45 protein-coding genes and 1 pseudogene are annotated in these 45520 nt (G+C 64.8%); 30 read left to right on the forward strand and 16 right to left on the reverse strand.

What is annotated here, in order from left to right; translation table 11 throughout:
* From SE91_RS16790 to SE91_RS16810, 5 genes are all read left to right on the forward strand, one after another.
* Positions 1–858, forward strand: an 858-nt coding sequence (locus SE91_RS16790; RefSeq protein WP_197489475.1) for a protein adenylyltransferase SelO family protein, incomplete at its 5' end; no start/stop codon positions are given.
* Between the two features lie 203 nt (positions 859–1061).
* Positions 1062–1913, forward strand: coding sequence for a phosphodiesterase (locus SE91_RS16795; RefSeq protein ID WP_061851162.1), 852 nt, complete (start codon positions 1062–1064; stop codon positions 1911–1913).
* Entirely contained in the window at positions 1910–2854 is a 945-nt protein-coding gene (locus SE91_RS16800) for a carbohydrate ABC transporter permease (protein ID WP_061848379.1), read from the forward strand. The genes SE91_RS16795 and SE91_RS16800 overlap by 4 nt, the downstream gene beginning before the upstream one ends.
* Positions 2851–3720 (forward strand): carbohydrate ABC transporter permease, encoded by an 870-nt coding sequence (locus tag SE91_RS16805; protein ID WP_061848381.1) that lies wholly within the window; start codon positions 2851–2853, stop codon positions 3718–3720. Before SE91_RS16800 ends, SE91_RS16805 begins: the two co-directional genes overlap by 4 nt.
* An 11-nt stretch (positions 3721–3731) precedes the next feature.
* On the forward strand, positions 3732–5051 hold the full coding sequence (locus tag SE91_RS16810) for an ABC transporter substrate-binding protein (RefSeq protein ID WP_061848383.1): 1320 nt from the start codon (positions 3732–3734) through the stop codon (positions 5049–5051).
* Positions 5052–5128: 77 nt separating this feature from the next.
* Here the strand turns inward: SE91_RS16810 and SE91_RS16815 are convergent, their stop codons facing one another.
* Positions 5129–6118 carry a zinc-dependent alcohol dehydrogenase family protein gene (locus SE91_RS16815; protein ID WP_061848384.1) on the reverse strand — a complete coding sequence of 330 codons (990 nt, stop codon included), beginning with the start codon at positions 6116–6118 and terminating at the stop codon, positions 5129–5131.
* Between the two features lie 104 nt (positions 6119–6222).
* Here SE91_RS16815 and SE91_RS16820 point away from each other — a divergent pair, with 104 nt between their 5' ends.
* Positions 6223–7122 carry a LysR family transcriptional regulator gene (locus SE91_RS16820; protein WP_061848385.1) on the forward strand — a complete coding sequence of 300 codons (900 nt, stop codon included), beginning with the start codon at positions 6223–6225 and terminating at the stop codon, positions 7120–7122.
* Between the two features lie 355 nt (positions 7123–7477).
* Positions 7478–8626, forward strand: coding sequence for a ribonuclease D (rnd, locus tag SE91_RS16825; protein WP_008551610.1), 1149 nt, complete (start codon positions 7478–7480; stop codon positions 8624–8626).
* A 162-nt stretch (positions 8627–8788) separates the two neighbouring features.
* Here the strand turns inward: rnd and SE91_RS16830 are convergent, their stop codons facing one another.
* Positions 8789–10171 carry an aspartate aminotransferase family protein gene (locus SE91_RS16830; RefSeq protein WP_061848386.1) on the reverse strand — a complete coding sequence of 461 codons (1383 nt, stop codon included), beginning with the start codon at positions 10169–10171 and terminating at the stop codon, positions 8789–8791.
* Here SE91_RS16830 and SE91_RS37115 point away from each other — a divergent pair.
* Positions 10164–10517, forward strand: coding sequence for a hypothetical protein (locus tag SE91_RS37115; protein WP_197489476.1), 354 nt, complete (start codon positions 10164–10166; stop codon positions 10515–10517). The genes SE91_RS16830 and SE91_RS37115 overlap by 8 nt on opposite strands.
* Before the next feature lie 34 nt (positions 10518–10551).
* Here the strand turns inward: SE91_RS37115 and SE91_RS16835 are convergent, their stop codons facing one another.
* Genes SE91_RS16835 through SE91_RS16845 form a run of 3 tightly spaced genes read right to left on the reverse strand, consistent with a single transcriptional unit; the run spans position 10552 to position 12359 of the window.
* Positions 10552–11115, reverse strand: a complete 564-nt coding sequence (locus SE91_RS16835; RefSeq protein ID WP_060735870.1) for an isochorismatase family protein — start codon at positions 11113–11115, stop codon at positions 10552–10554.
* A 25-nt stretch (positions 11116–11140) separates the two neighbouring features.
* On the reverse strand, positions 11141–11761 hold the full coding sequence (locus SE91_RS16840; protein WP_061848387.1) for a GNAT family N-acetyltransferase: 621 nt from the start codon (positions 11759–11761) through the stop codon (positions 11141–11143).
* A complete protein-coding gene (locus SE91_RS16845; protein ID WP_061848388.1) occupies positions 11748–12359 on the reverse strand; it encodes a hypothetical protein in 612 nt (203 codons plus the stop codon). The genes SE91_RS16840 and SE91_RS16845 overlap by 14 nt, the downstream gene beginning before the upstream one ends.
* Positions 12360–12436: 77 nt before the next feature.
* On the opposite strand from SE91_RS16845, the gene SE91_RS16850 reads away from it, so the two are divergent.
* Entirely contained in the window at positions 12437–13477 is a 1041-nt protein-coding gene (locus tag SE91_RS16850; protein WP_060735869.1) for a LysR family transcriptional regulator, read from the forward strand.
* Position 13478: 1 nt separating this feature from the next.
* Here SE91_RS16850 and SE91_RS16855 read toward each other — a convergent pair whose 3' ends face one another.
* Positions 13479–14600, reverse strand: coding sequence for an autotransporter outer membrane beta-barrel domain-containing protein (locus SE91_RS16855; protein ID WP_061851163.1), 1122 nt, complete (start codon positions 14598–14600; stop codon positions 13479–13481).
* Positions 14601–14959: 359 nt separating this feature from the next.
* On the opposite strand from SE91_RS16855, the gene SE91_RS16860 reads away from it, so the two are divergent.
* The 3 genes from SE91_RS16860 (at position 14960) to SE91_RS16865 (ending at position 16030) form a co-directional block, all read left to right on the forward strand.
* The gene (locus SE91_RS16860) at positions 14960–15166 is read left to right on the forward strand and encodes a cold-shock protein (protein WP_008551638.1); all 207 of its coding nucleotides are present in this window, start codon (positions 14960–14962) and stop codon (positions 15164–15166) included.
* Between the two features lie 136 nt (positions 15167–15302).
* A complete protein-coding gene (locus SE91_RS36340) occupies positions 15303–15605 on the forward strand; it encodes a hypothetical protein (RefSeq protein ID WP_156489646.1) in 303 nt (100 codons plus the stop codon).
* Positions 15602–16030 carry a type II toxin-antitoxin system VapC family toxin gene (locus SE91_RS16865; protein WP_061848389.1) on the forward strand — a complete coding sequence of 143 codons (429 nt, stop codon included), beginning with the start codon at positions 15602–15604 and terminating at the stop codon, positions 16028–16030. Before SE91_RS36340 ends, SE91_RS16865 begins: the two co-directional genes overlap by 4 nt.
* Before the next feature lie 64 nt (positions 16031–16094).
* Here SE91_RS16865 and purN read toward each other — a convergent pair whose 3' ends face one another.
* Complete coding sequence (gene purN, locus SE91_RS16870) at positions 16095–16748, reverse strand: phosphoribosylglycinamide formyltransferase (protein ID WP_061851164.1); 654 nt, start codon at positions 16746–16748, stop codon at positions 16095–16097.
* A gap of 14 nt (positions 16749–16762) precedes the next feature.
* On the reverse strand, positions 16763–17836 hold the full coding sequence (gene purM / locus SE91_RS16875) for a phosphoribosylformylglycinamidine cyclo-ligase (RefSeq protein ID WP_061848390.1): 1074 nt from the start codon (positions 17834–17836) through the stop codon (positions 16763–16765).
* Between the two features lie 154 nt (positions 17837–17990).
* On the opposite strand from purM, the gene SE91_RS16880 reads away from it, so the two are divergent.
* From SE91_RS16880 to ppx, 4 genes are all read left to right on the forward strand, one after another.
* A complete protein-coding gene (locus SE91_RS16880; protein ID WP_008551651.1) occupies positions 17991–18533 on the forward strand; it encodes a CDP-alcohol phosphatidyltransferase family protein in 543 nt (180 codons plus the stop codon).
* A 92-nt stretch (positions 18534–18625) separates the two neighbouring features.
* Entirely contained in the window at positions 18626–19303 is a 678-nt protein-coding gene (locus tag SE91_RS16885) for a P-loop NTPase family protein (protein WP_061851165.1), read from the forward strand.
* A gap of 146 nt (positions 19304–19449) precedes the next feature.
* Entirely contained in the window at positions 19450–21642 is a 2193-nt protein-coding gene (locus SE91_RS16890; RefSeq protein ID WP_061851166.1) for an RNA degradosome polyphosphate kinase, read from the forward strand.
* A gap of 15 nt (positions 21643–21657) precedes the next feature.
* The gene (ppx, locus tag SE91_RS16895) at positions 21658–23160 is read left to right on the forward strand and encodes an exopolyphosphatase (protein ID WP_061848391.1); all 1503 of its coding nucleotides are present in this window, start codon (positions 21658–21660) and stop codon (positions 23158–23160) included.
* Between the two features lie 4 nt (positions 23161–23164).
* Here the strand turns inward: ppx and SE91_RS16900 are convergent, their stop codons facing one another.
* From SE91_RS16900 to ndk, 4 genes are all read right to left on the reverse strand, one after another.
* Positions 23165–24289, reverse strand: coding sequence for a PepSY-associated TM helix domain-containing protein (locus tag SE91_RS16900; RefSeq protein WP_082813741.1), 1125 nt, complete (start codon positions 24287–24289; stop codon positions 23165–23167).
* Positions 24290–24406: 117 nt separating this feature from the next.
* Entirely contained in the window at positions 24407–26338 is a 1932-nt protein-coding gene (locus SE91_RS16905) for a TonB-dependent receptor (protein ID WP_502687175.1), read from the reverse strand.
* 764 nt (positions 26339–27102) lie between these two features.
* On the reverse strand, positions 27103–27963 hold the full coding sequence (locus SE91_RS16910) for a TerC family protein (RefSeq protein ID WP_061848392.1): 861 nt from the start codon (positions 27961–27963) through the stop codon (positions 27103–27105).
* A 44-nt stretch (positions 27964–28007) separates the two neighbouring features.
* On the reverse strand, positions 28008–28430 hold the full coding sequence (ndk, locus tag SE91_RS16915) for a nucleoside-diphosphate kinase (RefSeq protein ID WP_008551705.1): 423 nt from the start codon (positions 28428–28430) through the stop codon (positions 28008–28010).
* A gap of 241 nt (positions 28431–28671) precedes the next feature.
* Between ndk and SE91_RS16920 the strand changes: the two genes are divergently transcribed.
* The 3 genes from SE91_RS16920 (at position 28672) to SE91_RS16925 (ending at position 31257) form a co-directional block, all read left to right on the forward strand.
* Positions 28672–28932 carry a hypothetical protein gene (locus tag SE91_RS16920; RefSeq protein WP_008551707.1) on the forward strand — a complete coding sequence of 87 codons (261 nt, stop codon included), beginning with the start codon at positions 28672–28674 and terminating at the stop codon, positions 28930–28932.
* Positions 28933–29157: 225 nt separating this feature from the next.
* Positions 29158–29331, forward strand: coding sequence for a hypothetical protein (locus tag SE91_RS37120; RefSeq protein WP_008551709.1), 174 nt, complete (start codon positions 29158–29160; stop codon positions 29329–29331).
* Between the two features lie 66 nt (positions 29332–29397).
* Positions 29398–31257 carry an ABC-F family ATP-binding cassette domain-containing protein gene (locus SE91_RS16925; protein WP_061848393.1) on the forward strand — a complete coding sequence of 620 codons (1860 nt, stop codon included), beginning with the start codon at positions 29398–29400 and terminating at the stop codon, positions 31255–31257.
* Positions 31258–31409: 152 nt separating this feature from the next.
* Here SE91_RS16925 and SE91_RS16930 read toward each other — a convergent pair whose 3' ends face one another.
* Positions 31410–32378, reverse strand: a complete 969-nt coding sequence (locus tag SE91_RS16930; protein ID WP_061851169.1) for a tripartite tricarboxylate transporter substrate-binding protein — start codon at positions 32376–32378, stop codon at positions 31410–31412.
* 317 nt (positions 32379–32695) lie between these two features.
* Between SE91_RS16930 and SE91_RS16935 the strand changes: the two are divergent.
* From SE91_RS16935 to SE91_RS38265, 3 genes and pseudogenes are all read left to right on the forward strand, one after another.
* Positions 32696–32944: pseudogene (locus SE91_RS16935) on the forward strand (antibiotic biosynthesis monooxygenase family protein); the annotation flags it as partial.
* A 23-nt stretch (positions 32945–32967) separates the two neighbouring features.
* Entirely contained in the window at positions 32968–33183 is a 216-nt protein-coding gene (locus SE91_RS38260; RefSeq protein WP_502687142.1) for a hypothetical protein, read from the forward strand.
* A gap of 20 nt (positions 33184–33203) precedes the next feature.
* A complete protein-coding gene (locus SE91_RS38265) occupies positions 33204–33440 on the forward strand; it encodes a hypothetical protein (RefSeq protein WP_502687143.1) in 237 nt (78 codons plus the stop codon).
* Positions 33441–33533: 93 nt separating this feature from the next.
* Here the strand turns inward: SE91_RS38265 and SE91_RS16945 are convergent, their stop codons facing one another.
* The 3 genes from SE91_RS16945 to SE91_RS16955 form a co-directional block, all read right to left on the reverse strand.
* Positions 33534–34031, reverse strand: a complete 498-nt coding sequence (locus SE91_RS16945) for a hypothetical protein (RefSeq protein WP_082813743.1) — start codon at positions 34029–34031, stop codon at positions 33534–33536.
* Between the two features lie 156 nt (positions 34032–34187).
* Positions 34188–34640 (reverse strand): DNA polymerase III subunit chi, encoded by a 453-nt coding sequence (locus SE91_RS16950; protein WP_008551734.1) that lies wholly within the window; start codon positions 34638–34640, stop codon positions 34188–34190.
* Positions 34641–34670: 30 nt separating this feature from the next.
* Positions 34671–36170, reverse strand: coding sequence for a leucyl aminopeptidase (locus SE91_RS16955; protein WP_061848394.1), 1500 nt, complete (start codon positions 36168–36170; stop codon positions 34671–34673).
* A gap of 341 nt (positions 36171–36511) precedes the next feature.
* On the opposite strand from SE91_RS16955, the gene lptF reads away from it, so the two are divergent.
* The 8 genes from lptF to SE91_RS16995 form a co-directional block, all read left to right on the forward strand.
* Positions 36512–37681 carry an LPS export ABC transporter permease LptF gene (gene lptF / locus SE91_RS16960; protein ID WP_060735862.1) on the forward strand — a complete coding sequence of 390 codons (1170 nt, stop codon included), beginning with the start codon at positions 36512–36514 and terminating at the stop codon, positions 37679–37681.
* Positions 37678–38775: an LPS export ABC transporter permease LptG gene (gene lptG / locus SE91_RS16965; protein ID WP_061848395.1), complete on the forward strand. Its 1098-nt coding sequence runs from the start codon at positions 37678–37680 to the stop codon at positions 38773–38775. Before lptF ends, lptG begins: the two co-directional genes overlap by 4 nt.
* Positions 38775–41261, forward strand: a complete 2487-nt coding sequence (locus SE91_RS16970) for an LPS-assembly protein LptD (protein WP_061848396.1) — start codon at positions 38775–38777, stop codon at positions 41259–41261. The genes lptG and SE91_RS16970 overlap by 1 nt, the downstream gene beginning before the upstream one ends.
* 69 nt (positions 41262–41330) lie before the next feature.
* Positions 41331–42266, forward strand: a complete 936-nt coding sequence (locus SE91_RS16975; RefSeq protein ID WP_060735859.1) for a SurA N-terminal domain-containing protein — start codon at positions 41331–41333, stop codon at positions 42264–42266.
* Positions 42266–43291, forward strand: a complete 1026-nt coding sequence (pdxA, locus tag SE91_RS16980) for a 4-hydroxythreonine-4-phosphate dehydrogenase PdxA (protein ID WP_061848397.1) — start codon at positions 42266–42268, stop codon at positions 43289–43291. The genes SE91_RS16975 and pdxA overlap by 1 nt, the downstream gene beginning before the upstream one ends.
* Positions 43291–44148: a 16S rRNA (adenine(1518)-N(6)/adenine(1519)-N(6))-dimethyltransferase RsmA gene (rsmA, locus tag SE91_RS16985; RefSeq protein ID WP_008551745.1), complete on the forward strand. Its 858-nt coding sequence runs from the start codon at positions 43291–43293 to the stop codon at positions 44146–44148. The genes pdxA and rsmA overlap by 1 nt, the downstream gene beginning before the upstream one ends.
* A gap of 22 nt (positions 44149–44170) precedes the next feature.
* A complete protein-coding gene (locus SE91_RS16990; protein ID WP_061848398.1) occupies positions 44171–45229 on the forward strand; it encodes an alcohol dehydrogenase in 1059 nt (352 codons plus the stop codon).
* 74 nt (positions 45230–45303) lie between these two features.
* Positions 45304–45520, forward strand: a 217-nt coding sequence (locus SE91_RS16995) for a hypothetical protein (protein ID WP_061848399.1), incomplete at its 3' end; no start/stop codon positions are given.

Below are 45520 nucleotides of genomic sequence, written 5' to 3' on the forward strand. Positions count from 1 at the left end.
CGTCATTACCCTGACCTGCTTCAGGCGAAGCGGCCCTATCACGACCTGCTCGCCGCTATCGTCGCGCGCCAGGCCGAGCTCATCGCGCGCTGGCTGCTGGTCGGCTTCATCCACGGCGTGATGAACACCGACAACACCTCCATCTCCGGCGAGACCATCGATTACGGCCCCTGCGCCTTCATGGATGCCTACAATCCCGCGCAGGTGTTCTCCTCGATCGACGAGATGGGCCGCTACGCCTATGCCAACCAGCCGCGCATCGGCTTGTGGAATTTGACGCGCCTCGCCGAATGCCTGCTGCCGCTGTTCTCCGACGACCAGGAGAAGGCAATCGCGGAAGCCCAGGACATTCTCGGCGCCTTCTCGGACCAGTTCAGCGCCGCCTATCAGTCCGGCCTGCGCAGGAAGGTCGGCCTGTTCACCGAGCGCGACGGCGACGAGGCGCTGATCCAGGACCTGCTCGACGCCATGGCCAAGAACCAGGCCGACTTCACCCTCACCTTCCGCAAGCTCGGTGAGGCCGCCGGCGATCCGGCGGCGGGCGACGCGCGCGCCCAGTTCATGGATCCCGCAGCATTTGACGAATGGGCCAAGCGCTGGCGCGAACGCATCGCACTGGAGCCGCAGAGCGCGGCCGAGCGGCAAGCCGCCATGCACGCGGTCAACCCGATGTTCATCCCGCGCAACCACCGCGTGGAGGCCGTGATCCAGGCCGCGGTCAACGAGGACGATTTCGCGCCGTTCGAGGAGCTGGTGCAGGTGCTGGCGAAACCGTTCGAGGACCAGCCGGAGTATGCGGCCTACGCCGATCCGCCGCTGCCGGACCAGCGGGTGTTGCAGACGTTCTGCGGGACGTGAACCTGGCTTAATCGGCATCGCGCTCTGATTGATTCATGAGACTGATGCGCGGTGCGCTATGCAACTCCTGTTCGGCGGCTCCTGTGAACACGACCCGTCCGCGGAACCGCTGTCATCAAACTGAAACACACGCGCTCTAACCGCCTGTCAGGGTCGTCTTGCCGGAGACGTCCATCCTCCAGACAGTTTCGATGCAGCGCGCCATGCCCTTCAAGTTCATCCACCTCACCGATACGCATCTCGCAAATCCCGGCTTGATGCTCTACGGGCTCGATCCGCGCGCCCGGCTGGACGCAGCAATTGCCGATATCAACGCGCGCCAAGCAGATGCGGCCTTCGCGGTCGTGACCGGCGACCTCACCCATTGGGGCGAGCCGGAGTCCTATGCCAACTTCGCCGAAGCGATGGCCGCGCTGAAGATTCCCTACATCGCCATGGTCGGCAATCACGACAAGCGCGTGGCCTGCCTCGACGGCCTGAAGGCTGCGCCGCGCGATGCCAACGGCTTCGTGCAGGGCACGCGCACCACCGAGCACGGGCTGTTCGTCTTCCTGGACACGCTGGACGAGACCAGCCACGCCGGCGAGATGTGCGCAAAGCGTCTCGGCTGGCTCGCGAGCACGCTCGCGGCAGCCCCCGCCGACATGCCTTTCGTCGTCTTCATGCATCATCCGCCCTTCCCGGTCGGCGTGCGGGCGATGGACGAGATCGCGCTGAAGCAGAGCGCGGAGTTTGCCGAGGTGATCGCGCCCTATCGCAGCCGCATCCGTCATCTCTTCTTCGGCCACGTGCATCGGCCGATCTTCGGCAGCTACGGCAAAATCCCTCTCTCGACGCTGAAGGGCACCAACCACCAGGTCTGGTTCGATCTCGACCCCACAGCTCCGCATCTGGCCAGCCACGAGCCGCCCTCCTACGGCGTGGCACTGATCGACGATGAGAGCCTGATCGTACACAGCCACGACTTCCTCGACACCAGTCTGCGCTTCCCGTTCGAGCCGCCCGCGGGAATGGACGGCCGCGACTATGCGCTCAAATTCGCGGCGGTGAGATGAGCCTTGCTGAACCCGCGGCTCTCCCGGTCGCGACCTCGGCGGCACCGCGTCTGCACGTTCTCAAGCGCTTCTCCAGCGGTTTCAAGGCTTCGCTGCCGGCCTATCTGCTGTTGCTGCCATCGCTGATCTTCCTCGCGCTGTTCACCTACGGCGCGATGGGCCGCGTGCTCATCGATGCGCTCTACCAGCGCACCACGCCGAAGGCTCCGGTCCGCTTCGTCGGGCTCGACAACATCAGTGCGGTGCTCGCCGATCCCGCCTTCACCGGAGCGGTCGTCAACAATCTCATCTATGCCGTCGGCACCGCGATCCCGAGTATCGGCCTGGCGCTGCTGTTCGCGCTCGCGCGCACCAACGTGGTGACCAGCGCGCTGCGCGCCGCACTGTTCCTGCCGGTGCTGATCCCGATGGTCGCGGCCTCCGCGCTGTTCCTGTTCATCTTCCTGCCCAATGTCGGCCTGCTCGACCATTACATCGGCCGGCTGCTTCCGGTGCTGCCGAACTGGCTCGGCGATCCCGACATCGCGCTGTCGGCGATCATGGTGATCACGGTCTGGAAGAACGCCGGCTATTACATGCTGTTCTTCCTCGCCGGCCTCCAGGCCGTGCCTGAGGACGTAATGGAAGCCGCGCATCTCGACGGCGCCGGTCCGTTCCAGCGCCTGCGCTACATCATCCTGCCGGAGCTCAAGCCCACCTTCCTGTTCGTCATCGTGATCGCCACGCTCAACGCGGTGACGCAGGTCGACCACGTCTTCGTCATGACCAAGGGCGGCCCCGCGAATTCGACCAATCTCGTGCTGTTCTACATCTACCAGCAGGCGGTCGAGCACTACGACATCGGCAAGGCCTCGGCGGCGACGCTGTTGACGCTCGCCGCGCTAATGGGCCTCACCGCGCTGTCTTTCCGCACGCTGGCGAACCGCGAGGGCGGGCCATGACGCTGATCGACAGGCTGTGGAAGGACGCGCCGCTCGCCACGCGCAACGAGATCACGCCGAAGTTCGGCTTCGTGCTGACCGTGCTGCTCGCGCTGGTCTGGCTGATCCCGTTCCTGTGGATGGGCGTGGCGACGCTGCGACCGCCCTCCGACGGCATCAACCTCATGGCGGAGCTGATGCCGAGCCTGACGCCGACGCTCGACAACATCAGAGACGCCTGGGAGATCGGCGATTTCCCGCGCTACACGCTCAACACCACGATCATCTGCGCCGGCATCCTCTTGGTACAGTTCGTCACCATCACGCTGGCGGGCTTTGCCTTTGCGCGCCTCGCATTCGCCGGCAAGACGTTGATCTTCTACCTGTTCCTGATGCAGCTGATGCTGGTGCCGGTGCTGCTGATCGTGCCCAACCTGACCCTGGTGGCACAGCTCGGCCTCTATGACACGCTCACCGGCGTGATGATGCCGTTCTTCGCGTCCGCCTTCGGCACCTTCCTGATGCGGCAGGCCTTCGAGGCCATTCCGACTGAGCTCGAAGATGCCGCGCTGATCGACGGCGCCGGCCTGTTCCAGCGCATCCGCCACATCTACGTGCCGCTGTCGATGCCGAGCTTCTCGGCGTTCGCCATCATCTCCGTCACCAGCCACTGGAATGACTTCCTGTGGCCGCTGATGGTGATCAATTCGCCGGACAAGCGGCCGCTCACGGTTGGCCTGTCGGTCTTCACCGCGACCGCCGAAGGCACGCAGGCCTGGGGCACCATCGCCGCCGGCACGCTCATGGTCATCGCGCCGCTGCTCATCACTTTCCTGATCTTCCAAAAGCGCTTCATCAGCTCTTTCGTCACCTCAGGCATCAAATAGGAGATTTTCCGATGCTGTTCTCCCGCAGGCTCATGCTGGGTCTTGCCATGGTAAGCGCCCTCGCCGTCCCGGCGATGGCCGAAGGTCCGACCGAGATCGACCTGTTCTTCCCCGTTCCCGTCGACGGCAAGCTCGCCCGCGACATGGGCACCATGATCAAGGAGTTCAACGAGACCCATCCCGCCATCAAGGCGACTGCCGTCTACACCGGCTCCTACGACGACACGCTGATCAAGACGCGTGCCGCGATCAAGGCCGGCAAGCCGCCGGCCGCCGTGATCATGTCGGCGAATTTCCTGCTCGACATGCAGATCGAGCACGAGCTCACCAATCTCGATGCCCTGATCAAGGCCGACGGCACCACCAAGGAGCAATTCCTCGGCCAGTTCTTCCCCGCGCTACAGGGCAATGCGGTGATCAACCGCTCGGTCTACGGCGTGCCCTTCCACAATTCGACGCCGCTGCTCTACATCAACGCCGACAAGGCCAAGGAAGCCGGTCTCGATCCGAACAAGCCGCCGCAGACTTGGGCCGAGCTCACCGACTGGGCCAAGAAGCTGACCAAGCGCGACGGCGACAAGGTGACCCAATGGGGCATCGCGATCCCCTGCGCCTATGACTATTGCGGCTGGATGATGGAAACGCTCACCATGAGCAATGGGGGGCGCTACTACAACGAAGAGTTCGGCGGCGAGGTCTATTACGACACGCCCTCGATGCTCGGGGCGCTTACCTGGTGGAATGACCTCGTCTACAAGCACAAGGTGCATGCGCCCGGCGCGACGCCCGGACCTGCCGTCAGCACCTCCTTCATCTCCGGCAATGCCGCGATGATGATGCTGTCCACGGGCTCGCTCACCTATGTGCGCGACAACGCCAAGTTCGCCTACAAGGTCGCCTTCATCCCCCGCAACGTCCGCAACGCAGTGCCGATCGGCGGCGCCTCGCTGATCGTCCCGGCCGGGCTCGAAGCCGAGAAGCAGAAGGCCGCTTGGACGCTGATCAAATGGATGACCTCGCCCGAGAAGAGCGGCTGGTGGAGCCGTGCCACCGGCTATTTCGCGCCCAACATGGCCGCCTACAAGACGCCGGAGATGGTGGACTTCCTGAACAAGAACCCGGACGCCAAGACCGCCGCCGAGCAGCTCGACGTCGCAAAGCCGTGGTTTGCGACCTACAAGACCGTCCCCGTCCGCAAGAACCTCGAGGACGAGGTGATGCTGGTCCTCAGCGGCAAGAAGCAGCCGAAGGAAGCGCTCATCGCCGCCCAGAAGGCTGCGGACGAGACGCTCAAGCCGTACAACGCGGAGACATCGCTGAAGCTGCCGTAAGGCCGGCGGCTTATCGCGCAATCGAACTTCGGCGCTCCGTCATGCGGGGCGCCGAATGCGTTTCGGGGATGCGCGCGCTAGATCGTCACGACGATCTTGCCGAACTGCGTGTTCGACTCCAGGAAGCGATGCGCTTCGACGATCTCTTCGAACCGGAACGTCCTGGCGATGATCGGCTTCAACGAACCGTCCGACAACCCGCCGAGAATGAACGCCTTCGCATCCGCAAGACGCGCGGGATCGCGGATGACCTCGTGCACGAGGTAGCCCCGCAGCGTCAGGCTCTTTCCGAGCACGTTGACCAGCGGGAACGGCGTCGGCATGGGGCTCAGGCCCCCGTATTCAATCAGGACGCCGCCCGGCGCCATCGCCGCGGTCAGCGGTTCTAATGCAGGGCCTCCGACTGCGTCGAACACCACGCGGACACCGTTTGAACCGGCGATCTTCGCCAGCCGCGCTCCGATATCCTCCTCGTCCGAGGCGATCACGTGGGCGGCACCGGCATCGCGCAAGGCGCGCCGCTTGGCCGATGTCCGCGTCAACGCGACCGGGACCGCGCCGATCCGGTTTGCGATCTGGATGGCGGCAAGCCCGACACTGCTCGACGCGGCCGTGATGGCGACGACATCCCCTCGCCCGAGTCCAGCGATGTCGACCAGCGCGCCATAGGCCGTCAGATACTGCATCCAGACCGCAGCCGCGGCCTCGAATCCCAGCTCGGGCGGATGCTTCACGACGAGCTCAGCCGGAAACGTCGCGAACTCGGCATAGGCCGGCCATCGCACCATCGACAGCGGCGGCACGATACTGACGGCGTCGCCCGGGACAAAGTCGGCGACGCCTTCGCCAACAGCCGCAACGATGCCTGCCGCCTCGAGGCCCAGGCCGGACGGAAATGCCGCGGTCTCGATATAGGTGCCTCTGCGCAGCAGCGCTTCCGCACGGTTGAGACCAAGCGCCTTGACCCGGATCTGAACCTCGCCTTTTCCCGGCGACGATACGTCGACGGTCTCGATGCAGAGCACTTCGGGACCACCATGCCGGTGAAAGCGAACGGCGCGCGCCATGGATTACACTCCAAAGCAGTTGAACTGAATGGAGCTATACTGGCCCCGCTGGAGCGGATAAATCGCCCGAATAGGCCAACAGTCGAAACCAGGAGTTTTCAATCATGGACCGCTTGACCAGCATGGCCGTGTTCGTCAGGGCCGTCGATCTCGGCTCGTTCACGGCAGCGGCCGACGCGCTGGAGATGTCGGGGCCGATGGTCGGCAAACATGTGCGCTTCCTCGAAGAGCGCCTCGGCGTCCGCCTTCTTAACCGCACCACGCGGCGTCAGGGCCTCACCGAGGCTGGCCAGGCCTACTACGAGCGCTGCCGCGCGGTGCTCAACGAGGCCGAAGCCGCCGACGCCAGCGTGGCCGACGGGCTGTCCGAGCCGCGCGGCAGGCTGCGCGTGACCATGCCTGCGCTGCTGGGACGGCACTGCATCGCGCCCTTGCTGGTGAAGCTCGCTCGCAAATATCCGCATCTCGATCTCGACCTCTCCTTCGGCGACCCGATCGCCGACATCGTCGAGGCCGGCTATGATCTTGCGATCCGGACCGGCGATCTCGATGACCAGTCCGGCCTGATCACAAGGCGCATCGCGAGCCAGCGCATGGTGGTGTGCGGCGCGCGCTCGTATCTGCGCGCCAACTGCAAGCCAAAGTCGATCGACGATCTCGCCGCGCATCAGGCAATCATCTATCGCCGCTCGGGCCGTGTCCGGCCGTGGCTGTTTCCGCAAGAAAGCCAGCCTCCACGCGAGATCATGCCGTCAGGCCGGCTGAGGCTCGACGATCTCGAGGCGATCGCGGACGCCGCCGCGCAAGGTATGGGCCTCGCCTGGCTGCCCTATTGGCTGGTCCGCGAGCGCCTTAAGACCGGCGCACTGGTCGGTCTGTTCGCGGAGCAGCCCGAATTCCTGTACGACTGCCACGCATTGTGGCCCCGCTCACCCCGCTTGCCGCCAAAAGTCCGCGCCGCCGTGGACGCTCTCACCGCAGCCCTGCCGAAGCTGATGACGTGACGCAGGCCCCGCGAGAGCCATTAACCTCTCGTCCACCATTCGGGCCGGCCCGCGGCCGGTAACCACGAGAATTAACAGACCCTCAACACAGCCCCGACAAATTTATCAATGTTTCTGGAGATTTCGCCGTGGATCTGTTGGTTATCGAGTTCCTGGGACTGGCTCTGGTCGCCATGTGCGTGCTGGTGGTGGCGCTGCCCTGCGCCCGGAAATCCTCGCAGCGGATCCGCTACGAATAGGAATTTCGTCGGAAAGATCCGATTCCAGCCCAAATGCAAGGGTCGAATTCGCATCGAGCCCCTTGACATCACTGCGCTTTCGGCAGAACGGCTGATGGTCTCGTCATGGGCCGTTCATGGATTTGATTACCACCACTGCTGACCTCGCGGCTGCCTGCAGCCGGCTGGCCAAGCACCCCGTTATCACCGTCGACACCGAGTTCCTCCGCGAAACCACCTATTACCCGCTGCTGTGCGTGGTGCAGATGGCCAGCCCCGAGGAAGCCGTGGTCATCGACACCCTGGCCGAGGGCATCGACCTCAAGCCGTTCTTTGAGCTGATGGGCAACGAGGGGGTGCTGAAGGTCTTCCACGCCGCCCGCCAGGACATCGAGATCATCTGGCACCAGGCCAATATCATCCCGCATCCGGTGTTCGACACCCAGGTCGCCGCGATGGTGCTCGGTTATGGCGATAGCATCGCCTACGACCAGCTGGTGGAGAAGGTCACCGGACACCGGCCGGACAAGACCCATCGCTTCACCGACTGGTCGCGCCGGCCGCTGACCAAGGAGCAGATGCATTACGCGGTGTCCGACGTCACCCATTTGCGCGACGTATTTGCAGCGCTCGACGCCGACCTCAAAAAACGGCGCCGCAGCGAATGGGTCTCCATCGAGATGGAGGTCCTGACCTCCCCCAGGACCTACGATTTCCACCCCGAGCGCGCCTGGGAGCGGCTGAAGACGCGGGTGCGCAAGCCCAAGGACCTCGCGGTGCTGATGGAGGTCGCGGCCTGGCGCGAGCAGGAGGCGCAGAGCCGTGACGTGCCGCGCGGCCGGGTGCTACGGGACGAGGCGATCACTGATATCGCGACCCATGCGCCGAACACGCTGGAGAAGCTCGCGAACTTGCGCTCCGTGCCGAAGGGATTTGAGAAATCCAAATGGGGCGCGGACATCGTCGCCGCGGTCGCGCGCGGGCTGGCGCGGGATTTCTCCACGCTGCCGAAGCTGGAGAAGCCGCGCAACAACAACAATGGCGCGGCGATCGTCGAGCTGTTGAAGGTGCTGCTGCGCATGACCGCGGAGCGCCATGCCGTCGCGAGCAAGGTGATCGCCACCGTCGACGACCTCGAAGAGATCGCAGCCGACGACGAGGCCGACGTTCCGGCGCTGCGCGGCTGGCGCCGCGAGCTGTTCGGCGATGCCGCGCTGAAACTGAAGCGCGGCGAGCTGGCGCTCGCGATCGAGAAAGGCCGCGTGATCGGGGTGCAGCGGGCCTAGCGGACCGCTCCGCTCCCTCCATCGTCGTTGCGAGGAGCTCTTGCGACGAAGCAATCCAGACCATTTCCGAGGAGGGATTCTGGATTGCTTCGCGGAGCCTGTCATCGGGCCGCGCGCGGACCCGTTGGCTCGCAATGACGAAATCCGACGCAGCAGCGCGGCCTACGCCGGCGTCAGCTTCGCCACCTCGCCCTTCATGTCGTTCAGCACGCCCAAGATCGCGGCGACCAACTCGTCGATCTGGGCCTTGGTTGAGATCAGCGGCGGGCAAATGGCGATAGCATCGAGCATGTTGCGGGAGATCACGCCGCGTTCCTGGAGCATGCGGCTGGCAATGCCGCCGACCGCGCCGGGCGTTGCGGCTGCCGTCTTGCGGCCCTTGTCGAGCACGAGCTCGATCGCTGCGATCATGCCGACGCCGCGGACCTCGCCGACCAGCGGATGGCTGGTGAGCTCGCGGAGCTTGGCCTGCATGGTGCCGCCAAGCTCAGCGGCATGCGCGACAAGGCCCCGTTCCTCGATGATCTTCAGGTTCTCCAGCGCAATGGCCGAGCCGACGGGATGGCCGCCCGCGGTGAAGCCGTGGCCGAGCACGCCGATCTTGTTGCTCTCGTCCGCGATCGGCTCGAACATGCGATCGTTCAGGATGATCGCCGACAGCGGGAAATAGCTCGAGGTGATCTGCTTGGAGACCACGATCGCGTCGGGCTTGATGCCATAGGTCTCGCAACCGAACATCTTGCCGGTGCGGCCGAACCCGCAGATCACCTCGTCGGCGACCAGCAGGATTTCGTACTTCTTCAGGACCGCCTGGATCTTGTCCCAATAGGTCGCCGGCGGCACGATGACGCCGCCCGCCCCCATCACGGGCTCGCCGAAGAAGGCCGCGATCGTATCCGGTCCCTCCTTCTGGATCAGCGCGTCGAGCTCCTCAGCCCTGCGCGTCGCAAACGCCTCCTCGCTCTCGCCGGGCGCGCCGTCCTTGTAGAAATGCGGCGAGCCGGTGTGCAGAATGTTCGGCAGCGGCAGGTCGAACGAGCGGTGATTGTTCGGCAGGCCGGTGAGGCTGGCCGAGGCAATGGTCACGCCGTGATAGGCACGCATCCGGCTGATGACCTTCTTGCGCTGCGGCTGGCCGAGCGCATTCGAACGATAGGCGATCAGCTTCAGGACCGTGTCGTTCGCTTCGGAGCCGGAATTGGTGAAGAATACCTTGCTCATCGGCACAGGCGCGAGCGCGACCAGCTTCTCGGCGAGGTCGATCGAGGGCCCATGCGATTTGGCCGAGAACGTGTGATAGAACGGCAGTGCCTGCATCTGCTTGTGCGCGGCCTCGACGAGACGCTTCTCGTTGAAGCCGAGCCCGACGCTCCATAGGCCTGCCATCGCCTCGAAATAGCGTTTGCCCGACGCATCGAACACGTACGGCCCCTCGCCGCGCTCGATCACGAGCGGGCCGGCCTGCTGATGGGTGCGTGCGTTGGTGTAGGGATGGAGCTGGTAAGCCACATCCCGGGCCTCTTGCGAATTGGGCAGCATGGACATTGCAGGAATCCTTACGGTCGTGACGTCACCGGCATGGCCGGCGTCATCACTTGATGGTCAAGTGACTTGGAAGACCAAGCTACTTGGCTATTGCGGTGAAACGAAGCTTGCAACGCCAATTCGCCGGCAGCAAGCGCTCAGCAGCGTTGCACAAAGCCGCATGTCGGGATTCCAACGGCTCTCAGGCCGCATCATCGTGATGCCCATCGTCGTCGGCGACGGCCTCCCTCACCTCGACCAGCGCCATCGAGAGCAGATAGACCGTTGTGGGCAAGCCGACCCGGCGCGCCGCTTCGACGGCACGCGACAGATCGCTTGCCAGCTCCTTGAGCTGTTCTCCCCGTGACAATGTCGCAACCCCATCCGCCGATCGCGGCCGCCTACACCGCAACGGCGCCGCTGGTTCTGATCAGTTCGGCGCTGGATTGGATCGTAGCAAAATTCCCGACGACATTCACTACTGCACGCTTGTAGGCGGCGGCATCGCCACTGCCCGGCTGACGGCAAGCCACGGCGTCGGTGACCACCTCGTAGCGATGGCTGCGGTGAAACCCGTCCACGGCGGTGGCCAGGATCGTCTCGTCGAGGGAAAAACCGGCCAGAACGCAGCGCACATTGCGGATATTGGACATGTAGTCCACAAACCGCGACGAGCTGTAGGCCGACGGCAGCGGATGCTCGAACGTCATTTCGCCAGGACGCGGCTTTGCCTCTGCGATCCAATCGGTCAGCCTGGATGCCGGATTGAACCAGGCCGCCTGCGCGATGCGCTTCAGATGCATTACCGGCCAGAGATTGCTGCGCCACAGCGTCAGCAATTCCAGGCAGCGCGCGGTGGCCGCTTCGCCGTCGAGAATGACGTGGCGACGCCCGGGGGTGAGATATTCGATCTGGAGATCCGCGCAGACCAGGATCGGCGGATCGTCGTGGATGGAAACCGGCATTGTCCTGCGCTTGGCTGCACCTGTTTCAGCGGTCGGCGAGCGCGAGGTCCCGCAGCGGCGAGGTCACCGCCCGTCGCGCGGAGGCGTCGAGCACGCCCGGCCGATCCCAATCGCCTTCGGGCCGGATGATCACATAGGGATCGCTGTCCAGCGTGATGGCGTCCGGTCCCGGCTCGATCTCCAGCAGCATCTCCGTATAGGAGAAGTCGGAAAAAGTGATCTTGCGGTTGTGGCCGAGCGGCTTGGCGCCGAAATGGGCCCAGAAATCGACCAGCCGGTCCTGCGCCTGGCCGTAGATCTTGCGAAAGCCCTTGCGCTTGACGTAGTCGACGCTCGCCTGCACCAGCTTGAACGAGACGCGCGAGCGGCGGTGCTGGTGACGCACTGCAAGGCGCTCCACCTTGGCAAAATCGCCGAAGAAACGGACCCGCAGGCAGCCCGCGGGCTCGCTGCCGACGAAGCCAATGAAATGCGCGGCGACCATGTCGTTGCCGTCGAACTCCTCCTCGAACGGACAATCCTGCTCGGCGAGATAGACCGCAGAACGGATGGCGGTGACGAGCATGAGATCGCTGGGGTCGCGCGCAAGGCGGATCGAGATGGCGCGGGAGTCGGGCTTGGCGAGAGGAATTCTAGTACCGTGCATCTGCAAAGCTCCTTGCTTGGATGATCGCACCCGGCATGTGCATCGGCTGGCGGTGCCAGGGGCGCTCGTAGCACCATAGGTCGGGCTGGAAGCTCGGGACCGGGGCAAAGCCCGTCGCCTTCATGATGTCGCGTCCGGCCACGGTTGACGGCTGCGCATAGCAATCGGCGCCGCGAAACCTTAGCTGTCGCAAATGAGCCGCCGCCTTGCCGAGGCCGGCGATGCCGCGCCCCGTCGCCGCGATCGCCCAGATGTAGATGGCCGCAACGTCGTCCTTCGCCGAGGCGAGATAGTGCGTTTCGGGCGCTGTAAGACAGATCTCATCGAGCAGCAGCGCATCGTGCCCGCGCTCGTTGAGGAACAAGAAGGCCATGCCACCGAGCAGATGGCCGTTCCGGCTGAAGGTCAGGATGCTCTCGGGATCGAACGTGAAATACCTTGCAAGCTCCGCCGAGCCGATCTGCACCCCCGGCACCAGGCGATGCGCCATCTCCGAAAGCGCGGCGATTTCGGAAAAATGCGCGCAACGGACATCGACGTCCGCGCTCAGCGGCAGCGCGTCGAAATCATGCCTTGCGGCAAACGAGCCCCTTTCCATACCGGTATCGTCCCTCTATCGTTTGCGGCTTTCGTACCCCGCTACGAGGACGACCTTAGCGGTTGGGGATCAGGAGTATGCAGCAGTTATTGCACCGGGGTGCTGCGATGATGCAGCACCGTGAAGAAGCCCTGGGTGCGTCCTGGGACGATTTGAAGCTGTTTTTAGCGTGCGCAAAATATAAAAGTTTTCGCAATGCGGCCGAAGAGCTCGGGCTCACCTCCACCACCCTGATGCGCAGGATCGACCGGCTCGAAGAGAACATCGGCTGCAAGCTGTTCCTGCGCGACCAGAGCGGACTCACGCTCAGCGACGAAGGCACCGCCATGATCGCTGACGTCGCGCATATGGAGCGTCATGCCTTCAACGTCTTCCGCCGCGCCTCGCGCTCGTCGAGCGACGCCGCCGGCACCGTGCGCGTCGCGGTGACGGAGGGGCCCGGCAATTTCTGGATCCTGCCGCGCCTGATCGATTTCCAGAAGACCTATCGCAAGATCACCGTCGACCTGCGCTGCGCGATGGAACAGGCCGACGTCGCGCGGCTGGAATCCGACATCGCTATACAGCTCGAGCCGCCGACCAATCCGGATCTGATCGTCGCGAAGCTAGGCCGTCTCCACATCTATCCGTTCGTCTCCAAGGAATACGAGAACCTCTACGGCGTGCCGGCGACGCTGGCCGAACTGAAGAACCATCGCATCATCAAGCAGAGCGCGCCGCAGGTCGACGACGGCGCCTATGCCCGCGTGCTCGGGCTGCAATCGCTGGAGGGCATCGTCGGGATCAAGACCAACTCTTCGGTCGGCGTGCTCTATGCCGTGGAGCGCGGCGCCGGCATCGGCTTCCTGCCGACGGTGTCGATCGCGCTCGGCGCACCGCTCGTTGCCGTCGATCTCGGCGTCAGCCACCATGCCGATCTCTGGCTCACCTATCACAAGGAGTTCCGCAGCTCCGAACGGCACAAGATCGTCGTCGACTGGCTGAAGAAGATCTTCGATCCCAGAACCTATCCCTGCTTCCGCGACGAGTTCATCCATCCGAACGCGCTGGTGCCGATGATGACGGCCGCCCGCGAAGGTTTTGGGCTGACGGGGTATGTGGCGGCGACGCCGGCGTGAGCTACCATTTGTATTCGAAGCCGACCGTGCCCTGGTGCGAGGTGAGCTCCCTGCGGAACTTGCCGTCGTAATTGACATAGAGCCGCGCCACGTTGGTCAGACTGAGCGAGGCTGAGGCGCCGGCATCCGCGCCGTAACGGCTCTCGCCGATGCCGGGAACGACGATGCTCTGGGCTCCCAGGCTGACCTGGATCGATCCGAGATCCTGGTGGAAATTGTCGACGAACTTGCCGTAGGCAGACAGATCCAGGATCCTCTGGTCGATGATGAAGTAGCGGCCGATCTCGGCCCCGATCATGACCCGCGCGCGGGACAGCGCAGTCGCGCCGACGTTGAGCGGATCGAGGCCGCCGGCCTCCTGGAACGCGGCGCTGGTGGCGCGCACATATTCGAGCGCCCCCTTGGGCACGATGCGCATCTGGTCCTTGGTCCAGTAGTAGCTGATCTCGGTCAGCGCGCCGTCCACCGCCGCGCGATAGCCCGCCGTCGCAAGGCCGAGGCCGGTGTCGCGGCTGGAGCGGACCTTGCCGAAGCCATGCACCACCGCAAATGCCCAGGTCCAGGGGCCTTTGTCGACCGAGCCGCTAAAACCGACTTGGGTCAGGTCGAGCGTCGCCGACTGCAGCGCCAGCGGCACGTCGATGTCGGTGTGGCTCTGATCGACCGAAAAGCCGAGATTGACACCGGGCGCAACGCGCGCGCCAAAACCGGCGACGCCACCAAAGGTCTTGCGCTTGTCGCCGACGAAGTCTCCTTGCGCGTCCGTTCGCACCGAGATGCCGTAGCCCTCGAACCAGGTGCGGTAGCGCGGATCTTCGGTGGCCGCCGACGCGCCGCCGCCGCCGGGATTGCTGCGGAACGCCCGGTTGACGCCGCCGGATGCCTGGTTGCCGAGGCGCTCCAGGAAATTCGAGCCGAGATTGAGCGCACTGTTGCCGGCCGACTGATCGTCATTGGCCGAATTGGCCGACGGGGTGGGAGGCGGCGGCGGGACGAGTTGGGCATAAGCGGGCGTCGTCACCAGGATCAACACGACGATGCTCGCGACCTTGGCCGTCGTCCGGCGAGTCCGGGCTCCTCCAATCACCTGCCGTGTCCCGGAGAGCTGCGACGTGCAGCACATGACGATCAATCCCAAAGCAAATGGCGGCGCGAAAATGCAACACGGTCTGCGCCGATTTGCGCCGAACTGCCGCGGAGGGTCAACCGCTCGGCGCGCCAAGATCGAGCCTATTGGCTCGATTGTGGTTCCGCTGCCACAGGTCGCAAATTGCAGACGGAGAGGCCTGGTCCGATCTTGAAATTCGCGCTCTGCTTGCTAACGCGCGATTTTCATGTTGCAATATTGGTCACAATCGGAATTGACCGCGCGGCTGTGCGTTTCGCGACGATGAGACTCGACAGACTTCCGGAAGCCCGTTTGTGGCGTGGCACGCGAAAAAGCGGCCGCGTCGTTTTTCTATCTAGTGGAGGAGACTAGCGATGCCGCAAAAGGGCACCGTCAAATGGTTCAACCCGACCAAGGGTTATGGGTTCATCAAGCCGAACGGCGGCGACAAGGACGTGTTCGTCCATATCTCGGCCGTCGAACGCGCCGGGCTCTCGACCCTCAACGAAAACCAAGTGGTTGAATACGACCTCGTGGAGAACCGCGGCAAATCATCCGCGGAGAACCTCAAGGTCTCCTGATTTTTCTCAGGGCTGAACCGCGAGAGATCATGACGTTGCCCCCGGCTCTGCCGGGGGATTTTGTTTGGGCCATTCGTTCGATTGCCTCTACCAAGCTTTCCGGTTATATTACCGGAAATCACATTGGACATGAGCCGTGGCAACGAAATCCCAGCGAAGAGCGACCCGGACGCATCGGCGTCGCGCCGCGGCGCGGGGGCTGGTCAGGGTCGAAGTCCAAGCCGCAAAGAAGGATGCGGGCCTCATCCGTGCATTGGCCGAAACCCTGCGCGACAAACCGGAGCGGGCCGCGTCACTTCGATCAACGTTGGCCAGCGCCCTCCAAAGTCCCGACGTCAAGACCGCCTTCGACATCTTCGGCTCCGAGCTTTCCGATGAAGTCTTCGAGGGCGTATTTGATCAGCCGCGGCGCGATGGCTGGCGCAAGGTCGATTTGTGAGATTTCTCCTCGACACCAACGTCATTTCCGAAATACGCAAGCGCGATCGCGCCGAGCCAAATGTCATCCGTTGGGTCAATCAGACTCCGCCGGAGCATATCGGAACCAGCGTGTTGGTTCTTGCCGAGATTCGCCGAGGCATCGAATTGAAAAGGCGAAACGATCCGGCCCAGGCGAAGTCTCTCGACCGATGGTTCTCACAAATGAGGACTCGACTTGCCGATCGGGTTCTTCCCATCGACGAGACTGTCGCCGAGACCTGGGCCCTGCTTGGAATTCCGCATCCGCTGCCACTCATTGATAGCCTGCTCGCCGCCACAGCCAAAGTCCACGGCCTCACACTGGTGACGCGCAACACTGCCGACATCGGGACGACCGGCGTAGCTCTGCTCAATCCATTTGCGGCATCTGACAGAGATCGATGATCCAACGATCAGCGCGCTCGCAGCGGCGAGCCGGCAAGCTACATCGAATAGCTGAGCGTCTGCCTTAGCCGACCACCGGTGCGATCAGAAAATTCTCCGACGCAGAGCTCCCCGCCGTCCTGCACACATCGCCTTCAATCCGGACCTTGCCCATAGCCAGCAGCCGCAGTGCCTCGGGATAGATGCGATGCTCGACTTCGAGGATGCGCTCCGAGAGTGTGTCGCCCGTGTCGTGATCGCTGACGGGGACCGCGCCCTGCATCACGATCGGGCCGGCATCGGTCTCGGGGATCACGAAATGCACCGTCGCGCCTGACAGCTTGACGCCGGCGCGCAGGGCCTGGCCATGCGGGTCGAGGCCGGGGAAGGACGGCAGCAGCGAGGGATGGATGTTGAGCATCCTGCCGTACCACGCCTTGGTGAACTCGGCCGTGAACAGGCGCATGAAGCCGCCTAGGCAAATCAGCTCGATGCCGTGCCGGTCGAGGGCTGCCTGCAGCACTTTCTCGAAGCCGGCGCGGTCCTTGCCGAACGGCTTGCTCTCGATCACCTCAGTAGTCACGCCGCTCGCCCTCGCCCGTTCCAGCCCGAGCGCATCGGCCTTGTTTGAGATGACGAGCGAAATCTCCGCCGGGAAATCGGCCGAGCTTGCTGCCTTGATCAGCGCGGCCATGTTGGAGCCGCGCCCGGAGATCAGGATGGCGACGCGGCGCTTCATCACAGCGCCAGTCATCACAGTGCCATGTCGAGGTGGCCGTTATAGACGACGCGGTGCTCGCCCTCGGCCGGGATCACGGTGCCGAGCTGCGCCACCGTCTCACCCGCATCGGTGAAGACCTCAATCACCTTGTCGACCTTGTCAGGCTCGACGATCGCGATCATGCCGATGCCGCAATTGAACGTGCGCAGCATTTCGAGCTCGGCAATACCGGCCTGCGCCGCCAGCCATTTGAACACGGGGAGTACCGGCAGGCGCGCGAGGTCAATGCCGACGCCGAGGTGCTTCGGCAGGACGCGCGGAATGTTGTCGGTGAAGCCGCCGCCGGTGATGTGGGCGAGCCCCTTCACCGCGCCGGTTTCGCGAATCGCGCGCAGGCAGGATTTGACGTAGAGCCTGGTCGGCGTCAGCAGCGCGCCGCCGAGCGTCATCACGGGCGCGAACGGCGCCTGCGCCTCGAAGCTGAGACCGGACTGCTCGACGATCTTGCGCACCAGCGAAAAACCGTTGGAATGCACGCCCGATGAGGCGAGGCCGATCACGGCGTCGCCCGCCGCGATATCCTTGCGCGGCAACAGCGTACCGCGCTCGGCGGCGCCGACGGCAAAGCCGCCGAGGTCGTAATCTCCGTCCTTGTAGAGCCCGGGCATCTCGGCGGTCTCGCCGCCGATCAGGGCGCAGCCGGATTCCCGGCAGCCTTCTGCGACGCCTGCGACGATCGCGGCGGTGGCCTCCGGATCGAGCTTGCCACAGGCGAAATAGTCCAGGAAGAACAGTGGCTCGGCGCCCTGCACCACGAGGTCGTTGACGCTCATGGCGACGAGATCGATGCCGATGCCGCCATGCAGGCCGGTCTCGATCGCAATCTTGACCTTGGTGCCGACGCCGTCGGTCGCGGCGACCAGGACCGGGTCCTTGAAGCCGGCCGCCTTGAGGTCGAACAAACCCCCGAAACCGCCGATTTCGGCGTCGGCGCCGGGGCGTGCGGTGGCGCGCACCATCGGCCTGATCAGGTCGACGAGGCGGTTGCCCGCGTCGATATCGACGCCTGAATCGGCGTAAGTGAGGCCGTTTTTGCGGTCGGTCATGCCCGATTTCCAGTGGGTTTGCGGCTGGTTACGTCGAATTCCGTGGACGCGCAATGGCTCGCATGGCGCCCCGCCCTATACTATGTAGACATATCAACCGGTTCAGCCTGTAACGGGCCGGATTCGAGGTCAGACCGGTGCCGGGAAGCGCTGCGTGAGTATTCCGAATATCATTACCCTAGGCCGCATCATGCTGGTCCCGATCATCGTCTGGGCCATCGTGTCGAGCCAAATGGAGGTGGCGTTTGCCGTCTTCCTGGTCGCCGGCATCAGCGATGCCGTCGACGGCTTCCTGGCCAAGCGCTTCAACATGACGAGCGAGCTCGGCGCCCTGCTCGATCCGCTCGCGGACAAGGCGCTGCTGGTCTCGATCTACATGGCGCTCGGCATCTGGGGCGCGATCCCCCGCTGGATCGTGATCCTGGTGGTCTCGCGCGACATCATGATCGTCGCTGCCGTGATCGTATCCTGGTTGTTCGACCGGCCGGTCGAGATGAAGCCGTCCAAAGTGTCCAAGCTCAACACCGTCGCCCAGGTGGCGTTCGCGGCCCTGGTGCTGGCGGCGCTTGCTTTCGGCTTCAAGCCGGCCCCCTATGATATGATCCTGATGGGTCTCGTCACGATCTTCACGCTCTCCTCCGTGTCGCTCTATCTCGTCGAGTGGCTGCGGCACATGAGCACGATCGAGGCCAAATGAGCTGCGAAGCGGCCCCGCAAAAGGCCAACTCGCGCCGGATAGGATCAAATCTTCAAGCTGAAGCCGGCGCGCCGGCATGGAGCAAAGCAAGCGTGGCAGGCCGCGTTCACCCCCGACAATTGGCGTTTTCGCTTCCGCACGCGGAAAGCCTTAGCCGGGACAATTTCCTGGAAGGCCCGGCCAACGCGGCCGGGCTGGGCCTGATGGACAGTTGGCCGGAATGGCCGAACCGGATCATGTGGCTGGCCGGACCCGAGGGCAGCGGCAAGAGCCACCTTGCCGCGATCTGGGCCGAAGAGGCCGGCGCCCGCTCGACCATGGCCAATGCGCTGACTGCTGCGGCTGTCCCGGGTGCGCTCGCCACCGGAGCGCTGGTGGTCGAGGACCTCAAGGCGAAGGCGTTCGACGAGCGCGCCCTTTTCCACCTGATGAATCTCGCCCGCGAGGACGGTGCCTACGTCCTCTTCACCGGGCGCGAGGTGCCGGCCTCGCTCGCGATCGAGCTGCGCGACCTGCGCTCGCGTCTACGGGCCGTGCCTGTTGTCGCGCTGCTGCCGCCCGACGACCAGCTGTTCCGTGGCCTGATCGTCAAATTCTGCGCCGACCGGCAGCTCACCGTGGATGAGAGCGTCGTCAGCTACCTCGCCACCCGGCTGGAGCGATCGTCGGCGGCCGCCCGCCGGGCCGTGGAGCTGCTCGACAGCGAGGCCCTGCGGCTCGGCCGCCCCGTCACCCGGGCGCTGGCGGCTGAGCTGCTCCGCGACGCCTGACCGGCCTGCGCTGGGCCACCAAGGCCGCTTGACGCGGCGGAGCGGCGGAACATCAATGTCATCGAAACGTCATCGCTCTAACACATGCTCCGGCCGGTTTTGCGCATAAGTCGCAAAGTGAGGCGAACTGGATGGACCGACTTCTGATGGATTCCGCGCAAGCTGTTGAAACAAAAGAAAAAGCCCAGGAACCTGAGGGCCTGCCGGCGATCGCCTCCAGCCCCGAGCGATTCATCAACCGCGAGCTCTCCTGGCTGCATTTCAACCGCCGCGTCCTGGAGGAATCGGTCAATCCCAGCCACCCCCTGCTGGAACGGGTGCGATTCCTGTCGATTTCGGCGAACAACCTCGACGAATTCTTCATGGTCCGCGTCGCCGGCATCAAGGCCCAGGTGCGCGAGGGCATTGCTGAACGCAGCCCCGACGGCCTGACGCCCTCCGAACAGCTCGCTCTGATCAATCGCACCGTCTCCGAGCTTGCCTCCGACCAGCAGGCGATCTGGCGCGATCTGCGCGGCACACTCGCCGAGGTCGGCATCGTGCTGGTCGAAGGCAAGGAGGTCACCAAGGCGGAACGGACCTGGATCGAGGATTATTTCCTCAACAACGTGTTCCCGCTGCTGACGCCACTCGCAATCGATCCGGCCCACCCTTTCCCGTTCATTCCGAGCCTCGGCTTCACCATCGCGCTCCAGCTCACCCGTGCCGCCGACGGCAGGCAGATGAACGCGCTGATCCGCATGCCCGGCAAGATCGACCGCTTCATCCGCCTGCCCGCCGAGGGCAAGGCCGTCCGGCTGATCTCGCTGGAGCAGGCGACCGCCCTGTTCATCAACCGCCTGTTCCCCGGCTACAATCTGCACGGCCAGGGTGCCTTCCGCATCATCCGCGACTCTGAGCTCGAAATCGAGGAAGAGGCGGAAGACCTCGTCCGCTTGTTCGAGACAGCACTGAAGCGGCGGCGCCGCGGGTCGGTGATCCGGCTCGAGATCGACGCCAAGATGCCGGAGGAGCTACGCAGCTTCGTCCAGCATGCCCTGTCGGCCGCCGACGACGAGGTATTCCTGGTCGACGGCGTGCAGGCGATGAACGAGCTCTCGCAACTGACGCGCCTCGACCGTCCAGACCTCGAATTCACGCCTTATGTGCCGCGTCACCCCGAGCGCGTGCGCGAGCATGGCGGCGACATCTTCGCCGCGATCCGGCAGAAGGACCTCGTCGTCCATCACCCCTACGAGTCCTTCGACGTGGTGGTGCAGTTCCTGCAACAGGCCGCGCGCGACCCCGACGTGGTCGCGATCAAGCAGACGCTCTATCGCACTTCCAACAACTCGCCGATCGTGCGCACGCTTGCGGAGGCCGCCGAAGCCGGCAAGTCCGTCACCGCGCTGATCGAGCTGAAGGCGCGCTTCGACGAAGAAGCCAACATCCGCTGGGCGCGCGACCTCGAACGTGCCGGCGTACAGGTCGTCTACGGCTTCCTCGAGCTGAAGACGCACGCCAAGCTCTCGATGGTGGTACGCCGTGAAGGCGGAAACCTCACGACCTACGTGCATACCGGCACCGGCAACTATCACCCGGTCACCGCGCGCATCTACACCGACCTCTCTTACTTCACCTCGGATCCGACCATCGGCCGCGACGCGGCGCGCGTGTTCAACTTCATCACCGGCTATGCCGCGCCGAGCGATCTGGAGAAGATGGCGGTATCGCCATTGACCTTGCGCAAGCGCATCATCGAGCACATCCAGGGCGAGACCGCGCATGCGCGGCACGGCCGTCCCGGCGCGGTCTGGATGAAGATGAATGCGCTGGTCGACCCCGACATTATCGACGCGCTCTACGAGGCCTCGCAGGCCGGCGTTCAGGTCGAGCTCGTGGTACGCGGCATCTGCTGCCTCAGGCCGGGAATTCCCGGCCTGTCGGAGAACATCCGCGTCAAATCGATCATCGGACGCTTCCTGGAACACGGCCGAATCTATTGCTTCGGCATGGGTCAGGGCCTGCCGAGCGCAAAAGCGGCTGTGTATATCTCCTCGGCCGACATGATGCCGCGCAACCTCGACCGCCGCGTCGAGGTGTTGTGTCCGCTCCAAAATCCCACGGTGCATCAGCAGGTTCTCGAACAGATCATGGTCGCGAACCTGAAGGACAACGAGCAGAGCTGGCAATTGTTGCCGGACGGGTCCTCAACGCGTATGAAGGCCGCGAAGGGCGACGAGCCTTTCAACGTCCACAACTACTTCATGACGAATCCGAGTCTGTCTGGCCGTGGAAAGTCGCTCAAGGAATCCTCGCCGCGCCGTCTCACGCGCCGTAATGAACGTCATCCATCCTGATTCCGGATCTGCGACGTGAAGCGGCCGCGCAAGCGCGGCGCGAGCGTCGCGGTCATCGACATCGGCTCCAACTCGGTCCGTCTTGTCGTCTACGAGGCGCTGGCGCGCAGCCTCATTCCGGTCTTCAACGAAAAGACGCTGTGCGGACTCGGCCGTGAGGTGCAGAGCACGGGCTTGCTCGCGCCCGACGCCGTCGACAAGGCGCTCACCTCGCTGAAGCGTTTTCGCGCGCTCTGCCGCGTGATGCAGGTCGGGCGCGTGTTCGCGATCGCGACGGCCGCCTGCCGCGACGCCTCCAACGGCCCTGACTTCATTGCCAAGGCCGAGCGCATCTGCGCCGTGAAGATCGAGATTCTGTCGGGCCCGCGCGAGGCACGGCTGTCGGCGCTCGGCGTGATTTCCGGTATCCATCATCCCGACGGCATCGTCGGCGATCTCGGCGGCGGCTCGCTCGAGCTGATCGACGTGCGCAGGAACAGCGTGCGCAGCGGCGTGACGTTGCCGCTCGGCGGGCTCGCGCTCCAGGACCTCGCGCACAAATCCCTCAAGCGCGCCGACCGCATCGTCCGCGAGGCGATCGACGGGGTGCCGCAGCTCGCCGCGGGCGGCGGCCGTATCTTCTACGCCGTCGGCGGCACCTGGCGCGCGCTCGCGCGCATCCACATCATCCAGAGCGGCTATCCGCTCCAGGTCATGCACGGCTACTCCATTCCCGCGGCTGAAGCGCTGGACTTTTCGCGCCGTCTCCGCCGCCTCGCGGCCGCCGACATGTTGGCCGACATCGAGATCGTCGCCGATGCGCGCCGCCCGCTCCTCACCTATGCCGCCCTAGTTCTCGAGCACATCATCCGCGTGGCGAAGCCGAAAACCATCGTGTTCTCCACCTTCGGCGTGCGCGAGGGCCTGTTGCACGAGAAGCTGTCGGAGATGGAGCGCAACAAGGACGGGCTGATCTGCGCCGCAGAGGAGCTCAACCAATTGCTGTCGCGCTCGGCCAGGCATGCCCGCGAGCTGATCGCCTGGACCGATCGCCTCGCGCGCGTCGTGAAGCTGCGCGAAACCGAAGAGGACCGCCGCCTGCGTCACGCCGCATGCCTGCTCTCCGACATCGGCTGGCGCGTGCACCCCGACCACCGCGGCGAGCAGACGCTGAGCCTTGTCGTCAACGGCAATTTCGGCGCGATCACCCACACCGAGCGCGCCTTCGTCGGCCTGTCCGTGTTCTATCGCTATGCCGGCCTGAGCGAGGAGAACCAGCCGCCGGCCACCATGCAGGGCCTGCTGACGCCTGCACAGCTCGAGCGCGCCCGCCTCCTGGGAGCAGCGTTCCGCGTCGCGCACCTGGTCTCGGCGGCGCGCCCTGGCGTTCTGCCGGCCACGCATTTCCGCAGCCAGGGCCGTAAGCTGATGCTGGTGTTCGAGCATCGCCTCGGCGATCTCGTCGCCGACCGCGTCGGCAGCCGCTTCCGCCAGCTCGCGCGCCTGATTGGCCGCGCCGGTTCGATCGTGAGGCGGTGACCCCTCAGCCGGGCCGCGATTTCCCGGGCCGTCTCTTGAGCCACATCATCGCGCCGCTGACGAAGAGGACGAGCGGCGCGAACCCGGCTGCGAACACCAGCAGGCGCCCTGCAAATCCGAACGTCGCGCCGTTGTGCAGCCAGAGCTGCTCGGCCAGATAGCGCTCCCCCATCGACATGGTACCCGGCGTGCGGTCGTGCACCACCGCACCGCTCCACGGATCGAGCCAGATCGCCCCACGCGACCGTACGGCAGGATCAGCCCCATCAGGACGGAACTGCACCCGCCACGTGTTGCGCGTTTCGGTCGGCGGATTGAGCATGGCGATGGTCGCACGGGGCTTGGCCTCCTGCGCGCGTCGCATGATCGCATCAGGCGAGAGCAGCGGCGTCCCTGCCGGAGGCGGCATTTCGACCTTTGGCAAGCGATCAGGCGTCGGCTGCGACACAAGGCCGACGATGGGACGCACGACGTCGGGAAAAACGATGCCGATGCCGGTGATCGAGATCAGCAAGAGCAGGCACAGCGCCCAAAAGCCGGCCGCACTGTGAAGGTCCAGAACAAATCGAAGCAGCGAGACGTTCTTGCGCACCGAGACCGATCGCCAGAATCGTCCCGGCTTCGGCCACCACAGGAAGAGGCCTGAGACCGCCAAACCGAGCAGCACGAATCCGGCGACGCCGACCAGCTCCTTGCCCCAGAACTCATAGAGCAACAGCGTGAAGTGGAGACGATAAACCTTGAGCGCGAATGCGTTGACGTAGTCACGCCGCCCGAGCACCTTCCCGTTCGAAGGATCGACCATGGTGGTCCACCGGTTCGGGTAGCTGCCTGGCGCGGTCTCGTGCGAATGAATCACGATCCAGACCGGCCAAGTCCGGTCCGGCGCCAGGATGGTGGCAATCGGCGCGGGATCCGCTGTCGCTGCGGCGCGCATCACCTCCGATAATGTCACGCTTTGCTCCGGACCGGCGGGAGCATAGAGCGACGGATTCAGGGCGACATCGATCTCACGGTAGAAGACGATGAAGCTTCCGGTCAGACCGATCAGCACCACGACGATGCCGCCGATCAATCCGAACCAACGGTGCGCCCACAGCAGCGCGCGCCGTGCGCGTCCGGGCATCATCCTGGATCGGACAGCCGCCGAGCCGTCTCGGCCTGGCGCCCTGATTGTTTGGTCCATTCAGAGCACCTGTCGTCAGCGCCTGATCCAGCCCCGCAGCCGGCCCGACGAGGCCATGGCTCAGAAATCGGTCGACATCGACAAGAGCAGGGTTCGCGGCGAGCCTTGCGCCAACGCGGAGAAGCTTGCGACGCCAGCCCAGTAATTGGTGTCGAACACGTTCTGGACCAGTGCGCGAACCGTGACGGGCCGGTTGTTGATGCGCGTGTTGTAGCGCGCGCCAAGATCGAGCCTCGTCCAGGCCGGGACAACCTGCGTGTTTGCCCCATTCAAGTACTGGTGCCCGGTATAGATGGTGTTTGCAACCAGTGTCAGTCCGGGTGCGAACGGGGTGTCCCATTCGGCGGACAGATTGGCCTGCACCTCGGGCACGCCGATCGGGGTCTTGCCCAAATTGGCCAGTGTGCTCGTCTTCGTCAGCTCCGCGTCGATCAACGTCACGCCGCCAATAACGCGAATGCCCGGCTGCACTTCTCCGAACACGGTGAATTCCAGGCCGCGATTGCGCTGCTCCTGATCAGCCCGGAAGACGTTGCCGGCGCCCAGCTGCCCGGACGGCTTGGTGATTTCGAACAGGCTGATCGTGGTCGCGAGCGCGCCGAAATCGACCTTGATGCCTGCCTCCTTCTGCTTGCTCAAATACGGCGCAAGGACCTCGCCTTGATTGGCTGCCGTCGTCGGTGCGGTATCGCCTTTGCTGAGCCCTTCGATGTAGTTGGCGTAGAGCGAAACGTTGCTCAAGGGCTTGACGACCACGCCGACCATCGGCGTGAACGCCGTTTGGTCGTAGGCCGACATCACGGCGCCCGTGGTGGTGTTGTAATTGTTCGACCTGACGCCCTGCTGCCTGACGCCGACCGTCAGCTGAAGCCGCTCCTGGAGAACCGACATGGTGTCGGCCAGCGCAATGCCCCTCAGCTCGGTGTCCGACAGCCTTGGCACGGTCGCGGGAGCCGGAACGAGCTGCTGCGGACGAGCAATCGGCGCATAAATGTTGGATAGCACGGGCGTGCCGTTCACCGAGCCCCGCGAGATCTCGTCCATGTAGTAGCTGCCCTGGAAGCTCACGGCATGACTGATGGCGCCGGTCTCGATCCGGGCCCGGACGCCGGCGTCGGCCACGTTCCTTTCGATGTCGAATTTGAAGCGTCCAGGGGTGGAAGTGGTGTTGCCCGCCGCATTCAGGATCGTCGGCGTGCCGAAGAGACGGTCGACCTGGGTCCTGCCACCACCTGCGTCTGCAAATACCGTTACGGAGTCAGTCACATCGTATTCGGCGCGGGCCAGCAGCGAGTTGTCGTGAACCTTGGCAAATTCCCAGGATTGCGTGACGTTGCGCCGTCCGACCGGCGCTGTCGGGACGGCGACGCCGGTTGCGACCAGGAACGGCCTCGAGGGCGCGTCGAACTTTTCCTCCTGCTCGATGAAATCGAGCGAGGCTCTGAACTTCTCGCCGCGGTAATCGAACGCCGCGGAGCCGACATGCGCCTCGCGGGTCTGGTTGTCGAGCGGCGTATCGCCGTTGTGATAGCTGCCATTGACGCGAATGCCGAATTCGCGGTTCTCGCCGAACCGGCGACTTACATCGAGGTGGGTGCCGAGCTGGGTGTTGGTCGCGTAACTGGTCGTGACCCGCGTGAGATCGACGTCCCCTGCTCGCTTCGGAACGATGTTGATGGTGCCGCCGACACTGCTGTTCGGCGCCATGCCGTAGAGCAGCGCGGTCGGGCCTTTGAGAATCTCGATGCGTTCGACGTAGTCGGTGAACACACGATAGTTCGGCGCGACGCCATAGACGCCGTTGAAGGCGATTTCTCCGACATTGCCCTCCCCGATCGGAAAGCCGCGGATGAAGAAAGAATCGAAAATGCCGCCAGGCTGGCTCCCTAAGCGGACCGAGGGATCGTTGGTGACGACGTCGGCGACCGTGACGGCCTGTTGATCTTCGATTTTCTTCGCCGTGTAGCTCGTGATGTTGAACGGCGTATCCATGAAATCCTTGTTGCCGAGCAGGCCAACCTGGCCTCCGCGTGCCACCTGCCCGCCTGCGTAGGTCGGCGGCAGTGCACCGGGCCTCGCGGCCGTCGGGGTCGCTTCCGCCTGCAACTTGGCCCGCTCGTTCGCGGGCGCGCTGCGGCCGGCCCTTCGGACTGGATTGGCTCGCGGACGCGCGCGCGGCTTCGGCGCGTCTGCGGTGACGGTCACCGCCGGCAACGTGCCTGCCCCCGCCTGGGGCGCAGCGCTCTGCGCGCTGGTGCCGTGCAAGACGCCGTCGCTGCACAAGGCAATGGAAACCACGGAGACCGCGAAGGCTCTCGGGCTGACGCACGACAGAAGCGTCTTGATGCGAGGGGCAAGAACGGCAACAGGACGGCAAAACAATTTCGACGACATCGCACCAGCTTCCGAATTCATGAACATGAACGTCGGAGCGACGTGCCGTGGGCACGTCCGTCGAGTCAACGAAAGCACCCTTGAATCTCAGCAGTTTATAATAAGACAAGGTCTAAATCGCGCGGTGGTTGCGAGAACAGACCGATCGCACAATCCCCACGCGCGCTGCGTGACAAAGCGCGGCGGTGCCTCTGCCCTCGGGCGCAATGCGCGCCGGTTGTACGAACGCGATGATCGGAACTTCGGCTCGTGGACTGAGCCCATAACGGATGATCGCTCGCCTCCCGCTGCCAATGCGGGAGCATACGATTGACGTGCCGCCTCTCATCGCTGGAGAGAGGCAAGGGATCAAGGGCTCGAAGCTACTCGGCCGAGGCCTTGGCGTGCCGCTGGGACGATTCGAGCGCCGCCGCGGTCAGGCTGCGCCTGCGCCAGATGCTGCCGACGATCAGCACGACGAGGATGCCGAGGACCGCGCAGAAATATTCGCCGCCTGCGCTGCCATGGGCAAATTGCGGCGGGATGCGGAAGGCTCCGAGCACGCCGTCCAGCGCAGCGCCGAGCGGGCCGTCGAACAGCGTATGCAGCTTCGGCGCGACGGCAGGATCGGTCGCGATCACCTCGCCCGAGATCCAGCCGAGCAGCGCCGCACCAGCCCAGACCAGCACCGGCAGCTTCGTGAGCAGTGCCATGATCAGCGCGGCACCGGCGACGATCAGCGGAACGCTGACGGCAAGGCCGAGGACCAGCAGCGGCACGCTGCCATTGGCGGCGGCGGCCACCGCGATGACATTGTCGAGACTCATGACGATGTCGGCGACCACGACGATCTGGATGGCCTGCCACAGATGCGAGGCGGCATCGACGTCGTCCTCGTCCTCGTTTTCCGGCACCAGGAGCTTTGCCGCAATCACGATCAGCGCGAGGCCGCCGATCAGCTTGAGATAGGGCAGCTCCATCAGGGTTGCGACGATGCCGGTGAAGATGATCCGCAGCATCACGGCTGCGCCGGCACCGAAGATCATGCCCCAGAGCCGGTGCCGCGGCGACAGACCGCGGCAGGCAAGCGCGATCACCAGCGCGTTGTCGCCGGAGAGCAGGATGTTGATCCAGATGATCTTGCCGACCGCGAGCCAGAACGTCGGCGCTGCCATCTCGTTGCGAAACTGGGTGAAGAATGCCCCGATCGTAGCGGGATCGAAGATCTGCCAGAGCCAGTCCACGAGTAAGTCCTTTCGCCCGTCGTTCTAACCTGTCGGCTGGTTGATCAGCCGACGATCTCGTTGCCCGAGAAGAACTGAGCGATCTCGATCGCGGCCGTCTCCGGCGCATCCGAGCCGTGCACCGAATTCTCGCCGATCGACTTGGCGTAGAGCTTGCGGACGGTGCCCTCGGCGGCCTTGGCCGGATCGGTCGCGCCCATCACCTCACGATATTTGGCAATGGCGCCCTCGCCTTCCAGCACCTGCACCACGACCGGGCCGGAGATCATGAAGTCGACGAGTTCGCCGAAGAACGGGCGCGCCTTGTGGACGGCATAGAAGGTCTCTGCCTGGTCCTTGGTCATGCGGATGCGCTTCTGCGCGACGATGCGCAGGCCCGCCTTCTCGATCACGGCGTTGACCGCGCCGGTCAGGTTACGCTCGGTCGCGTCGGGCTTGATGATCGAAAAGGTGCGTTCGATGGCCATAAGTCTTGTCCCTGGGAAGAATGCGGTGGTTCGGAGTTTGCGGGGCTTATATCGGCGCCTTTGCCGGACGGCAAGCGGCGGCACTGGCGCTTCGGCGCAGAGGAGCTTGGGTGGATTACAACAATTTCACCCAGATGAACCCAATCTGCAGCACCCGTCAGGGCTCCGTTCAGCTTCGCCGGCGTAAGGTCGGCCCCATCGACGCGACAGGCCCGCGCCGGCCGTTTTTGAGGAGATCACCATGTTGAGGAAACTTTCGCTTGCCGCCGTTGCCGCGCTGGCGCTTGGTGCCGCGCTGGCGCCGACCTCCGCCTCGGCTCACTGGCATGGCGGCTGGCACGGCGGAGGCTGGCATGGCGGCGGCTGGCACCGCGGCTGGGGTGGTGGACCACGCTTCTATGCCGGCGGCCCCGTCTCCTACGGCTATGGCGGCTGCTATGTGCGCCGGCTGGTCCCGACCCCCTGGGGACCCCGCTGGCGAATGATCAACCGTTGCTACTGAGCCCGACAGCACCTTCCTGCAAAGAAGGGTACCCTACGCCCCCCAAGGTATCCCTTCGCAGGACAGGCCCCGGCGTTTCCCCGCCGGGGCTTTTTTATTTGGACGGACTTGGGAGGGTTCATACAATTTTGACGAGAATGCCGGCATTCCCCGCCGGACGGCGAAACCATTTTCGGGCCAGAGACTTGGTACCGTGTCCATACTTTGAGAACACGGAACCCCGCGATGGCTGGCCTTTCTGCCAATGACAGCGAACAGATCGACCGGCGCACCAGCCGCTCGATTTGTGACGCCGTGGGCGAACGGCTTCAGCAGAGCCTGCGGCCCGAGCCCCGGCTCCCAACGCATCTCGAGCAGCTGCTCAACGAATTGCGGCGCCGCGAGCGCGACGCGTACTGACCTGCTGCACGGACCTATCACTGAAAAACGGGTTGCGTTCGACGCGCCTTGCGGTGACAAGGCCGCATGCTTGCCATCGCAGACCTCTCCGTCCGGCTTGCCGGACGCCTTCTGATTGACCAGAGTTCCGTGCAGATCACGCCCGGGTCGCGCGTCGGCCTGGTCGGGCGCAACGGCACCGGCAAGTCGACCCTGTTCAAGGTGATCCGCGGCGAGCTTGCGGCCGAGCACGGCACGGTGACCCTGCCGCCGCGCTGGCGCATTGGCAGTCTCGCGCAGGAAGCCCCGAACGGCCCCGAAAGCCTGATCTCCGTCGTGCTCAAGGCCGACCTCGAACGCGACGCGCTGCTCACTGAAGCCGAGCGCGCAACCGATCCACACCGCATCGCGGAGATCCAGACCCGCCTCGTCGACATCGACGCGCATTCGGCGCCGAGCCGTGCCGCCGCGATCCTCTCCGGCCTCGGCTTCTCCGCCGCCGATCAGCTCCGCCCCTGCGCCGAATTCTCCGGCGGCTGGCGCATGCGCGTCGCGCTGGCCGCGACACTGTTCGCTGCCCCCGACTTGCTGCTGCTCGACGAGCCCACCAACTATCTCGACCTCGAAGGCACGCTCTGGCTGGAGGACCACCTTGCGCATTACCCACGCACGGTGATCGTGATCAGCCACGACCGCGACCTGCTGGACAGCTCGGTCGACCAGATCCTGCATCTGGAGCGCGGCAAGCTCACGCTCTACAAGGGCACCTACTCCTCCTTCGAGGAGCAGCGCGCCGCGCGCGAGCTGCTCGATGCCAAGCAGGTCAAGCGCCAGGAGGCCGAACGCGCGCGGCTGCAGGCCTTCGTCGACCGCTTCAAGGCCAAGGCGTCGAAAGCAAGGCAAGCGCAATCTCGCGTGAAAATGCTGGAGCGGCTGAAGCCGATCACGGCACTGGTCACCGAGGACGTGCGCGAGATCAGCTTTCCCGCGCCGGAGAAGATCCTGTCGCCGCCGATCATCGCGGCGGACAACGTGTCGGTCGGCTACGACCCGGCCAGCCCCGTGCTCAATCGCGTCACCCTGCGCATCGACAATGACGACCGCATCGCGCTGTTAGGTGCCAACGGCAACGGCAAGTCGACGCTGGTCAAACTGCTGGCCGGACGGCTCGCGCCGTTCTCTGGAAGAGTCACGCGCGCGGACAAGCTGTCGATCGCCTATTTTGCCCAGCACCAGCTCGATGAGCTGAATGAGGACGCCTCCGCCTACGACCACGTGCGCAAGCTGATGGGCGATGCGCCCGAGGCCAAGGTGCGTGCGCGGGCCGGCGCGATCGGCTTCTCCGGCAAGGCCGCCGACACCAAGGCCGGCAAGCTCTCCGGCGGCGAGAAGGCGCGGCTGCTGCTGGGCCTTGCCACCTTCTTCGGCCCCAACATGATCATCCTGGACGAGCCGACCAACCATCTCGACATCGACAGCCGCGCTGCGCTCGCGGAAGCCATCAACGAATTCCCGGGCGCGGTGATCATGGTCTCGCACGACCGCTATCTGATCGAGGCCTGTGCCGAGCGGCTCTGGATCGTCGCCGACCGCACCGTCACCAATTACGACGGCGATCTCGACGAATACCGCCGCCTGGTGCTGTCCGCGCGCAACGCCGAAGCCCCGCGCGAACGCAGCGCCCCGAGCGAGAAGCCGCAGCGAGCGAAGTCCGACAATCGCGGCTCGCTGAAGAAGCGTATCGCGGAAGCAGAGGCCGAGATCGCACGCGTCAGCGAGATCATCAGCAAGATCGACACGGCGCTCGCTTTGCCCGACATCTTCACGCGCGATCCCAAGCAGGCCGCGCAATTGTCGAAGGCGCGCGCCAACGCCGCCGACGCGCTGGCGCGCGCCGAGGAGCAATGGCTCGAGGCGAGCACGCAGTTCGACGAAGCGGCCGGGTAACGCCAAGTCAGCGGGGCCGGGTCATCCAAGCGTGCAAAACAACCCCATGCACAGTACAGGTAGTACAATACCGTATACTAAACCACTGGAAACGCTGTGCTTTCCTAGCTTGGTGGCCGCACCCCAATAGTGGCGATATTGCGGCCGACCGCTCAGTCCGCGTACTGCCCGGCAGCCTTGATGATCGGCGCCCAGCGATCGATCTCGCTCGTCAGGACCGCGCCGAGCGCCTCGGGCGTCGCCTTGTCCTGCGGGACCGGCTCGGTGTTGATGTCGTTGAAGCGGGCGATCAGCGTCGGATCCTTCAGCGCCATCTGCAGCGCCGCCGTCAGCTTCTGAACGACCGCGGGCGGCGTGCCCTTGGGCGCATAGATGCCGTGCCAGACGCCGAGTTCAAATCCCTTGAGGCCAGCCTCGTCCGCCGTCGGCAGATCTGGCAGGCTCTTCAGCCGCTCCTTGGTAGTGATGGCATAGGCCTTGACCTGCTTGGCGCTGATCGGCCCGGTGGTGTTGGTCGCCTGGTCGCAGGTGAGATCGATCTGCTTGCCGAGTAGATCGTTCATGATGGGGCCGTTGCCTTTGTAGGGCACCGTGGTGAGCTGCTTCTGAATCGCCGTCATGAACAGCATGCCGCACAGATGCGAGGCGGCGCCGAGCCCGGCGTTGGCATAGGTCAGCTTGTCGCCCTGCTGCTGGGCGTAGGCGACCAGCTCCTTGAGCGTGTTGGGCGGGAAATCGGGGCGCGCGATGATCGTCATCGGCGCGTTGGTCACGAGCCCGATCGGCGCGAACGCCGTCTTGGTGTCATAGCTGAGGTTGCGGTACAGCGTCGCCGCAGTCGAGATGCCGACATGATGGATCAGCAGCGTGTAGCCGTCCGGCTGGGCGCGCGCGGCGCGGGTCGTGCCGATGGTGCCGCCGGCGCCGGTCGCGTTCTCGACGATGACCTGCTGTCCCAGGGCTTTCCCCATACCCGCCGCCGTCAGCCGCGCGATGGTGTCGGTCGGCCCGCCCGCGGCGAACGGCACCAGCATGGTGATCGGCCTTGTCGGATAGTCCTGGGCGACGGCCGCACCGAGCGGCAGCAGCAGAGCCGATACCAGGGCAGTGAAGAACCGCATAGTCTCCTCCGGATTGTTGTTGGCGCCATCAAAGCGCATTCCGGGGCGCGCGGCCACCACGAAAGCGACGTCGCCTAGAGCGTCGCGATCACATCATCGTCGCGAAGCCGTCGCTCGGTTGCCGGCAAGCAGCCGGGTCTGTTCGCTGCCGCGATGAACTCGTGCCGCCCATTGATCTCCGTCGCACGGTCTCCGGCCTCAAGGCGTCCTGGCAACATGCCGCAAGAAGCGGCGGTCAACTCTCTCCCGCGCGCCGCGCGCTAAGTCTTTTCCTCTGTCTCGCTTTCCAGCTTCGCACGTAGGGCGGCGGCGATGCGATGAACGTCTGGCAAGACGATGCCGCCTTCATGAAGCGGCAACCAGGCTTCATCTCCACCCAGCTTCACCGCGCGGTTGGCGATGGCCCGACATATCTGAACTATGCCGTTTGGGAATCGACCGCCGACTTCCGGGCTGCGTTCACGCACCCCGAGTTCAGATCGAAGATCTCGGCCTATCCCTCATCCGCCGTCGCCTCCCCGCATCTGTTCGAGAAGATTGCGGTGTCCGGCATCTGTGTCGCGTAGTCGCATCGAAGCGGCAGGACCCGATGACCAAGATCATCCACCCAGTAGCAGGAGCGGTCGCACTGACGATTATTGCGACCTTCTGGCTTTCCACGGCTCTCACCGAACTGTTTGCTTCGCACCAGAGCATCGCCATGGTGAAGACGGCCATACCGTGGGGCTTCCTGTTGCTGGTTCCGGCGGTGGCGGTGACGGGAGGTTCGGGTTCTTCCTGGCAAAGGAGCGGCGCGCCGGCCTGATCGGTGCGAAGATCAAACGTATGCCGTTCATCGCCGGCAACGGCATCCTGGTTCTGATTCCCGCCGCGTTGTTTCTTGCCTCCAAGGCGAAGGCCGCGGAGCTCGACACCACGTTCTACGCCGTGCAGGCTCTCGAATTGTTCGCCGGAGCAACGAACATCGTTCTTCTCGGCCTGAACATGCGCGACGGCTTCAAGTTGAAGGGCCGCTTCGGCGCTCGCCGGGCTGCTCGCTTCAACACCAAGCCGATCATCTGAGCGCGCCGCGAACCCGGCTTTCCGTCGGCACCGCCCCGCTCACGACCTGAGTCGAGGACTCCTCCGTTTCACTGGAGCCGAGGCGATCCCCGCTTAGGCGTGCTTCTTCTTCGACTTGGTCGCCTTCGGCACCGGCTGCGGGTCCGGATTGCCTTCGATCGAGGACAGACGGCCTGCGGTGAAGGTGTAGATGCCGGCGCGCGGGCCGGTCGTCCAGGTCACCACGGCGACGCGCCGACCGGCGGCATCGTTGGAGAGGTTGACGGTCGAGGGCGCACCGATGCCGCGGACCACGTCGCATTCGGTGTGGCCGAGCGCGACTGTGCCGCCCGCCGGCGCGGATGGCGTCGTCGATGCATTGGCGTCGGCCGGTCCGGGAGGCGGCGCCATGCCGGGACAGCCGCCGTCGGCGCTGACGAGGTCTTCGGCACCCACCGGCTTGTCAGGCGTGAGCGGCGGCGATTCGATCGAGATGTTCTTGATGAAGAGACGGCCGGGCTTCTGGAACCATTCGGCATCCTTCGACAGCAGATCGCTGGCGCCGCCCGAGCAGCCCGCGACCAGCGGTGCTACGGCAACGAGCGCAATCATGAGCGAGCCGGGAAGCTTTTGATGTCGCACGATAAACTAATTCCCCGCGTGAAGGACCAGCCCTAAACGATTGTCCCAACATCCCTTTGCGGCACGAAGGTGGCCAAGGCCAGCATCGTTCGAAAAGTGCAAATTATCATTAATTGCGAACGGCCGCTAATTCCGCTTCTGCCACCGGCCCCGCTCGTCGGCCTGCCAATAGGTGACATCAAATCCCCGCGCCTTGCAATCCGTCCAGGCGCTGCGGGCGAGCGCCAGCGCGTCGGGATCGTCGCCGTCGAACAGCAGCACCATGCGCTCATAGGCCTGCGCATCTTGCGGCAGCGCGGCGCTGTCGACCAGGAAGCGGACATTGGCGCCATTCGGATTGCCCTCCTCGATCGCGAGCACGATCGGCTGGTCGGCAGCATCGTTCACGCGCCATGTCGCATGCGGCAGGAAGGAATCGTCGCGATAGGTCCATAAGTGCGCATCCAGCGCATCGGCGCGCTCCTCCGAGGTCGACTGCACCACGACGCGCCAGCCGCGCTCGAGCGATTTCTCGAGAAGCGGCGGCAATACGTTCTCCACCGTCATGTTTTGCAGATGATAGAACAGCACTTCAGTCATTGCAGTTCATCTGGCAGTTCATTCGGCAGTTCATTTGCGCTCGTAGTGGTCGGCGACCAGACGATCCAGCAGACGGACGCCATAGCCGCTTCCCCAGCTCTGGTTGATGTCGGTCTTCGGCGCGCCCATGGCGGTGCCGGCGATGTCGAGATGGGCCCAAGGCACGCCGTCGACGAAGCGCTGGAGGAACTGCGCGGCGGTGACCGAGCCGCCGTGACGGCCGCCGGTGTTCTTCATGTCGGCGAATTGGGAATCGATCAGCTTGTCGTATTCGGGGCCGAGCGGCATACGCCAGACCTTTTCCCCGCTCTCGATGCCGGCCGCGAGCAGCCGGTCGGCGAGTTCGTCATTGTTGGAGAACATGCCGGCATGCTCAGTGCCGAGCGCGACCACGATGGCGCCGGTCAGCGTCGCCAGATCCACCATGAATTTCGGTTTCATCTTCTTGGCGACGTACCAGAGCACGTCGGCGAGGACGAGGCGGCCTTCCGCGTCGGTGTTGATGATCTCGATGGTCTGGCCCGACATCGAGGTGACGATGTCGCCCGGCCGCTGCGCATTGCCGTCGGGCATGTTCTCGACGAGGCCGATGGCGCCGACCACGTTGGCCCTGGCCTTGCGCGCGGCGAGCGCATGCATCAGGCCGACGACGCAGGCCGCGCCCCCCATGTCACCCTTCATGTCCTCCATGCTGCCGGCGGGCTTGATCGAGATGCCGCCGGTGTCGAAGCAGACGCCCTTGCCGACGAAGGCGACCGGCGCCTCCCCCTTCTTGCCGCCGTCCCAGCGCATGATCACGGTGCGGCTCGGCCGCGCCGAGCCCTGGCCGACGCCGAGCAGCGCGCCCATGCCAAGCTTCTGCATCGCCTTGACATCGAGCACCTCGACCTTGACGCCGAGCTTGCGGAGCTGGCTGGCTCTGCGGGCGAATTCCTCGGGGAAAAGCACGTTCGGCGGCTCGTTGACGAGGTCGCGCGCGATGACCACGCCGTCGACGACGTGGGCGGCGGCGGCGAACGCCTTCTTCGCAGCGGCGACATCGCCGACCGCCAGCGAGATGTCGGCCCGCGAAGCACCCTCCTCGCCGTCCTTCTTCCTGGTCTTGTAGCGGTCGAACTTGTAGGCGCGTAAGCGAAGGCCCGAGGCGATCGCGACCGCCTGCTCGCTGGACATGGCACCATCGGGCAATTCGGCCATGATGGTCATGGCGGCTGTCCCGGCCGGAAGCTTGCTCGCCGCCACGCCGCCGAATTTGAGGAAATCGTTCGCCTTCAGATTGGCCGCCTTGCCCGCGCCGATCACCAGCAGCCGGGTGGCCTTCACCCCCTCGGGCGCCAGGATGTCCAGCGCGGCGCCAGTCTTGCCCTTGAAGGCCGCGGCGGAGGCCGCCCGTTTCACAAGGTCGGCACCGCCGCCGAACGCCTTGGCCGTCGCCGGCCCCAGCTTCAGGCCATCGTCGCAGAACACGACCAGGATGCCACGGGGGGCGGCAGACAATGGGACAATGCCGACCTTGATGGCATCGGACATGGGTAACTCCTCCAAAACATGGGGTTTTTTGCCGCTCTGCGGTCCCGGCCACGGGCCCGAGCTGAACGGCGATTCACTGAGGCACCCTACTATGGGCCAGCCGCCCCGCCGATGCCAAGCACCCCCGTGGCTGAGGGGCCACAACGAGCGAAATATTAACCATATGTTGAGGGTGCCACGGCGCAGCCATTTTGTTGACGGATCAAAGGGATGGTAGTGAGAGAGTAAGCCGGCAGAACAAGATGGGCTGGCCGTCCCTTGGGGATCCCATAGCGGGATTGGGGCGGGCAGCCGGTTTCGGGCCGGCGTTGGGGTCTTGGTGGGGATTCGTGCGGTAGCGCATGGGGTCGATCGATAGGTATATCTTCCGCACGACGCTGGCGTCGTTTGCGCTGGTCCTGGTCAGCCTCACTGGCGTGATCTGGATTACGCAGGCGTTGCGCGGCATCGACCTGATGACGAGCCAGGGTCAGACCATCCTCACCTTCCTCGGCATCACCAGCCTCGTCATTCCCGCCCTCATCCTGATCATCTCGCCGATCGCGTTGATGATCGCGATCTCGCACACGCTGAACAAGCTGGCGACCGATTCCGAGATCATCGTGATGAATGCGGCGGGCTTCTCGCCGTTCCGGCTGTTCTATCCGTTCTTCTATGCCACCTGCGTGGTGGCACTGCTGGTCGCCTTCATCGCGGCCTATCTCGCCCCCGACGGCATGCGGCGGATCAAGCAGTGGGACGCCGAGATCACTGCCGACGTGCTCACCAACATCCTGCAACCGGGCCGCTTCGCCCAGCTCGACAAGAACCTGACGATCCGAATCCGCGAACGCCTGCCCGGCGGCATCCTCGCCGGCATCTTCATCGACGACCGCCGCGATCCGAACGAGCGCATCTCCATCGTCGCCGAGCACGGTGAGGTCGTGAAGAACGGGACCGGATCGTTCCTGGTGCTGGAAAGGGGTAATCTCCAGCGCTTCGAGGCCGGCAAGCGCGATCCCGCGCTGGTGGCGTTCGGCCGCTACGGCTTCGACATGTCGAAATTCTCGGGCCAGGGCCGCGACGTCACACTCGGCATCCGCGAGCGCTATCTATGGGAGCTGCTCTCCCCCTCCGAGGACGATCCCGTCTACAAGCAGATTCCCGGCCAGTTCCGCTCGGCCCTGCACGATGGCATCCTGGCGCCGATCTATCCATTCGCCTTCGCCGTGCTGACCTTCGCGTTCCTGGGGGCACCCCGCACCACCCGCCAGAGCCGCAACTTCTCGATCGCCTCCTCGATCATCGCGGTGTTCGGCCTGCGCATGGCCGGCTTCGCCTGCTCGGTGATGGCCGTGAAGTCGCCGGGCGCCGTGCTGGTGCAATATGCGATGGTCTTCGGCGCCATCGGCCTCGGGCTCGCGATGATCGTCGGCGGCCTCGTGGTCGAGCCGCCGCCCCGCCTGATGGAGGCCATCAACAGATCGAACGCGCGGATCGCGCGGCTGTTCGGACGGCCGGCCACCGCATGAGCATGCTCACCAACACACTCGGGCGCTATTTCGCCGGCCGCTTCGTGGTCGCCGCGCTCGGCGTGTTCGGCGGCATCTTCCTGCTGCTCGTGCTGGTCGACTACATCGAGATGGTGCGCAAGACCTCGGGCCTTGCCTCGGCATCGGCACTCATGGTGGCCGAGACCTCGCTGTTCCGGGTGCCGCAGCTCTTGGAGAAGCTGACGCCGTTCTGCATGCTAATCGGCGCCATGACCTGCTATCTCGCCCTTTCCCGCCGGCTCGAGCTCGTGGTTGCGCGCGCCGCCGGCATCTCGGCCTGGCAGTTCATCTCTCCGGCGCTCGGCAGCGCGCTGCTGATCGGGGTGATCGCCACGGTCGCCTACAACCCGATGTCGGCCAATTTGCGCGAGCTGTCCAAGCGCATGGAGGCGGAGCTGTTCGGCTCGGCGCCCGGCGGCGGGATCCAGGATGCCTCCGGCTTCTGGCTCAACCAGGTCACCAGCGACGGCCAGACCATCATCAATGCGGCGCGCAGCGAGAAGCAGGGCGTCCGGCTCACCGGTCTCACGCTGTTCCGGTTTGACACAGAGCAGCATTTCAAGGAGCGGATCGAGGCGCGCGAGGCAACGCTGGAGGCGGGCCATTGGCTGTTCAAGGGCGTTCGCCGCTTCTCGTTGGACTCGCCGCCGGTCGACCAGGCGACCCTCGAGATTCCGACGACGCTGACCGAGGCGCAGGTCCGCAACAGCTTTTCCACACCGGAGACTGTGTCTTTTTGGCAACTACCGAGCTACATCCGCTCCTCCGAAAGCTCGGGCTTCGCGACAGCAGGCTACCGACTCCAGTATCAGAAGCTTCTGGCGCAGCCGTTTTTGCTGGCAGCCATGGTGATGTTGGCGGCTTCCGTATCGCTGCGCTTCTTCCGGATGGGCGGCGTGCAGAAGATGGTTTTGAGTGGCGTGGGCGCAGGCTTTCTGCTCTACGTTCTGTCGAAAGTAACTGAGGACTTGAGCAAGGCTGAGTTGATGCATCCGATCGCTGCGGCGTGGTTGCCCGTTGTGGTGGGCGGCCTCACCGGCTTTTTGGCCTTGCTCTATCAGGAGGACGGATAGTGAGTGCCGTCCACCGAGGGCTCGTGTCTCGTTCGACGCGGCGCACATCGGTGCGCCCGAACGGGTGCGGCTTGTCCGTCCGCAGGCTGCTGCTCGCCGTCGTCACCGCCGCCTCGCTCGGCGGGTTGATCGACGTCGCCGCCGTGGCGCCGGCCTCCGCCCAGACCTTCACCTACAATCCGCTGCCTCCGCGCCCGAAGCCGGCGCCTGCGCCCCACGACAACCAGATGCTGGTGCAGGCGACCGAGGTCGACTACGACTACAACAACTCGCGCGTCTCGGCAGTCGGCAACGTCCAGCTGTTCTACAACGGCACCAGCGTCGAGGCCGACCGGGTCATCTACGACCAGAAGACCAAGCGACTTCATGCCGAAGGCAACATCCGCATGACGGATGCCGACGGCAAGATCACCTATGCCGAGATCATGGATCTCTCCGACGATTACCGCGATGGTTTCGTCGATTCGCTGCGCGTGGACACTGCCGATCAGACCCGCATGGCCGCCAGCCGCGCCGACCGCTCCAGCGGCAATTACACGGTGTTCGAGAACGGCGTCTACACGGCCTGCGCGCCGTGTAAGGACGATCCGAAGAAGCCGCCGCTGTGGCAGGTCAAGGGTGCGCGCATCATCCACGACCAGCAGGAGAAGATGCTGTATTTCGAGACGGCACAGCTCGAATTCTTCGGCGTGCCGCTCGCCTACATGCCCTATTTCTCGACGCCCGACCCGACCGTGAAGCGCAAGTCGGGCTTCCTGATGCCCGGCTACTTCCCGGGCACGACGAACACCGGCCTCGGCGCCGAAGTTCCCTATTATTGGGCGATCGCGCCCGACATGGACGCGACCTTCACCCCCCGCTTCATGTCGCGGCAGGGCGTAATGCTGCAGGGTGAATTCCGTCAGCGCCTGATCGACGGCGCCTACCAGATCCGCGCTTACGGCATCAACCAGCTCGATCCCGGAGCGTTTGCCGGGCAGCCCGGCGACCGCGACTTCCGCGGCGCCATCGACACCAAGGGTCAGTTCGCGCTGAACGACAAATGGGTCTGGGGCTGGGACGGCGTCCTGATGTCCGACTATTATTTCTTCTCGGACTACCGCCTCTACCAGTACCGCGATCCGCTCGGCTCGTTCCTGCTGCTGCCGACGGAGGCGCTGTCGCAGCTCTATCTGACCGGCGTCGGCAATCGCAGCTTCTTCGATGCGCGCACGATGTACTGGCTGAGCTATTCGGGCAACCAGAGCCAGGTGCCGATCGTTCATCCGGTGATCGACTACTCGAACGTGCTGAACTATCCCGTCTTCGGCGGCGAGTTCAGCTACAAGACCAATTTCATCAACCTGTCGCGTGACGAGGCGGTGTTCGATCCGATCACGACGATCGCCAACACCAACAGCCTGTGCGCGACCGCGTCGGCCGATCCGTTGGCCCGGACGCCCTCGCAGTGCCTGCTGCGCGGCTTCCCCGGCACCTACACCCGCTTCACCGCGGAAGCACAGTGGCGCAAGTCCTTCACCGATCCGTTCGGCCAGATCTGGACGCCGTTCGCCAGCCTGCGCGGCGACGCGATCAATTCCTCGATCTCCAACCAGCCGGGCGTGTCGAACTACCTGCCCGTCGGCGACACCCAGGCGTTCCGCCTGATGCCGACCGTGGGCCTGGAATACCGCTACCCCTTCATCAACATTCAGCCCTGGGGCTCGACCACGGTCGAACCGATCGCGCAGATCATCATCCGGCCGAACGAGACCTATGCCGGCAAGCTGCCGGACGAGGACGCCCAGAGCATGGTGTTCGACGCCTCGAACCTGTTCAGCGTCGACAAGTTCTCCGGCTACGACCGCGTCGAGGGTGGCGGCCGCGCCAATGTCGGCGTGCAATCCACCACGCAGTTCGACAAGGGCGGCGCCGTCAAGGTGCTGTTCGGCCAGTCCTACCAGCTGTTCGGCATGAACTCCTTCGCGGTCCGGGACAGCATCAACACCGGCATCGATTCCGGCCTCGACAAGCCGCGCTCAGATTACGTCGCGAGCGCCAGCTATTCGCCCAACCGCACCTACACGTTCAGCGTCCGCTCCCGCATGGACGAGCAGACCTGGAACGTGCAGCGCTTCGAGGCGGAAGGCCGCGCCAATTTCGATCGCTGGTCGGTCGCCGTGCTGTACGGCAATTACGCGCCGCAGCCGGAACTCGGCTATCTCACCCGCCGCGAGGGCATCCTGACCTCGGGCTCGATCAAGGTCGCCGCCAATTGGGTGGTGCAGGGTTCGGCGCGCTGGGATCTCGAGGCCAACAAGATCAACCAGTATGTGGTCGGCGCCGGCTATGTCGACGATTGCTTCGTGCTGGCGGCCAACTATGTAACTTCGTATAGCTATTCCGCGGGCACCGCCCCGCCCGTGCTGAGCCATGCGTTCATGTTCCAGATCGGCCTGCGCACGCTGGCGACCTCGTCGACGAGCAGCAGTTCCGGCCTCCAGTGAGCTGTTTGAATTGCCGGCCGCGTTCGCCCCGATCGCAGACTCAACGCGGCTGACATGCGAGCGACAACCATGACGATCCCATTGCCTGTGTTCCGCCTCCTGCTCGTCCTCGGTGTGGGACTGATCATGACCGGCCTGCCCTCGCCGTCGCGCGCACAGAACATCGTGCTCATGGTCAACGGCGAACCGATCACCGATTTCGACATCGAGCAGCGCTCCAAGCTCGATCAGCTGACGACCCAGAAGGTTCCGACGCGGGAGCAGGTGATCAATGAACTGATCGACGACAAGGTGAAGATGAGGGAGGGCAAGAAGTACGGAGTCGACCCCGGCGTCTCCGACATCAACCAATCCTACGAAGGCATGGCGCAGCGCATGCGCATCACGCCGGATCAGCTCACCAAGTCGCTCGAATCCAAGGGCGTGCGCCCCGAGACGCTGAAGGCCCGCATGAAGTCCGAGATGGTCTGGACCAGCCTCGTGCGCGGCCGCTACAAGGAGAAGCTGATGGTCGGCGAGCGCGACGTCGCGCAGGCCGTCCAGGCCCAGACCGGCGAGAAACTCCAGATCGAGGGCACCGAATACAAGATGCAGCCGATCGTGCTGATCGTGCCCCGCGGCTCGTCTCCGGCATTCCTGGAAACGCGCAAGAAGGAAGCCGAGACCTACCGCTCGCGCGTCGCAAGCTGCGCGGAAGCCAACTCGCTGTTCCGCTCGACCCCGAACGCCACCATCCGCGACACCGTGACCAAGACCACGGCGGAACTGCCCGAGCCGCTGCGCAAGGTGCTCGACGACACGCCGATCGGCCGTCTGACCGCGCCCGAGATGACCAAGAACGGCATCGAGATGGTGGTGCTGTGCTCGCGCAAGCCGACCATGATCGACACGCCGAAGAAGCGTGAGGTCCGCGAGAAGATGTATCAGGAGAAGTACGAGAAGACCCAGAAGGCCTATCTCGACGAGCTCCGCAAGGCGGCGATGATCGAATATCGCAACCGCTGATGGCCGAGCCTTCCTCAAAGCGCCCAGCAAGGCCCCTCGCCCTGACCCTGGGAGAGCCCGCGGGCATCGGCCCCGACATCACCATCGCGGCCTGGCTCAGGCGCCGCGAGCTGGATCTACCCGCCTTCTATCTGCTCGGCGACGAGGCGCTGATCGCCCGGCGCGCCAAGGCGATCGGCGCCGACATCAGCATCGCCGCAGTCGATGCCGGCGAGGTCGGGGCTGCCTTTGCCGACGCCCTTCCCGTGGTTGCCACCGCCGAGCGCGCCACCGCCGAGCCCGGCAAGCCCGACGCATCGAGCGCGCCGGCCGCGCTCGCCTCGATTCGCCAGGCGGTCACCGACGTCCGCGAAGGACGCGCCGCCGCCGTCGTCACCAATCCGATCGCCAAGAGCGTGCTCTATCGCGCGGGCTTCCGCCATCCCGGCCACACCGAATACCTCGCCGAGCTCGCAGCCGTGGACGGCCGCGTGCCGCAGCCCGTGATGATGCTGTGGTCGCCGCGACTCGCCGTGGTGCCCGTGACCATCCATGTCTCGCTGCGCGAGGCGCTAGCCCAGCTCACGAGCGAGCTGATCGTCTCGACCGTCCGCATCGTCGCGACCGAGCTCCGATCCCGCTTCGGCATCACGAAGCCGCGCATTGCGGTCTCCGGCCTCAATCCGCACGCCGGCGAGGACGGCTCGCTCGGCCATGAGGAGCAGACCATCATCGCGCCGGCGCTGAAGCTGCTGCGCAACGACGGCATCGAGGCCCGGGGCCCGCTGCCCGCCGACACCATGTTCCACGAAGCCGCGCGCAACACCTATGACTGCGCGGTCTGCATGTATCACGACCAGGCGCTGATCCCGATCAAGACGGTGGCCTTCGACGATGCCGTCAACGTCACGCTCGGCCTGCCCTTCATCCGCACCTCGCCCGATCACGGCACCGCCTTCGACATCGCCGGCACCGGCAAAGCCAATCCGACCAGCCTGATCGCGGCGCTTCGCCTGGCGAGCCGCATGGCGGCGGCGACGCTCTGATGAGCGCGATCGACGACCTCCCGCCGCTGCGCGAGGTCATCCGCCAGCATGCGCTGTCGGCCCGAAAATCGCTGGGGCAGAACTTCCTGCTCGACCTCAATCTGACCGCGCGCATCGCACGTGCGGCGGCGCCGCTCGAAGACTGCACCATCGTCGAGATCGGCCCCGGCCCGGGCGGGCTGACGCGCGCCTTGCTCGCGCTCGGCGCGCGGCGCGTCATCGCTATCGAGCATGACGAGCGCGCGATACCAGCGCTGCAGGATATTTCCGCGCGCTACCCTGATAGACTCGAGATCGTGCATGGCGATGCCATGACCTTCGACCCGCGTCCGCTGCTCGATGGCGAACGCGCAAAAATCGTCGCCAACCTGCCCTACAACATTGCGACCCAGCTCCTGATCAACTGGCTCACGATCGAGCCCTGGCCGCCCTGGTATGAGATGATGGTGCTGATGTTCCAGCGCGAGGTCGGTGAGCGCATCGTCGCCCGCGAGGACGAGGAGGCCTATGGCCGTCTCGGCGTGCTCGCCAATTGGCGCTGTGAGACCAAGATCCTGTTCGACATCGCGCCGTCCGCCTTCGTGCCGCCGCCGAAGGTCACTTCCTCCGTCGTGCGCCTCACACCGCGTGCAGAACCTTTGCCCTGCGATCGCAGACTGCTCGAACAGGTCGCCGCCGCGGCCTTCGGCCAGCGCCGCAAGATGCTGCGGCAAAGCCTGAAATCGCTCGGCGCCGATCCCGCGCGGCTCGCGCAAGCGGCCGGCGTCGATGCGACGCGGCGCGCCGAGACCATTCCGATTTCCGGCTTTGTTGCCATGGCCTGCGAATTGGCGGATATACGAAAGCAGGCTGAATAACAGGAATTTCGGAGGAAGGAATATGGCGCTGATGCGCAGGCAATCCCTGGTCAAGTTCGACGCGCCCTTGTGCGAAACCATCGTCGACACGCCCAAGCCGCAAGGCCGCGAAGTTCTGGTGCGCATCGAGCGCTGCGGCCTCTGCCACTCCGATCTGCACATCCAGGACGGCTATGCCGATCTCGGCGGCGGCAAGAAGCTCGACACCACGCGCGGCATGACACTGCCCTTCACGCTCGGCCACGAGATCGCCGGCGTCGTCGACGAAGTCGGTCCCGATGTCGAAGCCGGTCTCGTCGGCACGAAGAAAGCCGTGTTTCCGTGGATCGGCTGCGGCCAGTGCCGCGACTGCCAGAACGGCGACGAGAACCTCTGCGTCAAGCAGCGCTTCCTCGGCGTCTCCATCGACGGCGGCTTCGCCAGCCACGTGCTGGTGCCCGACGCCAAATATCTGCTCGACTATGATCCCCTGCCCGTCAACCAGGCCGCGACCCTGATGTGCTCGGGCGTGACCGCTTACGGCGCGCTCAAGCGCCTCGTCGACCGTCCGCGTCAGCGCAATTTGCTGCTGATCGGCCTCGGCGGCGTCGGCATGATGGGCCTGTCGTTCGCGCAGGCGATGTTCAAGCAGCCGATCACGGTCGCCGACCTCTCGCCGGCCGCGCGCGACACCGCGCTGAAGAACGGCGCGGCTGTCGCCTACGATCCGGCCGAGCAAGACGTGATCAAGCGCATCCTCAAGGAGACCGACGGCGGCTTCGACGAGATCGTCGATTTCGCCGGCAACGAGAAGTCGATGGCCTTCGCCGTCGCGGTCGCCGCGCGCGGCGGCAAGATCGTGGTCTCCGGCCTGATGGGCGGCCAGTTCACGCTGCCGATGGTGCAATGGGTCTACAAGCGCATGACCATCGAGGGCTTCATGGTCGGCACGCTCACTGAGGCCCACGAGCTGATGGCGCTGGCCCGCGCCGGCAAGATCAAGCCGACGCCGATGCGCGAGGAGCCGATGGGCGACGTCCAGAAATGGATCGACGAACTGCGTGCCGGCAAGGTCGTCGGCCGCATCGTGCTGAAGAACTGACAGCCCTGCGGCGAGCCCGACGCAAGTCTCGCCCGCCGCAGGGAACGCCTTCGGCCGGCCTGCGTTGGCTGCGCATGTCGATCCGATGCACAGTCGAAAGCGCATTCTTCATTGCCTGGAGCTGTCTGGAGAAGAGCGGCGAGCTCGGTTCTCCGGACGAGAGCGCCAACGTCATTCTCGACGCCATCGAAGCGCAGCTTCGGACCGGCGAACGCCGGCAGCTGATGCTCGCCAACAGGGCGATCGACATCTACCGCGCGCATGCGGCCAAGAGCGACAACGCCGGGGAAC

The organism is Bradyrhizobium sp. DOA1 (assembly GCF_001593325.1).
Classification (GTDB): Bacteria; Pseudomonadota; Alphaproteobacteria; order Rhizobiales; family Xanthobacteraceae; genus Bradyrhizobium.

Excerpts from the sequence above, each read along its gene's own strand:
- SE91_RS16920 (WP_008551707.1), top strand. The coding sequence starts at position 28,672 with ATGTTGAGGAAACTTTCGCTTGCCGCCGTTGCCGCGCTGGCGCTTGGT.
- SE91_RS16845 (WP_061848388.1), bottom strand. The coding sequence starts at position 12,359 with ATGGAAAGGGGCTCGTTTGCCGCAAGGCATGATTTCGACGCGCTGCCG.
- SE91_RS16905 (WP_502687175.1), bottom strand. The coding sequence starts at position 26,338 with ATGGATACGCCGTTCAACATCACGAGCTACACGGCGAAGAAAATCGAA.
- SE91_RS16805 (WP_061848381.1), top strand. The coding sequence starts at position 2,851 with ATGACGCTGATCGACAGGCTGTGGAAGGACGCGCCGCTCGCCACGCGC.
- SE91_RS16810 (WP_061848383.1), top strand. The coding sequence starts at position 3,732 with ATGCTGTTCTCCCGCAGGCTCATGCTGGGTCTTGCCATGGTAAGCGCC.
- SE91_RS38265 (WP_502687143.1), top strand. The coding sequence starts at position 33,204 with ATGCCGTTCATCGCCGGCAACGGCATCCTGGTTCTGATTCCCGCCGCG.
- rnd (WP_008551610.1), top strand. The coding sequence starts at position 7,478 with ATGGATTTGATTACCACCACTGCTGACCTCGCGGCTGCCTGCAGCCGG.
- SE91_RS16900 (WP_082813741.1), bottom strand. The coding sequence starts at position 24,289 with ATGATGCCCGGACGCGCACGGCGCGCGCTGCTGTGGGCGCACCGTTGG.
- lptG (WP_061848395.1), top strand. The coding sequence starts at position 37,678 with ATGAGCATGCTCACCAACACACTCGGGCGCTATTTCGCCGGCCGCTTC.
- SE91_RS16840 (WP_061848387.1), bottom strand. The coding sequence starts at position 11,761 with ATGCACGGTACTAGAATTCCTCTCGCCAAGCCCGACTCCCGCGCCATC.
- ndk (WP_008551705.1), bottom strand. The coding sequence starts at position 28,430 with ATGGCCATCGAACGCACCTTTTCGATCATCAAGCCCGACGCGACCGAG.
- purN (WP_061851164.1), bottom strand. The coding sequence starts at position 16,748 with ATGAAGCGCCGCGTCGCCATCCTGATCTCCGGGCGCGGCTCCAACATG.
- SE91_RS16820 (WP_061848385.1), top strand. The coding sequence starts at position 6,223 with ATGGACCGCTTGACCAGCATGGCCGTGTTCGTCAGGGCCGTCGATCTC.
- SE91_RS37120 (WP_008551709.1), top strand. The coding sequence starts at position 29,158 with ATGGCTGGCCTTTCTGCCAATGACAGCGAACAGATCGACCGGCGCACC.
- SE91_RS16830 (WP_061848386.1), bottom strand. The coding sequence starts at position 10,171 with ATGTCCATGCTGCCCAATTCGCAAGAGGCCCGGGATGTGGCTTACCAG.
- pdxA (WP_061848397.1), top strand. The coding sequence starts at position 42,266 with ATGGCCGAGCCTTCCTCAAAGCGCCCAGCAAGGCCCCTCGCCCTGACC.
- SE91_RS38260 (WP_502687142.1), top strand. The coding sequence starts at position 32,968 with ATGACCAAGATCATCCACCCAGTAGCAGGAGCGGTCGCACTGACGATT.
- SE91_RS16855 (WP_061851163.1), bottom strand. The coding sequence starts at position 14,600 with ATGTGCTGCACGTCGCAGCTCTCCGGGACACGGCAGGTGATTGGAGGA.
- SE91_RS16975 (WP_060735859.1), top strand. The coding sequence starts at position 41,331 with ATGACGATCCCATTGCCTGTGTTCCGCCTCCTGCTCGTCCTCGGTGTG.
- SE91_RS16815 (WP_061848384.1), bottom strand. The coding sequence starts at position 6,118 with ATGGCGCGCGCCGTTCGCTTTCACCGGCATGGTGGTCCCGAAGTGCTC.
- SE91_RS16945 (WP_082813743.1), bottom strand. The coding sequence starts at position 34,031 with ATGATTGCGCTCGTTGCCGTAGCACCGCTGGTCGCGGGCTGCTCGGGC.
- purM (WP_061848390.1), bottom strand. The coding sequence starts at position 17,836 with ATGACCGACCGCAAAAACGGCCTCACTTACGCCGATTCAGGCGTCGAT.
- SE91_RS16890 (WP_061851166.1), top strand. The coding sequence starts at position 19,450 with ATGGATTCCGCGCAAGCTGTTGAAACAAAAGAAAAAGCCCAGGAACCT.
- SE91_RS16925 (WP_061848393.1), top strand. The coding sequence starts at position 29,398 with ATGCTTGCCATCGCAGACCTCTCCGTCCGGCTTGCCGGACGCCTTCTG.
- SE91_RS16795 (WP_061851162.1), top strand. The coding sequence starts at position 1,062 with ATGCCCTTCAAGTTCATCCACCTCACCGATACGCATCTCGCAAATCCC.
- SE91_RS16850 (WP_060735869.1), top strand. The coding sequence starts at position 12,437 with ATGCAGCAGTTATTGCACCGGGGTGCTGCGATGATGCAGCACCGTGAA.
- SE91_RS16950 (WP_008551734.1), bottom strand. The coding sequence starts at position 34,640 with ATGACTGAAGTGCTGTTCTATCATCTGCAAAACATGACGGTGGAGAAC.
- SE91_RS16835 (WP_060735870.1), bottom strand. The coding sequence starts at position 11,115 with ATGCCGGTTTCCATCCACGACGATCCGCCGATCCTGGTCTGCGCGGAT.
- rsmA (WP_008551745.1), top strand. The coding sequence starts at position 43,291 with ATGAGCGCGATCGACGACCTCCCGCCGCTGCGCGAGGTCATCCGCCAG.
- SE91_RS16860 (WP_008551638.1), top strand. The coding sequence starts at position 14,960 with ATGCCGCAAAAGGGCACCGTCAAATGGTTCAACCCGACCAAGGGTTAT.
- SE91_RS37115 (WP_197489476.1), top strand. The coding sequence starts at position 10,164 with ATGGACATTGCAGGAATCCTTACGGTCGTGACGTCACCGGCATGGCCG.
- lptF (WP_060735862.1), top strand. The coding sequence starts at position 36,512 with ATGGGGTCGATCGATAGGTATATCTTCCGCACGACGCTGGCGTCGTTT.
- SE91_RS16990 (WP_061848398.1), top strand. The coding sequence starts at position 44,171 with ATGGCGCTGATGCGCAGGCAATCCCTGGTCAAGTTCGACGCGCCCTTG.
- SE91_RS16955 (WP_061848394.1), bottom strand. The coding sequence starts at position 36,170 with ATGTCCGATGCCATCAAGGTCGGCATTGTCCCATTGTCTGCCGCCCCC.
- SE91_RS16800 (WP_061848379.1), top strand. The coding sequence starts at position 1,910 with ATGAGCCTTGCTGAACCCGCGGCTCTCCCGGTCGCGACCTCGGCGGCA.
- SE91_RS16930 (WP_061851169.1), bottom strand. The coding sequence starts at position 32,378 with ATGCGGTTCTTCACTGCCCTGGTATCGGCTCTGCTGCTGCCGCTCGGT.